This is a genomic window from Streptomyces viridosporus, from assembly GCF_002078235.1.
GTDB classification, from domain to species: domain Bacteria; phylum Actinomycetota; class Actinomycetes; order Streptomycetales; family Streptomycetaceae; genus Streptomyces; species Streptomyces viridosporus.
This window is the reverse complement of the sequence record NZ_MSGP01000081.1, coordinates 1-48972: the sequence shown is the minus strand read 5'-3', so window position 1 is coordinate 48972 and position 48972 is coordinate 1. Positions and strand designations below refer to the sequence as shown.

General features: G+C 69.5%; 47 protein-coding genes, 1 tRNA gene and 8 pseudogenes. 22 read left to right on the top strand and 34 right to left on the bottom strand.

The features are described 5' to 3' along the window. Window positions 1-39 precede the first annotated feature (39 nt). Both B7L92_RS06065 and B7L92_RS06060 read right to left on the bottom strand, forming a co-directional pair. Window positions 40-1485 carry an aldehyde dehydrogenase family protein gene (locus tag B7L92_RS06065; RefSeq protein ID WP_081236441.1) on the bottom strand — a complete coding sequence of 482 codons (1446 nt, stop codon included), beginning with the start codon at window positions 1483-1485 and terminating at the stop codon, window positions 40-42. Further along, the gene (locus B7L92_RS06060) at window positions 1482-2423 is read right to left on the bottom strand and encodes an oxygenase MpaB family protein (protein WP_081236440.1); all 942 of its coding nucleotides are present in this window, start codon (window positions 2421-2423) and stop codon (window positions 1482-1484) included. Before B7L92_RS06060 ends, B7L92_RS06065 begins: the two co-directional genes overlap by 4 nt. 437 nt (window positions 2424-2860) lie before the next feature. Between B7L92_RS06060 and B7L92_RS41340 the strand changes: the two are divergent. After that, a pseudogene (locus tag B7L92_RS41340) lies at window positions 2861-2986 on the top strand (IS5/IS1182 family transposase); the annotation flags it as partial. A gap of 63 nt (window positions 2987-3049) precedes the next feature. On the opposite strand, the gene B7L92_RS06050 reads toward B7L92_RS41340, so the two are convergent. Together B7L92_RS06050 and B7L92_RS06045 are read right to left on the bottom strand one after the other, a co-directional pair. Further along, window positions 3050-3646 carry a hypothetical protein gene (locus B7L92_RS06050; RefSeq protein WP_081236438.1) on the bottom strand — a complete coding sequence of 199 codons (597 nt, stop codon included), beginning with the start codon at window positions 3644-3646 and terminating at the stop codon, window positions 3050-3052. A gap of 206 nt (window positions 3647-3852) precedes the next feature. Further along, window positions 3853-4836, bottom strand: coding sequence for a BtrH N-terminal domain-containing protein (locus tag B7L92_RS06045; RefSeq protein WP_081236437.1), 984 nt, complete (start codon window positions 4834-4836; stop codon window positions 3853-3855). Between the two features lie 14 nt (window positions 4837-4850). On the opposite strand from B7L92_RS06045, the pseudogene B7L92_RS41990 reads away from it, so the two are divergent. After that, window positions 4851-5003, top strand: a pseudogene (locus B7L92_RS41990) (IS6 family transposase); the annotation flags it as partial. A 110-nt stretch (window positions 5004-5113) separates the two neighbouring features. Here B7L92_RS41990 and B7L92_RS06035 read toward each other — a convergent pair. From B7L92_RS06035 to B7L92_RS05995, 8 genes and pseudogenes are all read right to left on the bottom strand, one after another. After that, complete coding sequence (locus B7L92_RS06035) at window positions 5114-6967, bottom strand: peroxidase family protein (RefSeq protein WP_081236436.1); 1854 nt, start codon at window positions 6965-6967, stop codon at window positions 5114-5116. 110 nt (window positions 6968-7077) lie between these two features. Then, on the bottom strand, window positions 7078-7758 hold the full coding sequence (locus B7L92_RS06030) for a GMC family oxidoreductase (RefSeq protein WP_081236435.1): 681 nt from the start codon (window positions 7756-7758) through the stop codon (window positions 7078-7080). Further along, window positions 7755-8159 carry a hypothetical protein gene (locus B7L92_RS06025; RefSeq protein WP_081236434.1) on the bottom strand — a complete coding sequence of 135 codons (405 nt, stop codon included), beginning with the start codon at window positions 8157-8159 and terminating at the stop codon, window positions 7755-7757. The genes B7L92_RS06030 and B7L92_RS06025 overlap by 4 nt, the downstream gene beginning before the upstream one ends. Window positions 8160-9120: 961 nt before the next feature. After that, the gene (locus B7L92_RS06015; protein ID WP_081236432.1) at window positions 9121-9387 is read right to left on the bottom strand and encodes a DUF4235 domain-containing protein; all 267 of its coding nucleotides are present in this window, start codon (window positions 9385-9387) and stop codon (window positions 9121-9123) included. A gap of 5 nt (window positions 9388-9392) precedes the next feature. Continuing rightward, entirely contained in the window at window positions 9393-9905 is a 513-nt protein-coding gene (locus tag B7L92_RS06010) for a DUF3618 domain-containing protein (protein WP_081236431.1), read from the bottom strand. Further along, a complete protein-coding gene (locus tag B7L92_RS06005; RefSeq protein ID WP_438363964.1) occupies window positions 9902-10018 on the bottom strand; it encodes a hypothetical protein in 117 nt (38 codons plus the stop codon). The genes B7L92_RS06010 and B7L92_RS06005 overlap by 4 nt, the downstream gene beginning before the upstream one ends. A gap of 38 nt (window positions 10019-10056) precedes the next feature. Continuing rightward, window positions 10057-10212, bottom strand: a pseudogene (locus tag B7L92_RS41985) (transposase); the annotation flags it as partial. Between the two features lie 156 nt (window positions 10213-10368). Next, on the bottom strand, window positions 10369-11538 hold the full coding sequence (locus B7L92_RS05995) for a nuclear transport factor 2 family protein (RefSeq protein ID WP_081236430.1): 1170 nt from the start codon (window positions 11536-11538) through the stop codon (window positions 10369-10371). Between the two features lie 96 nt (window positions 11539-11634). On the opposite strand from B7L92_RS05995, the pseudogene B7L92_RS05990 reads away from it, so the two are divergent. After that, window positions 11635-12550, top strand: a pseudogene (locus B7L92_RS05990) (LysR family transcriptional regulator). Between the two features lie 156 nt (window positions 12551-12706). Here B7L92_RS05990 and B7L92_RS05985 read toward each other — a convergent pair. From B7L92_RS05985 to B7L92_RS05975, 3 genes are all read right to left on the bottom strand, one after another. Continuing rightward, window positions 12707-13288, bottom strand: a complete 582-nt coding sequence (locus B7L92_RS05985; RefSeq protein WP_081236429.1) for a TMEM165/GDT1 family protein — start codon at window positions 13286-13288, stop codon at window positions 12707-12709. A 427-nt stretch (window positions 13289-13715) separates the two neighbouring features. Beyond that, window positions 13716-14174, bottom strand: a complete 459-nt coding sequence (locus B7L92_RS05980; RefSeq protein WP_081236428.1) for a hypothetical protein — start codon at window positions 14172-14174, stop codon at window positions 13716-13718. Between the two features lie 74 nt (window positions 14175-14248). Further along, complete coding sequence (locus B7L92_RS05975) at window positions 14249-14797, bottom strand: DUF2231 domain-containing protein (RefSeq protein ID WP_081236427.1); 549 nt, start codon at window positions 14795-14797, stop codon at window positions 14249-14251. Between the two features lie 123 nt (window positions 14798-14920). Between B7L92_RS05975 and B7L92_RS05970 the strand changes: the two genes are divergently transcribed. The 3 genes and pseudogenes from B7L92_RS05970 to B7L92_RS05960 form a co-directional block, all read left to right on the top strand. Then, window positions 14921-15676 (top strand): helix-turn-helix transcriptional regulator, encoded by a 756-nt coding sequence (locus B7L92_RS05970; protein WP_255310775.1) that lies wholly within the window; start codon window positions 14921-14923, stop codon window positions 15674-15676. 183 nt (window positions 15677-15859) lie between these two features. Then, window positions 15860-16417 (top strand): DoxX family protein, encoded by a 558-nt coding sequence (locus B7L92_RS05965; RefSeq protein ID WP_081236426.1) that lies wholly within the window; start codon window positions 15860-15862, stop codon window positions 16415-16417. 452 nt (window positions 16418-16869) lie between these two features. Next, window positions 16870-17043, top strand: a pseudogene (locus B7L92_RS05960) (IS110 family transposase); the annotation flags it as partial. A gap of 61 nt (window positions 17044-17104) precedes the next feature. Here the strand turns inward: B7L92_RS05960 and B7L92_RS05955 are convergent. After that, entirely contained in the window at window positions 17105-17518 is a 414-nt protein-coding gene (locus B7L92_RS05955) for a cytidine deaminase family protein (RefSeq protein ID WP_081236425.1), read from the bottom strand. Window positions 17519-17539: 21 nt separating this feature from the next. Continuing rightward, window positions 17540-17695: a hypothetical protein gene (locus B7L92_RS05950; RefSeq protein WP_255310774.1), complete on the bottom strand. Its 156-nt coding sequence runs from the start codon at window positions 17693-17695 to the stop codon at window positions 17540-17542. Between the two features lie 179 nt (window positions 17696-17874). Here B7L92_RS05950 and B7L92_RS05945 point away from each other — a divergent pair, with 179 nt between their 5' ends. Then, window positions 17875-19329, top strand: a complete 1455-nt coding sequence (locus B7L92_RS05945) for a cytosine permease (protein ID WP_081236424.1) — start codon at window positions 17875-17877, stop codon at window positions 19327-19329. 415 nt (window positions 19330-19744) lie between these two features. Here the strand turns inward: B7L92_RS05945 and B7L92_RS05940 are convergent, their stop codons facing one another. Next, window positions 19745-21163, bottom strand: a complete 1419-nt coding sequence (locus B7L92_RS05940; RefSeq protein WP_081236423.1) for a sugar porter family MFS transporter — start codon at window positions 21161-21163, stop codon at window positions 19745-19747. Window positions 21164-21456: 293 nt separating this feature from the next. On the opposite strand from B7L92_RS05940, the pseudogene B7L92_RS41980 reads away from it, so the two are divergent. The 3 genes and pseudogenes from B7L92_RS41980 to B7L92_RS40180 form a co-directional block, all read left to right on the top strand. Continuing rightward, window positions 21457-22028 (top strand): annotated as a pseudogene (locus B7L92_RS41980) (hypothetical protein); the annotation flags it as partial. 32 nt (window positions 22029-22060) lie between these two features. After that, the gene (locus B7L92_RS05930) at window positions 22061-22321 is read left to right on the top strand and encodes a hypothetical protein (RefSeq protein ID WP_218030429.1); all 261 of its coding nucleotides are present in this window, start codon (window positions 22061-22063) and stop codon (window positions 22319-22321) included. A 100-nt stretch (window positions 22322-22421) separates the two neighbouring features. After that, window positions 22422-22700, top strand: coding sequence for a hypothetical protein (locus B7L92_RS40180; RefSeq protein WP_143626244.1), 279 nt, complete (start codon window positions 22422-22424; stop codon window positions 22698-22700). A gap of 119 nt (window positions 22701-22819) precedes the next feature. Here B7L92_RS40180 and B7L92_RS41975 read toward each other — a convergent pair whose 3' ends face one another. Beyond that, complete coding sequence (locus tag B7L92_RS41975; RefSeq protein ID WP_255310773.1) at window positions 22820-23878, bottom strand: GNAT family N-acetyltransferase; 1059 nt, start codon at window positions 23876-23878, stop codon at window positions 22820-22822. 1113 nt (window positions 23879-24991) lie between these two features. On the opposite strand from B7L92_RS41975, the gene B7L92_RS05915 reads away from it, so the two are divergent. From B7L92_RS05915 to B7L92_RS05905, 3 genes are all read left to right on the top strand, one after another. Continuing rightward, window positions 24992-25657, top strand: a complete 666-nt coding sequence (locus tag B7L92_RS05915; protein ID WP_081236420.1) for a DUF998 domain-containing protein — start codon at window positions 24992-24994, stop codon at window positions 25655-25657. A 65-nt stretch (window positions 25658-25722) separates the two neighbouring features. Further along, window positions 25723-25935, top strand: a complete 213-nt coding sequence (locus B7L92_RS05910) for a DUF4287 domain-containing protein (RefSeq protein ID WP_081236419.1) — start codon at window positions 25723-25725, stop codon at window positions 25933-25935. A 381-nt stretch (window positions 25936-26316) separates the two neighbouring features. Beyond that, complete coding sequence (locus B7L92_RS05905) at window positions 26317-26676, top strand: STAS domain-containing protein (protein WP_081236418.1); 360 nt, start codon at window positions 26317-26319, stop codon at window positions 26674-26676. A 43-nt stretch (window positions 26677-26719) separates the two neighbouring features. Here B7L92_RS05905 and B7L92_RS05900 read toward each other — a convergent pair whose 3' ends face one another. Next, the gene (locus tag B7L92_RS05900) at window positions 26720-26965 is read right to left on the bottom strand and encodes a helicase associated domain-containing protein (RefSeq protein ID WP_081236417.1); all 246 of its coding nucleotides are present in this window, start codon (window positions 26963-26965) and stop codon (window positions 26720-26722) included. 692 nt (window positions 26966-27657) lie between these two features. Here B7L92_RS05900 and B7L92_RS05885 point away from each other — a divergent pair. Next, window positions 27658-28146 (top strand): hypothetical protein, encoded by a 489-nt coding sequence (locus B7L92_RS05885; RefSeq protein ID WP_170102174.1) that lies wholly within the window; start codon window positions 27658-27660, stop codon window positions 28144-28146. A 994-nt stretch (window positions 28147-29140) separates the two neighbouring features. Here B7L92_RS05885 and B7L92_RS05880 read toward each other — a convergent pair. The 12 genes and pseudogenes from B7L92_RS05880 to B7L92_RS05830 form a co-directional block, all read right to left on the bottom strand. Further along, window positions 29141-29488 carry a VOC family protein gene (locus B7L92_RS05880; protein WP_081236415.1) on the bottom strand — a complete coding sequence of 116 codons (348 nt, stop codon included), beginning with the start codon at window positions 29486-29488 and terminating at the stop codon, window positions 29141-29143. Window positions 29489-29802: 314 nt separating this feature from the next. Continuing rightward, window positions 29803-31017: an FAD-dependent monooxygenase gene (locus tag B7L92_RS05875; RefSeq protein WP_081236414.1), complete on the bottom strand. Its 1215-nt coding sequence runs from the start codon at window positions 31015-31017 to the stop codon at window positions 29803-29805. Next, window positions 31014-32411 (bottom strand): MFS transporter, encoded by a 1398-nt coding sequence (locus B7L92_RS05870; protein WP_081236413.1) that lies wholly within the window; start codon window positions 32409-32411, stop codon window positions 31014-31016. The genes B7L92_RS05875 and B7L92_RS05870 overlap by 4 nt, the downstream gene beginning before the upstream one ends. Before the next feature lie 192 nt (window positions 32412-32603). Continuing rightward, a pseudogene (locus tag B7L92_RS05865) lies at window positions 32604-32843 on the bottom strand (ABC transporter permease); the annotation flags it as partial. Between the two features lie 617 nt (window positions 32844-33460). Further along, window positions 33461-34135: a response regulator gene (locus B7L92_RS05860; protein ID WP_081236412.1), complete on the bottom strand. Its 675-nt coding sequence runs from the start codon at window positions 34133-34135 to the stop codon at window positions 33461-33463. Beyond that, a complete protein-coding gene (locus tag B7L92_RS05855) occupies window positions 34132-35145 on the bottom strand; it encodes a sensor histidine kinase (protein ID WP_081236411.1) in 1014 nt (337 codons plus the stop codon). The genes B7L92_RS05860 and B7L92_RS05855 overlap by 4 nt, the downstream gene beginning before the upstream one ends. 161 nt (window positions 35146-35306) lie before the next feature. Beyond that, window positions 35307-35477: a hypothetical protein gene (locus B7L92_RS40550; protein WP_159461001.1), complete on the bottom strand. Its 171-nt coding sequence runs from the start codon at window positions 35475-35477 to the stop codon at window positions 35307-35309. A gap of 4 nt (window positions 35478-35481) precedes the next feature. After that, window positions 35482-35754 (bottom strand): ATP-grasp domain-containing protein, encoded by a 273-nt coding sequence (locus B7L92_RS05850; RefSeq protein WP_081236410.1) that lies wholly within the window; start codon window positions 35752-35754, stop codon window positions 35482-35484. A gap of 235 nt (window positions 35755-35989) precedes the next feature. Further along, complete coding sequence (locus B7L92_RS05845; protein ID WP_081236409.1) at window positions 35990-36439, bottom strand: VOC family protein; 450 nt, start codon at window positions 36437-36439, stop codon at window positions 35990-35992. Window positions 36440-36597: 158 nt separating this feature from the next. After that, window positions 36598-38898, bottom strand: coding sequence for a hypothetical protein (locus tag B7L92_RS05840; protein ID WP_081236408.1), 2301 nt, complete (start codon window positions 38896-38898; stop codon window positions 36598-36600). Window positions 38899-38901: 3 nt separating this feature from the next. Continuing rightward, window positions 38902-38973: transfer RNA gene (locus B7L92_RS05835), tRNA-His, on the bottom strand. A 276-nt stretch (window positions 38974-39249) separates the two neighbouring features. Beyond that, a complete protein-coding gene (locus B7L92_RS05830; RefSeq protein WP_081236407.1) occupies window positions 39250-39834 on the bottom strand; it encodes a helix-turn-helix domain-containing protein in 585 nt (194 codons plus the stop codon). A gap of 216 nt (window positions 39835-40050) precedes the next feature. Here B7L92_RS05830 and B7L92_RS05825 point away from each other — a divergent pair, with 216 nt between their 5' ends. Genes B7L92_RS05825 through B7L92_RS05815 form a run of 3 tightly spaced genes read left to right on the top strand, consistent with a single transcriptional unit; the run spans window position 40051 to window position 43324 of the window. After that, the gene (locus B7L92_RS05825; protein ID WP_081236406.1) at window positions 40051-41499 is read left to right on the top strand and encodes a purine-cytosine permease family protein; all 1449 of its coding nucleotides are present in this window, start codon (window positions 40051-40053) and stop codon (window positions 41497-41499) included. After that, window positions 41496-42356: a nitrilase family protein gene (locus B7L92_RS05820; RefSeq protein ID WP_081236405.1), complete on the top strand. Its 861-nt coding sequence runs from the start codon at window positions 41496-41498 to the stop codon at window positions 42354-42356. The genes B7L92_RS05825 and B7L92_RS05820 overlap by 4 nt, the downstream gene beginning before the upstream one ends. 2 nt (window positions 42357-42358) lie before the next feature. Beyond that, window positions 42359-43324: a carbon-nitrogen hydrolase family protein gene (locus B7L92_RS05815; protein ID WP_081236404.1), complete on the top strand. Its 966-nt coding sequence runs from the start codon at window positions 42359-42361 to the stop codon at window positions 43322-43324. Here B7L92_RS05815 and B7L92_RS05810 read toward each other — a convergent pair. Continuing rightward, window positions 43314-43601 carry a transposase gene (locus B7L92_RS05810; protein WP_107501385.1) on the bottom strand — a complete coding sequence of 96 codons (288 nt, stop codon included), beginning with the start codon at window positions 43599-43601 and terminating at the stop codon, window positions 43314-43316. The genes B7L92_RS05815 and B7L92_RS05810 overlap by 11 nt on opposite strands. A gap of 616 nt (window positions 43602-44217) precedes the next feature. Between B7L92_RS05810 and B7L92_RS05805 the strand changes: the two genes are divergently transcribed. Next, window positions 44218-45279 (top strand): chitinase, encoded by a 1062-nt coding sequence (locus tag B7L92_RS05805; RefSeq protein ID WP_081236403.1) that lies wholly within the window; start codon window positions 44218-44220, stop codon window positions 45277-45279. A 281-nt stretch (window positions 45280-45560) separates the two neighbouring features. On the opposite strand, the gene B7L92_RS05800 is transcribed toward B7L92_RS05805, so the two are convergent. Continuing rightward, a complete protein-coding gene (locus B7L92_RS05800; protein WP_255310772.1) occupies window positions 45561-46616 on the bottom strand; it encodes an ArsR/SmtB family transcription factor in 1056 nt (351 codons plus the stop codon). On the opposite strand from B7L92_RS05800, the gene B7L92_RS44035 reads away from it, so the two are divergent. From B7L92_RS44035 to B7L92_RS05785, 4 genes and pseudogenes are all read left to right on the top strand, one after another. After that, window positions 46576-47010: an alpha-amylase inhibitor gene (locus B7L92_RS44035; RefSeq protein WP_497590771.1), complete on the top strand. Its 435-nt coding sequence runs from the start codon at window positions 46576-46578 to the stop codon at window positions 47008-47010. The two genes, B7L92_RS05800 and B7L92_RS44035, sit on opposite strands and share 41 nt — an antisense overlap. 111 nt (window positions 47011-47121) lie before the next feature. Next, the gene (locus B7L92_RS05795; protein WP_081236401.1) at window positions 47122-47487 is read left to right on the top strand and encodes a hypothetical protein; all 366 of its coding nucleotides are present in this window, start codon (window positions 47122-47124) and stop codon (window positions 47485-47487) included. A gap of 397 nt (window positions 47488-47884) precedes the next feature. Further along, window positions 47885-48379, top strand: a complete 495-nt coding sequence (locus tag B7L92_RS05790; RefSeq protein ID WP_081236400.1) for a GNAT family N-acetyltransferase — start codon at window positions 47885-47887, stop codon at window positions 48377-48379. A gap of 139 nt (window positions 48380-48518) precedes the next feature. Further along, a pseudogene (locus B7L92_RS05785) lies at window positions 48519-48972 on the top strand (IS701 family transposase); the annotation flags it as partial.

Sequence of the window (48972 nt, the reverse complement as noted above, 5' to 3'; positions counted from 1 at the left end):
CCGGCCGGACCGTCCGGCCGGCGGGGTGCCGCCCGCCGATCAACGGCGCCGGTGCAGTGCCCTCGCCAGCCGCACCGCGCGCTCCCGAGTGGCTGCCGGAACCCCGAAGGAGGTCAGCGCGATCGGAGGGGTGAACCGCTGCACCGTGGTCGACTGCACGGAGGTGAAGGCGCGCAGCCCTTCCTCGCCGTGGATCCGTCCGAAGCCGGAGTCCTGCGAACCGCCGAACGGCAGCGCCGGCACCGCCGCGAAGCCCAGCACCGAGTTCACCGACACCGCCCCCGCGCGCAGCCGCGCCGCGATCGCCGCACCGGTGNNCGCCTCGTCCACGTCGGCCACCGGGTTGATCGCCACGACCGGCCCGAAGGTCTCCTCCGCCATCGCCGCCGCGTCCTCCGGAACACCGGTCAGCACGACCGGCGCGACATACGGAGCGCGAACCGACTCGGGTCCGCCCAGCAGGGCCCGCGCACCCGCCGAGACCGCACCGGTCACATGCCGCTCGACGATCGCGACCTGGCCCGGAAGCGTCATCGGGCCGTAGGAGGAGTCCGCCCCGGCACCCGGGCGCAGCGCCCCGGCCCGCTCGACCACCCGTTCGCACAACTCCGCGTGAATCCCACGCACCGCGTAGACGCGCTCCACCCCCGCACAGGTCTGGCCCGCGTTGCTCAGCGCGCCCCACACGATCGCGTCGGCGGCCGCCTCCAGGTCCGCGTCCGCGGTGACGATCACCGCGTCCTTCCCGCCGCACTCGGCGAGGAACGGCGTCAGCGTCTCGGCGCACACCGCCATCACCTTGCGGGCCGTCCCCGGCGAACCGGTGAACGCCAGCTTGTCGACCCCGGACCGGGCCAGGGCGTCTCCGGTGGACGCCGCGCCGGTGATGGTGGTGAGCAGCCCGGCATGACCGGGTACGGCGGCGTCCAGGAGCTCGGCCAGCAGGACGCCGGTGCCCGGGGTCAGCTCGGACGGCTTGAAGACCACGGCGTTCCCCGCAGCCAGCGCGTAACCGACGGAACCCATCGGGGTGTACAGGGGATAGTTCCAGGGGCCGATCACCCCGACCACGCCCAGCGGCCGGTGCACCAGCGAGGCCCGCTGGTGGACGGTGAACAGTCCGGTGCCCACCTTCCGCCGGCGCAGCACGTGTCCGGCGTTGCGGGCGGCCCAGCCCAGGTGCTCCAGCGTGAGGACGACCTCCAGCGCGGCGTCACCGGCCGGCTTGCCGGTCTCCTCGGCGATGGTGCGGGCCACGGCGTCCAGGTCGGTCGCGAGGGCCTTCTTCCAGCGCAGCAGGTGGTCACGGCGCCGGGACGCGGGCAGCGCCGCCCAGCCGACCTGGACGGTCCGGGCCCGGGCCACGGCGCGGGAGACCTCTTCCGGCCCGTTCACCGGGTGCTCGGCGAGCGGCTTGCCGGTCGCGGGGGAGTAGGTGGTGAAGGTCGCGGCGCGTGGCGCGGCGACCGGGGCGGAGTCGGTCATCGGGTCTCCTGACGGGGAGCACGAGGGACGGACGACTGTGCCGGAGCGGAGACCCGTTCCGGTGACGTCTCGTCCTGGAGCGGGGCCGGCGGACGGGAGTGCGCCCAGTGCGGACCCAGGTCGTCCAGGGTCCAGCCGAAGGGGTAGGTGCGCGCCTCGGGCTTGCGCGGGAACCGCTCCGGCCGTCCGGGCAGCAGGCGGATCAGCGCGGCCCGGGTGCGGAACGCGCGGTGGACGGCGGCCCGCAGCCAACGCGGCTCCGGGCGGAAGCCGAGCGCCTTCAGCAGTGGTTCGTCCAGGATGGCGAGCACTACCCGGGACGCCGCCCGCCGTACCGGGGCCGGGTACCAGGAGGCCAGGATCCGCAGGGTGGCCGCGGCGACCCTGCGGTTGGCGGGGTCGTAGGCGAACATCTCCCGCTCGTAGTCGTCGTGGAACCGCTCGAACGCGGCGTAGGTGTCGGGCACGCCGGAGATGCCCATCATCTCGCCCATCCGCCGGCCCACCAGCGCCAGACTCTCGGTCTCCTGCGCGGACAGGCGCCGCCAGCCGAACCGGTCGATCCACCGCTTCGGCCCCACCACCGTGGTGGCCAGGACGTAGAGGAAGTCCTCGTTGGGGATCCGGTAACGGCCGTGTATGCGGTTCAGGTGGCGGGCGGCTGCCCGGCCGTGCTCCGAGTCCATCCCCTCGCGGACCATCTCGTACATGAGCAGCACCGTGTCGTCATACCGCTTCTGACCGGCACGTTCGAACTCCTGGGTGCGGTCCAGGAGCCGGGAGATGCGCGGGACGCCGTAGTCGCGCAGGAACGCGATCGACGCCCCGTGGAGATAGTCGCGGGGGAACTCGTAGTGGGTGATCCACCGGTAGATCTGCTCGAAGTCCTGCTGCGCATCCATCTGCCGGATGCGGCGGAGCCGACTGTAGCGACCCATGGGTGATCCCTCCTGTCGGAATCGCGGCCACCAGCTCGCGGTGCGAGCGGTCATGTCGGAGAAGTGGACGGCCTCACCGCGGTCGCCTCCGACTGCGGAAGCCGCATGGCGATCGAGAGCCGGCGGGCACGGCCTCGGTGCCCGGGCGGGGCCGCGGAGTACTGACGTCCAGGTGGGGATGACGATGCCGCCGGTGATCCGGGTCATGTGGCTAGGTGGTGCCGCGCTTCCAGCGCCTACGCCCCTTCCCGGAGCGGATCGTGGTGGTGCCGGCTGCGCTGAGGTCCATAGGGAGCACCCCCTGAGTCGAAGATACTGAAACTATTGACTTGTTTCATCGGGCGTCAATACTCCGGACGCAACGGAGACACGGAGACACGGAGACACGGAGACACGGAGACACGGAGACACGGAGGCGCGGAGGCGCCCGGGGCCGGCGCGCCCTGCCGCCCTGCTTCGGCATCTCGAAGCCGACCGCCCACCGCCGGTTCCTGATGCGGCCGAGAGCCGGAGCCCGGGGGCGTCCGCACGAGGCCGTGCTGCACCAACTCGACGACGCCGGCCCCTGCCTGCGCCACGAAGTACGGAGATACCTGCACCAGTGAGGGGGTCCGGGGCAGTCGGCGTCATCTCGTGGGCGTGGCCGTGGCAGGGAGGTGAACCTCCAGCACGACTGCGGTGCCGGCCACGGTCCGGTCCTCGTGCATGTTGATCCGTTGGCCGACTTCGACGTGCTTCCAGTGCGAGGGGGTGAGGGGAACCAGACGGACGGTGGCTCGACCACCGGGCTTCAGGAAGGGCATGTCCTCGACCCAGAGCCCGGCAATACTCACCGAAGCGTCCCCGGTGGGTGAGAGGCACCCGATGTCCCACATGGGCCGCAGAACACCGTGACCGGGAATCGGTGTCCTGCGTCGCGCTTCTGCAGCTGAACGGAGCGTCAGGTCCGCCCGGATCATCCCGTTTCGGATCTCGGAGCACCGCCAGTGGCACCACGTCGCGCTCCGCTCGAGGCGGAACTGCTCAGCCGCCTCGGCAAGCTGCTCCCAGAACGTCAGGGGCAGCGGATGTCCGTCCCCGAGCTCCTCCAGCAGGCTCAGAGCGATCTGCCATTCGTCGTGGGCGAGGTAGTCCCAGACGTCTCGCACCGTGATGTCGTTGTCGGTGGCGACCTCTTCCGGGACCAGGAGGGAAGCCGATTCGAGCAGCTCGGTGACATCCATGGGGCAATTGTCGACCACGTTGTCAGGCTGCTTCCGACCGACGGATTCCCCGTCCCTGCGACAGCACCTCAGCACCCGGAACGGCGGAACCCGGTGCCACGGTGCCACCCCGAAGCGACACTCGGGCCTCGGCCCTGCCCAGCCTCAGCCCACGACGCGAAAACGGCCCACCGACGGAGTCGGTGGGCCGTCACGAGCCTTCGAGGCTAGAGCCGGCTGAGTGCCTGCATCGCATCGCGTTCGATGCGCGAGAGGTCGTGGAGGAGGGAGCCGGCCTGTGCGAGGTTCTTCGCGTCACCGGATTCGCCTGCTGTCGCGATGAGTGCGGCCACCTGTGTCCAGAGGGTGGCGGCTTCGGTGTACAGGGTGTGGCCGGTGCGCAGGTGGTTGCTGTCGATCAGTTGGGCGCACTCGGCGAGGAAGTCCCGGTAGAGATTGCGGAACAGGGCGCCGCCGGTGCCGGCCCTCTCCATGAGGACGGCGGCCCGTGGCAGGTCGTCCTGCGGACTGCTGCTGCGCTGCAGCCACTTCGGCACTTGCTCGGCGGTCTTCTCGATGCCCCGGTGGCCCAGGTTCGCGATGGGCGGGTTCAGGAAGGCGTCGGCGCAGGTCTTGATCGCGGGGATGATCCGGTTCGGCGGTGGCGTCGGGCTGCTGGGCGCTGTGATGGTGAAGGAGCGGTGTTTGGCGGTCATGGGGCCGTGCTCGGCCCTGGCTCTGGCCAGGCCGGCGAGGCTGGTGGAGACGGCTCCGCCCTGCGGGGCGGTGTCCACCAGGTAGGCGTTCTGTTCGTCGTAGCCGTACATGGCCACGACGTGCCCGCCGAAGTGCACCTTGGTGCTGAAGTAGTCCAGGTGGTAGCTGTCGAGTTGCAGGCCGACCGGCCGACCGGCGTCGAGGGGTACCGCCACGTTCTGCCATGCCTTGCGCGGGGAGGTGGTCTCCCTGATCAGCAGCTCGAGCCCGAGGGCGGCGGCCAGGTTCCTGGTGAGTTCGAACGGCTTGACCCGACCTCCCAGGAAGGGAAAACCCATGGCTTTGCTGTCCCAGTAGATGAAGGACAGCCCGGAACCGAGCCCGAACAGCATGGGCTCGGACAGGTCGATCCCCTCATGCCGCAGCAGCACGCCCAGCGCCGTCGTCTCGCAGTGCTGCATGCTGCGGACGTCGATGTCTTCCACCATGGCCATGCCGCTCATTCTCCTGCGTGTGGCTGTGCTTCCGCCTCCCGTTCGGCTTCCGCGAGGTGGAGGAGCTGCTCCCGCAGCACGGCGTGATCGTCTCCGGTGAGACGGTCCGGCGGTGGTGCGCCGAATTCGGGCAGGCCCATGCGAACGGACTGCGCCGCCGCCGGCCGACCCGCCACGGCCTGAACACAGTCTCGGTCACGGGCCCACCACGCCCCGACACACCAACAGACAGCCACGCACTCAACAACGGGACAAAGCCCTGCCCCCCGTTCCCAAGTCAGGTTCCCGTCCCACCGGCGGTGCGCCATGGCACGAAGGCGTTCGTCAGCCCCGTGAGAGCCGTGCGCAGTTCGGGGTGGTGGCGCAGCAGCACGGTCACCATGCTGTTGTCGTCGATCCAGGCCATGCCGGCCCTGGAGTAAACCTCGGGGGTGTAGTACTCGGTGAAGAAGCGGTCGCTGTTCAGCCGGCGTGAGGCCATCAGGATGAAGATGCGGAACGCCGTGTCGCTGAAGGCGAATCCGGCCGGCAGCTTCTCCGCGTACAGCCCGACCATGAGGTCGACCTTCTCGATGTCGCCGTCGTAGAGCCGCTCGACCTGTTCGGCCCACGCCGGATCATCCGTCAGCTCCGCGAAGCTCTCCGCGGGCTTCAGCCGCAGCAGCCGCCGAAACTCGTTGTAACGGGGGACGCCCAGCTCCCTCGAGCGCAGGATGTCGGTGGCGGCGAGATCCTGCAGACGCCCGTCCGGGCGCTCGAACTCCTGCAGGAATTTGGGAAAGTTGTGCAGGGTGACCAGTCCGGGGTGGAGCGTGCCGAAGCTGTAGAGCAGATCGGCCATCCCCGTGGTCTCCAGGACCTTCAGCGCCCCGGGACCCGAGATGTCGCGGAGGGTGCAGTGGCGCAGGGTCGCGTCGTCGGCGACGGAACGCAGGTGCCACGCGTCGCGGACGAGCGGATGCATGCGGTAGACCGCCACGAACTCCTCCGTGAGCGCGTACGGGACACCGTAGTGGTCCGTCCCGCCGCCGGGGATGCCGCTGATGACCTCACTGTCGCTGATCCGGCCGAAGAGGTTGTGGACGCGCTCGCCCGCGATGCCCCACCAGTTGGCGCGCAGTGCCTTGACGGTGGTGGGATGGCTGATCACGGCCGGGGTCCACTCCACGGTGTGGATCTTGGCGAGGAGAGCGGCGTTGACCAGCCGGGCGCGTTGGAACAGTTCCTCGTCGCCCCAGGACGGGTACGCGGCGTGCAGGTGGTCGCAGATCGTGTTGTGCTCGCGGGTGAACAAATCCTGCATCATGGCGAGGCCCAGCCAGAAGCCGGGCACCCGTGAAGGATCGCGGGAGGGGTCCGAGGGGAACGGCGACTGCTCGTCGTCCCACAGATGCAGCTTGCCCAGCTCGCCGGTGCGCATCAGCCGCTGCTCCGTCTCGTTCGACCCGTAGATCTGGGACGCGTCCCACCAGTGGGAGGAGACGTTGACACGGGTGTCGGGCGTCCCGGCCGGCGCCTGCGGGTCGCGGGTCGGGTCCTCTGGTGTCCGCATGATCCGCATGGGGTTCTCCGGCCACGGGTCGTCATCCATGAGCGGTACTTCCCAAGGCTGATCCGTGGGGCTCGTGCCGTGGCTGAACCAGTCGCGGATCATGAACTGCAGCCAGGCGGCGACCAGGGAGTTGACCGACTCGGCCGGGATCAGCGAGTCTCGGGTGAGCACGGCGCGGCTGACCTCGCGCGGGTTCGGCGGCGCGAGTACGTCCACGGGCGTGGCCGGGGCGATCCGGTCGAGCGGGATGTTCCGGCCGAAGCGGCTGCCCGCCATGCCCATGCGCGGCTCGTCGAGATCGTTGTGGCTGCCGTCGGCCGTCCGGTTGACCCTGTGGCTCGCGGAGTGAGGTGCCGGATCGGGCAGATTGACCGAAGGCAAGTGGCCGGTGTCGTGGAGGTTCTTCTGCCGGAGCCTGACGCGCAGGCCGAGGAGCGTCATCAGGCCCGCAACGACGGGCAGTCTGTCCCAGCCGGTGCGCCGGTCCAGGAATTCGGCGACGCCGGTGACGATCCGCCAGGGGAGTGACGTACGGTATCCGGCCGTGGAACGCCGTACGGCGCGTCGTCGCGTGCTCATCGGGACACTCCTCGGGTTGCTTCTGGCCGTTTCGCGTGGGGGCGGCGAGGCCGTGGCGGTTCAGGTGCGGGCGGCATCGCCGAGCATCACGTCGCTCGCTTTCTCGCTGATCATGTGGATGGGGCGGCGACGAAGAATCCGGGAATGCGGGGGAGGACCGAAGCGTCGACGATCCGCAGGTGGTCCACCCCGCGTACGAACTCCACGGCATGGGTCATGGCTTCCAGGCCCGGACCGTCCTTGCCCGTGCCCGTGCCCGCGGTGAAGTAGGGGAAGTGCACCAGCGGGATGTCACGGGAGTCGATGGAGCGCAGCCGCAGCCGATCCTCGGTGTTGTGGCTGAAGCTCTTGAGGATGGCCCACGTGATGCGGTCCTCGTGGTGGGTCAGGTCGGGCGAGCAGCCAGGGTAGTAGCTCCGGAAGTCGAAGGGGCCGCCGAAGACGAACAGGTCGGAAGCGGTCGGCTCCGGGAGGGACTTGCGGGTGATACCGCCGACGGCGCCGTTGGTCGTGCCCAGGCCCTCACCGCGTTGCCCGGCCCGGTAACAGCGATCCGGTTCGGTTCCGGGCTGCGGCGCGTGGAAGCCGGCGAGCGTGCCCTCCACGGGGGAGAGGATGACCTCCAGCAACTGTGCGTCCTGGACGGTCGGCCCAGGGGCGGCGAGGAGCCGGGCGCGCATGCCCGCGGTGACAAGGTCGGCCGCCGGCGGCCCGCCTCCCGCGCCGGCACCGGCGCCGACGTAGTCGAAACCCGTCTCGGCCGGGGGAGCACCAGCGGGCTCCGCGGTCACTTCCGCTTCCCCTTCGCGGAGTTGGCGAGCGAGGTGGCGGCCAGGACCGTATTGACGGCCGAGATCAGCGTGGTCAGCACCGCGGTGCGCGGCGGAAGCCGACCGTTGAGACCGAGCGTGGCCGCCGTCGCGGTGTCACTGCCGTGGATCAGGACGCCTTCGCGCAGGTCTTCCCGCAGCCGATCGCCGTGGTTCGTCAGCAGATCGAGGCCGAGCAGGAGCGTACGAGTCCCGAAGAGCCGGAAGGCGTAGACAGCCGCCGGACTGAGCGCCTCGCGGCCGGGATCGAGACGCCGGATGAGCAGGGCCGGTGCCAGCAGTCCGGTGGCGCCGTTGAAGAGTCGGATCCCGGCGAGTGCGTAAACCGAGGCAGGGCGAGGGGAGGCACGCTGCGTGGTCATCCTGTCTCCTGAAGGTGCGGTGACTCATGCGGCTACGGGAACTACCGCCGACACTCCAGACAATGGAGAGGAAACCCCCTGGAAGCACTCCAAGAACCACATTATGGGAACCACTGCTCACCTGCACCTCGAAGGCGCTGTCGCATTGTTGTGGCTGGGCGGTGCTGCCAACTCGTCAGGACAGGTATCGCCTCGTGTCGCCCCGGCGGACGGCCGTTGTCAGACCGGCGCGGTCGTGCCGGCGGCCTGCTTCCGGGTGGCGAAACGCTGGTTCGTCTCGGTGCGGTAGCCGGGTGCGGTGAGGCGGTGGCGCGCGCGATCACTTCGGCCGAGTACCGGTGCTCCTTGTACGACGGCGGCACGGTCTCCCCGGTGCTCCCCTCCCCGGCACGGCCAGCCCCAAGATGATCCCGCGCGTCGGCCGACGTGACAGTGCCACGGCCGCCCCTCTCGCAGCAGCGCGCCGTGCTGGAGACCGGGGCTCGTGCGAGTCCTCCGAGCGTTCGTTGCGCTCCGGCCTCTTTCCTGGGCGGCCGGAGCGCCCTCGTACCCTCGCTGCCCTGTCCCAGGTGAACGTGAACAGCGGCCGGTCAGTCGGACGGGTCGGCACGTTTCTGGAGATGCTCCCAGCAGCGGTGGACGTGTTGCTCAGCTTCGTGCACAGCGGACCAGGCGGCTTCGTCCGGTGGTGCGGCGGCCGGTGACACGACCCCGGCCGTGGCGCGGCCGGGCTCATAGGAGGTGCGGCGCCCCATCGGTAGGGTCGCGCTGAGGCCGGGGTCACGGCCGTGCCGATGCAGGGCGATCCGGCGGGCGGCCAGGACGATGCCCGTGACCGCCGCTGCGGTCAGCGCGGGTATCACGTGGTGAACGGACACTGCTGTGGTGATCTTTCCGTGCGGGTACCTGCCCGGGGAGGGGCGCCGGTGTCCATGGCACACCGGCACCCCTCCTGGGCGCGTCAGCCGGGCCAGGTGCCGGTCAGACGGTACGTCATGGTGACGCCGACGCGATCGACGGCGGCCGTGACCGCGGCGAAGAGGGCGCCCTGCGGCGTGGCGCCCCGCAGCACCTCGCCCCGGTTGCGTTCCTCGTCGGTGGCATCGGGGGCGTTCTCGTCGTGGCCGAGCGTCTTCCACGTCTGCTTGAACACCGTTCCGGCGGCCATGCCGCCCACGGCGCCCGCGGCGAGTCCGACCGGCTTGTATGCGATCTCCGATGCCTTCATCCGGCTCACCCCTTGCGGCGGCAGGTCAACCATACGGCGACGGCTACGCCCGCGGCTGCGAGCAGCAGGTTGCGGTTGTCCCGCGCCAACTGCGCCCCTTGAGCCGTCTTCCGCCGCACCGGCTCGGGTGCCTTGTCCTCCCACAGCCGGCCGGCCTGGGCCGCTTTGCCCCGGGCCTGCTCGGCGGCCCGGGCGGTCTTGTCCTTGACCGGGTCGGGCAGCTTGTCCTGCGCCTGGTGTGCCAGGGCGGCGGCCTTCGCCTTCAGCTCCCCGGCCTTGACCGTGGTCTGTTCCTTCAGCTCCCCGGCCTTGACCGTGGTCTGCTCCTTCAGCTCGCCGGCTTTGGCGACGGCCTGCTCCTTGACCTCGACGGCTTTCTCCTGGGCGCGGGTCCTGACGTCGGTCTTGGCCGCGAGCGCCTCGACCGTCTCGCCGAGCTCGGCACGGGTCTGCTCGACCTGTTCGCGCAGCTCCTCCGGGCTGGAGGCGGTGGGCTCGTCGTGGGGCGGCTGGGTCATCGGTGTGCACTCTCCTTGATCTCGGCCACCCCGGCCTTCACGTCTTCGATCGTCTGCTCGGGCGTGGGCGGTGCGGCCTGGTCGACCTGCTTCTTCCCGCTTATGGCCACCACCGCAGCGATCACACCCAGGATCGCGGTGACGATCAGCGCACCTCCGCCCCATGGACCTCGGCCAGGTGCGCGAAGGCCTCCCCGTGGGTCAGCCCCTTCGTGGACAGCGACAGGACCATCTCGTCCGCCCCACCGAGCCGACTCCGCCTCTTCTCGACCGGCTGTGGGCCAAAGGTCCCCGCGCGACCTCGGGGACCTTCAGCTCGATCAGGGTCCGACGCTCGTCGGACAAGTCGCTCTTGTAGAGCCGGGGCCGGGGGGTCGCTCACGGGGACACTCCGGCACGGCCAGGCCCTCTGGCCGGCGCGGATGCTACGGACCCACATGTGCCAGTGACGACAGACGCGACATCACGTCACGGGGACGCTTCGGTGGTAGGCCTTGTTGGCTGTGCGCCAGCGGCCGTCGACGTGGACCAGCAAGAAGATGTCGGTGAAGGTGTCAGTGCCGTGCCACAGCGTCATGGACGCGGTCGCGACGGTGCCGTGGGCATCGATGGCGTCGATGCGGCGGGAGCGGGTCGGTTCGTCCGCGGCCGGCCTGCCGTGGAAGAGAGCGCAGTACCCGTCCAGGCGCCAGGAGACGAATACGCCGTCCCGGATTCCCTCGATGTGAGCGGTGGGCAAGAACGCGTCGCGGAAGTGGGTGGGGTCGCCGGTGGCGTGCCCGCGGATGTAGGCGCGCAGCGGTTCGAGCACGGCGTCACCCACGGCGGGGACCGTGGCAGCAACGGCGATGTCGGCCTCAGGGTCGGCAGGAGTGTCGGCCAGGTCGGCCGCGCTGCGCAGGGGGGCGTTTGACGCGGCGGCCAGCAGTGCCATGTCCTTGGCCGGCGCGCCGATCGTGAACTCGGCCGCGGCCGCGACAGCGGTCGGCTGGCCGGCGAGGAAGGTTCGCTTGGGGGCGACGAGCCCGCCGAGCCGGCCGAGCTCGAGGATGTCCAGCACCTGGGCGCGGGACAGGCCGAGGGCGTCGGCCCGCCGCAGTGAGTCGCGCAGCGCGAGGACGGCGCCGGCGAGGCTGTTGTCGGCGACCAGTTTGAGTGCAGCGGCGGTGGCGGCGTCGTCGACGCGGCGCACGGTACCAAGCGCTTCCAGGACCGGCCGGACTCGGTCGAGTGCCTCCTGGTCGGCCGCGGCGAGAATGTGCAGGGCGCCGGCGGCGGCAGTCGGCACGGAGCCGAGCACGGGTGCGTGGACGTAGGACGGGCCGAGGTGCCGGGCCAGCCCGGCCGCCTCGGCGGGGGCGACGGTGCTCGTGTTCAGCACGATCGTGTCCGTGCGCAGCGAGTCGCGGACGCGGTCGACGACCTGCCGGCAGGCCCGGCCGTCGAACAACGCCAAGAGCGCGATGTCGGCCTTCGCCACAGCGTCGTTGGGGTCACCGGTCGTCTCGACAACGCCTGACGTGCGTCCGGAGCGCGTCCGACCGACGACGTCCCAGTGGTCGGCGAGCCGTGTCGCGATCGCGGTGCCCATCCGGCCCAAGCCGAGGACGGCGATCGTGTGCGGTGCGGTCATGCACCCCAGCGTGGAGGCATCGCGCCAGTTGCGAGAAGCGCAGATCTCGCAGGGTGACCATGCGGGATACGCATGACGGCCAGGCACGCTTGTGCGATGGAGTTGACTGCGTGGTGGACGTTCGTGACGGTGTGTCGGCTCGTGTCGCTGTCGGCGGCAGCCGCCGAGCTCGGCTACACGCAGTCGGCCGTCTCCCGACAGATCGCGGGGATGGAGCGTCAGCTCGGAGTGCCGCTGGTGCGGCGGCACGCACGGGGCGTGCGTCCGACGCCCGCCGGCGAGGTGTTCCGTCACCACGCCCTGGTCGCACTCAACGAGGCGAACGGGCCCTGCGTGCTGTGCGGGAGATGCGTGACGGGGCGCTCAGTCGGCCGCTGGCCGTCGGCGCGACTCCGTCTCTGGCCGCCGGGATCGTGCCCGTGGCGATCGGCCGCCTGCTGGACAGGGCCGCCCCTTTTCGGTGGAGCCTGTTGCCCGGACTGAGCGAACAACTGCATGACCGCGTGATCACCGGCGATCTCGACGTCGCTGTCGTCACCGACGCGCCGCCGGGGCTACCCGACGCCCGCGTGTCGAACGACGGTTCCTGGGGATGGACGAGATGGTCGTCGTGCTGCCCGCCGGACATCCGCGGGCCGGGCGCGGCCCAGTGCACATTCGGGAGTTGGCCGACCAGACCTGGGTCGAGGACAACGACGGCTCGGCGGCGCTGCTGCACCAGCACGCCGCCCGCGCCGGAGTCACCGCCCGTATCGACCTCACCGCGGCCGATCTGCCCGGCAAGATGGCCTTGGTCGCAACCGGCCACGCCATCGCGCTGATACCCAGGGTGCTGACGTGCGCGCTGCGGACCGACGTCACCACAGTGACCCTCGTCGATCCCCCGACCCGCGGCATCGACACGATCACACCGCGTCGCGATCCGCACCCGTCCGCAGGGCTCCTGCTCGACCAGCTCGCGACGGCCTTCGGCCCGCCCTCGTCCCGCCCACGTCGCGCACCAGCCGACTGAGACGGACGCCGACCCCGCCGCCCCGGTACTTCGCGACGTCGTCACAGAAACATGCGACTGGAGCAAGGCCCCCGGGACCGACGGCGGATTCCAGGGGGCCCTGCCTCTGACGCGTGCCCCGGATGTCCGGGGCGGCTGCGGCACGCGTACGCAATGTCAGCCGGTAAAGGCTTCGACCAGGGTCCAGATGGCAAGGGCCGCCATGCACAGCGCTCCGAAACGCTGCACGGTCTTGAGCGGGACGCGCTGGGCGATGAACCGGCCCACCAGCAGGGCCAGAGCCGAGACGGACATCAGGGCGGCGGCGGAGCCGATCGCGGTCGGCAGCCAGCCGTTGGTGGCGGCGAGGTTGGCGGTGGTGATCTGGGTGAGATCGCCCCACTCGCTGATGAAGACGGCCATGAAGGCGGTGGTGTAGACGGGCCAGAACCCGGTGACCGTGCGGGCCGCCCCGTCCTCGTCGTCATCGTCTCCGCCGCGCAGCAGGACGAAGGCTCCGAACGCGAACAGGGCCGCGGAGACGAGTTTGACGACCATGTCCGGCAGCAGACTGAGGAGGCTCCCGGCGCCCACCGCGATCGCGACGTGCACGATGAACGCAGTGGACGTGCCGAACCACACATACAACGGGCGCATGCGGGTGCCCATGGCCAGTGAGGCGAACATGGTCTTGTCGGGAAGTTCGGCGAGGAAGATCAGCCCGAAGGCGGTGATGATCGCCAGGGGGTCGAATGTCATTCCGGAACGGTGCTTTCTGCTGGGCCGGGCCGCGGACTCGTAACGGCACCCAGGCGGGCGACGGGAGGAACCCTTTCGGCCCGGCACGACGGAGCTGCCCGCACGGTGTGCGGGCAGGATCATGCCTTGGCCGAAGGTCTCGTCCGCCCCGCATCGTGTGCGGCGGCCCGATGGCCGGGACATCCTCGGACGTCCAGTATGTCGACCAGCGGTTCTCGGGACTACTCCCCTTCGCGACCCCCATGCTACACAGGCCGTCGTCTCCGGAGTCCCCGGCCTCAGCCCGCGGCTGTCCCGGGCGGCCGCAGCAGAGCACCTTCAGGAGTGACCGGTCTGCGCGGGAGCGGGCATCCGCTCCCGCGCAGGACGGACAACCCGCCGAATCCAGGGCCGGCCCTCAGTGGTGCGGTGCGGGCGCTCGGTCACGTCAGCTGCCGCCGATGCCCAGGGCAGTGAGCAGGACCAGGACGAGGGTGGTCACGGCGAGCAGGCCGTGTGCCAGCACCACTGTCAGCGGGAAGTGCCGTTCGGCAGGGACGGCCCCCTCGGCTCCGTACGCCGTTGTGCTGGCCGGTGCTGCCCCGGCTGTGGCGCGGTCGCGGTGGACGGGGATCCAACGGGCCAGCATCACGAATCCCAGCAGAGCGACCGGCAGCAGCAGACCGAACGCGGTCCAGGCCAGGGCGGTCTCGTCGGCCATGACATAGATGATCCACACCACCAGCCCGATCGTGGCCAGGGCGAAGTGCCCGAAGACGACCGGAGCGGGCAGGCGGCTGGTGCCGGCCTGCTGCTGCCGGACCCCGCCGTGTCGGACCCAGGTGCCGAGCAGGTAGAAGCCGCCGAGGGCGGTGACCACCCAGATGATCAGTGCGGCGATGTTCATGGGGACCTCCCGAGCGATGACGATGCCGGAGACGGCCGGACGACACCGGCCACCGTGGGGGTGCGCGGGCCGGGTCACACGACGGAGCGGACGTCCTTCGCGCTGCGGCCGCGCGTGTATCCCTCGGCCTGGGTGCTCTCGTCGGCGACCCGCACGCCGTAGCGGTAGGCGAGCTTGCCGCCCAGGAATCCCGAGACGCCCAGAGCCGCCAGGCTGACCGCGGAAAGAATGAGCCCGCCGAGGCCGACACTCCCGCCGTCGGTGTAGGTGCTGTGGCGCCACAGGAAGTTGCCGACGTAGGCGGCGGTGACCAGCAGGTTCAACGACATGTGGACCAGGGCGGTGCGAAAGGCCGGGGTAGCGGTAGGAATCGCGAACAGGTCGAGGAACCCGGCGATCGCCGCCAGCAGGGCTCCGATCACGCCTACGGCGATCAACCACTGCGAGCCCTGGGTCAGAAAGCCCGGACGGTGCACGACATGGGAAGCGATGTCGAACACCAGGCTGGCCACCCAGGCGCCGATCGGCACGGTCACCAGGATCGGGTGGAACGGGTGGCCGTACGGGCCGGCGAGCGAGGCACTGACCGGACGCTTCGCCTGAAGCTGAGGTTCATTGGTCATCGCGACCTCCCCACTTATTTCACCAATAAGTCTTGGTCTTATTGAGGGAAGGAGTCAAGAGGCGCAGCAAAAGGACACTCGAGGAACACTTGCGCCCATGCAGATGGGAGTTACTGTGGTCTTGTGGCTTACGACCCGACGCGGCAGCAGGCCGACGCGGTGGACACCGCCATCGAGTCCGTCAGCGCTCTGAGCGAGGATTCACGGCGGCGCATGTTCGCCTTCGTCCGGCGCGCCGGCCACGCCGTCACCCGCGACGAGGCCGCTGCCAGCGTCGGCATCTCGCGCAAGCTCGCGGCCTTCCATCTCGACAAGCTCGTCGACGTCGGCCTGCTGCGCGCGCGCTACGCAACGCCCGGTGGGATCCGCAAGGTCGGCAGGCGGCCGAAGGTGTACGAGCCCACCGACACCCAGATCACCGTGAGCATTCCCGACCGGCGCCACGAACTCCTCGCGGATCTTCTCCTGGATGCCGTCCTGACCGAGGGTGCCGACGAAAGCGCCGCGCAGGCAGCGGTGCGGACCGCTGAGCATCGGGGCCGGTGGATGGGTGAGGCCGCGCGGGAGGAGACCCGCCCGGGGCGTCTCGGCCTGGAGCGCGGGCTGACCGTCTGCGAGCGGCTGCTGGAGCAGTACGGCTACGAACCGGTCCGGGAAACCCCCACCCGGCTCCGGCTGCGCAACTGCCCGTTCCATCCGCTGGCCGCGAAGGCCCCCGACCTGGTGTGCGGCATGAACCAGGCCTTTCTCAGCGGCTACCTCAACGGCCTTCAGGTCAGCGGAGTCCAAGCCGTCCTGGCCCCCGAGCCGGGGGAATGCTGCGTCCGGCTTGTCCCCAGCGGCACCGATGGTGATGACCACATGGCGCGAGACCGCTGATCGGACGCTGCCCTACCCGCGCGGGCCGCCGCCCGTGCTCGCCCCTGCCCACTGCGGGAGGCCCGGGTGAGAAGGGGCGCGCTCTACGACCCTGCGGAGAGCTCGCTCGCCCGTGACCGATGCTCGGCGTCTCTGCCGAGCTGGGGGAAAACGTCCATTCCGGATTCTTACCGGAGCATTGCCATGTTGACCATACGTACCTTGAACCGTCCTGCTTCCTCCACAGAATCGACAGCGCCTGCGGCCGCCGTGCCGGTCGCGACTGCCGCCGACTGCGGCCTACTGCTCATCCGCTTGACTTTCGGGCTGCTGATGGCGGCGCACGGTGCTCAGAAAGTCTTCGGACTGTTCGGGGGTGACGGGCTGGCGGCGACCGGCAAGGGGTTTGCGGCCCTGGGCTATCAGCCCGGGGAGCTGTTCGCCGCGATCGGAGGTCTGTCCGAGTTGCTGGGAGGTCTCGGTCTGGCCCTCGGCCTGCTGACGCCGCTCGCGGCCGCCGCACTGATCGGCGTGATGATCAATGCGATGGCGACGGTCACCGGCGCTCACGGACTGTGGGAGAGCGACGGCGGCGTGGAGTACAGCGTGTGTATCGCTGTCGTCGCCCTGGCCGTCGCTGCCATCGGCCCGGGCCGGCTGGCTGTCGACCGTTTCTTCCGCTGGGGTAGGGGCGGCTGGGGAGAGGCTGCCTTCGCCCTGGGCCTGGGCGGTGTCGCCGCTGCGATCACGCTCAGTCTCTAGACCAAGGGCAGCTGGCCCACCAGGTGAGCCGACGTCTGCTGCGCGGGGACCCCTTCTTCGGTACGGGGTCCCCGGGGCTTGGAAGCGTCGCGGATGACCGTGCAGGAACGGCGGCCGCGAAGGGGAGTAGCCCCGCGGGCGTTGTCACGTTGGTGAGTGCGTGGGTGTCTGCCGGTGATTCGGGGTGTGAGGGGGCCGGGTTCCGGGGCCGGTGCTCAGCCCTGGATGGACAGCCGATGTTCTTGCTGATGCGGCCCCGGAGGGTGAACCGGATGGTCATCCGGAGGCGGTGTTCGGCGGCGGTCATCAGGCGATGGCGATGGCGTGGGCGGAAGCGGAGTGAGATGCCGCTGACCGTGTACAGGAACCGCTGGGCCGAGCCAACACCGCGGAAGCCCGTCACGGCCCGTTCGCGCCGGTGGGTGGGTTGGTGGCTGTTCTGGCATCTCCCGCTGGCGGCCGCGTGCGCGAGTGCCGATGACCTTGCCGAAGCCGCAGTGCAGGCCTTCGATGCTCATGCCGATGCGGAGATCGTCACCGGCTGCCCTGGGCTGGGCCCGCTCGGCGGAGCCCGCGTGCTGGCCGAGGTCGGCGACGACCGGGCCCGGTTCGCCGACGCTGGTGCCGCATCGGACAACATTCGCCCTGTCGTCGGTTGACGGTGCCGGCCCATGCTGAGTGTCGTGGTCACTCGGCGTCGAGCTGGTGGTCGGCCCAGACGTAGCTTTCGGGCAGCAAGTCGGTGAGAGGGACGGTTCGGACGCGGTCGCCCTCGCCGACGATGACCTTGAGGGCGGGGAAGTAGTCGAGAAGGACCTGACGGCATCGACCGCACGGGGGAACAACCCCCCGGTCGCGGTCGCCCACGGCGACGATGGTGTTCAGGTCGTAGGCGCCCTGGGCGGCTGCCGCACCGATGAGGACCAGCTCCGCGCACGGTCCTCCCGTGAAGTGGTAGGTGTTCACCGCGGTGACGATCCGGCCGTCCCGGGCGCGGGCCGCGGCTGCCATGGTGTGGTTGTCACCCTGGCAGCGTGTGCGAGCCACGTGCGCCGCGGCCCGGATGAGTTCGTGGTCGACGTGGTGGGTCTGCGTGGTCATCTTCTCCGCCTTCGTCAGGTGTCAGGCGACGTTGACCCGGGTGACGATGGTGCGCAAGCGAATATCGGCGGTGTGCTTGTTTCGCCAGATGGTGTAGCAGCGGATCATGCTGCCCTGTGCCCTGTGGCCGTAGAGCTTGTCCCGGGTGAGGTCGTAGGCGGCAAACAGGTGCCGCACTCCGTGCGGGCGGGTGTAGGGCGCCCGCCGCGGGGGTCGGGGTTCCTAGGTGGGATCCTTTTCTTCAGCCAGGAGACGAACGCCACTGAAGGGCATAAGTCGGATCAAAGTAGGATGGGGCGGGTCGCGTCCGTACGCGCGGAGTCGCTTTCCCCGACCGAAGCACGGAACCCTTCTTCATGAACAGGACCGCCGAGACAGAAGGCGCACTGGAAACCCGTGGCATCGAACAAGTGCCCGATCGTGAGCGCACCGCCAGAACCCGCGAGCTGTTCTCCACCTGGGCCGGCGCCAACATCAGTGTGCTGCTGCTCACCATGGGCGCGAGCCTCGTCGTGGCGTATCGCCTCAATCTCTGGCAGGCGCTCGTCGTCGCCGTCGTCGCCCCTGTCGTGTCGTACGGCCTGGTCGGGCTCATCGGCATCGCGGGCAAGCGCGGCGGGGCGCCCGGCATGGCGCTGTCCCGGGCGGTCTTCGGGCAGCGAGGCAACCTGCTGCCCGGCTCGCTGATCTGGGTGGCCCGCTGGGGCTGGGAGACGATCAACGCGGTGGTCGGCGCCTACGCGATGCTCACCATCTTGCACATCCTGTTCGGCCTGAAAGCGAACAGCGCGCTGAACATGGTCATGCTGCTGGCGTTCGTCGTCGCGACCTTCGCGATCTCCGGGCTCGGCATCAACGCCGTGCAACGGTGCAACAAGTACGCGACCTACCTCTTCGGTCTGTTCTCGGTCCTGGTCCTCGCCCACCTGATCGTGGACACCGACTGGTCGAGGGTGTTCGCCCACTCCGCCGGGTCGACGGCCGCGGTGATCACCGGTATCGGCATGATCGCGGCGGGCGGTGTCAGCTGGATCCCGTCGGCGCCGGACTTCACGCGCTACCTGCCGCGTACGGCCTCCGCCAGGGCGATCGTGGGCACCTCGATCGGCGGCGCCGGCATCGTCGTCCTGCCGATGGTGCTCATGGGCGCGGTGATGGCGGTCTCCGTGCCGGACCTCGCCTCGGCCGCCGACCCGGTCTCCTTCCTCGGGAAGATCCTGCCGACCTGGATCGCGGTGCCGTACCTGCTGATCGCGCTGATCGGCATGCTGCTGATCAACGCGATGTCGATGTACTCGGCCGGCTTCACCGCGCAGACGCTGGGCTTCCGGGTGCCGCGCCACTGGGCGGTGTCGGTCAACGCCGTGATCTCGCTGGTCTTCGGCAGTGTGCTGATGCTGGTGGCGACCGGCTTCATGGGGTCGTTCATCGCTTTCCTGTCTCTGCTCGCGGTCGCCTTCTCCGCCTGGGTCGGCGTCTTCGGCGCGGACATGCTGCGGCGTACGGAGTACGACGGCCAGGCCATGGCCGACACCACCCGCGCCAGCGCCTACTGGTACCGGGGCGGCTTTTCCCCCGCCGCGGTCATCGCTTGGGCGACCGGCCTCGCCGCGGGGCTGATGTTCACCACGTCCGCCTGGTTCACCGGCCCGCTGGCCAGGAACAACGTCATCGGTGAGTACGGCCTCGGCTGGATCGCGACGATTCTGATCTCCGGCCTGCTGTACCTGGCGCTGCCCAAGCCGCCGGTGCCGCCTCGAGCGGCGACCGCCGCGGAGTCCGTCGAGCAGCCCGAGCCCCTGGGCGTCTGACGCGTCTCGGTCCTCGCCCTCTACCGCGGGTGGAACTCCGTCAGCGAAAACGCCTGGGCCCGCCCGGTCCCGGTACTGATCTCCCGTTCCCACGAGTCTGCTGGCGGAAGCGTTCGTTCGCGAGATCCCCCTGCTGCGCGCCCCTCTCGATCTGATCTGATCGCCTTCGGCACCAAGCACCCGCGGACGGCCGAGGAGCACCAGGGGGCAGATCCGGCTCCGGCTGCGGATCATCGAGGAAGCCGCTCCGCGAGCCCGGGGAATCGGCGGCGGTGTTCTCATCTGGTGACGTGCGGGGTGCGGTGGCGTACGAAAACCGCCGCCCCGCTCGGGTGGTGACCGGGCGGGGCGGCGGACGGGACGAGGAGAAGGGCGGCGGGGACTTGAGCCCTTCTCCTCGGGACTGTGCCGTGAGTCACCCCATCTCCTCCAGCGTCTTGCCCTTCGTCTCCTTGACGAACTTCAGGACGAACGGGATGGAGAGCGCGGCGAAGAACGTGTAGATCACGTAGGTGCCGGACAGGTTCCAGTCGGCCAGCGACGGGAAGCTCGCGGTGATCATCCAGTTGGCGATCCACTGGGCGGAGGCGGCCACGCCCAGGGCGGCGGCGCGGATCTTGTTCGGGAACATCTCGCCGAGCAGCACCCAGACGACCACGCCCCAGGACAGGGCGAAGAAGAGGACGAAGAGGTGGGCGGCGATCAGGGCAACCAGGCCCTGGGTGGCCGGCAGCTTGCCGTCGACCAGCGGGTGCGAGAACGCCCAGGCCTCCAGGGCCAGGCCGATGACCATGCCGGAGGAGCCGATGAGCGCGAGCGGTTTGCGGCCGATGCGGTCCACGAAGATCATCGCGATCACGGTGCCGACGATGTTGATGATCGATGTCGTGAACGAGTAGAGGAACGAGTCCGTCGGGTTGATGCCGACCGACTGCCACAGCGTCGCGGAGTAGTAGAACGCGACGTTGATGCCGACGAACTGCTGGAATGCGGACAGGCCGATGCCGATCCAGACGATTCGTTTGAAGAGGAAGCTGCTGCCGAGCAGGTCCTTGAAGGTGGACTTGTGCTCGCGCTTCATGGCGTGCTCGATCTCGGCCACGCGGGCGTCGAGGTCGATGCCCTTGCCCTCGACCTCGGCGAGGACCCGCCGGGCCCGCTCGCGGCGGCCGACGGAGAGCAGGAAGCGCGGGGACTCGGGAATGACGAAGGAGAGCATCCCGTACAGCACGGCCGGGACGACCATCACGCCCAGCATGACCTGCCAGGCCTCCAGGCCCAGCAGCTCGCCGCGCTGGTCGCCGCCGGCGGCGTGGAGCAGACCCCAGTTGACCAGCTGGGAGGTGGCGATGCCGATGACGATCGCGGCCTGCTGGAAGGAGCCGAGCCGGCCGCGGTAGGCGGGCGGGGCGACCTCGGCGATGTAGGCCGGGCCGATGACGGAGGCCATGCCGATGGCGAAGCCGCCGACGATGCGCCAGAAGGCGAGGTCCCACAGGGCGAAGGGCAGCGCGGATCCGATGGCGCTGACGGCGAACAGGACCGCGGCGATCTGCATGCAGCGGATGCGGCCGATGCGGTCGGCTATGCGGCCGGCGGTCGCGGCGCCGATGGCGCAGCCGATCAGGGCGATGGCGATGACCTGGGCCAGCTCCGCGGAGCCGATGTCGTAGCGGCTCCGGATGGCCTCGACGGCGCCGTTGATCACGGAGCTGTCGTAACCGAAGAGGAAACCGCCCATGGCGGCCGATGCCGCAATGAAGATGACGTGTCCGAGATGTTCGGGATGAGCCGTACCGGCTCCTGGCCCGGGGGCCTGCTCTGTACTGGTCACGTGTACTCCTCGGGCGCACCGGCAACGCTGCCGGGGTGAGGTCAGCCCTTCCAGGTGAAACCTGAAGGCAAAAGAAAAGCTGCAGAGACCACGTCTTCACATATCGAAATCAGCATCTCTGCTATTGCGAGATTTCACCGCCCGCTGAGCGGGCTTGCGTTCAAATGTTGTAGTCAAATATCGGACATGATCCGACTACCCCGAAGTCGCGGAGACACACGGGGTCCATGGCGCAGGAGTTCCCAGGCAGCGGGGCCTCAGTCCGGGCCGGTGCTTCGACCAGACGAGTCTTTCCGACGGTGAAGCGGCTGAAGTGGCGGGGTGGGTCGGTTACGGCTACTGCTCGTCACATTCACGGCTCTACTGAGGCTGCGGCTGTTCCTCGTGTGCCCCGGGAATGCCGATTCTGTGGGCCCCGGCCAGCTCGAAGCTCGATGAGCGTGAGGCACTGGCGGCGATGCTGGAGGTCGACGCCCAGCTCGTGCGGGAACGGCCCGGTCCGCTGCTGATCACGGGCAAGGGTTTCACGTCCAGGGCCTTTGAGCGGTCGCTGTCCGTGCAGGACATCACGCTCTTGCGGCCGTCGAGGAAACGCGAGGCCGTCCGCCTCGGAGAGCCGATGCTCAAGAAGGTCCGCCAGCTGATCGAGTCGGTGAACGACACCCTCAAGGGTCGGCTCGACCTGCAACAATACGGCGGTCGCACCTGCGAGGGCGTGGCCGTGCGCGTCGCGCAGCGCGTCCTTGTGCTGGCCGCCGTGGTCTGGCACAACTTCCAGGCCGGGCAGGCGGCCAGCTGCTCCCGGCCTGTGAGGTGCCAATACTTACGCATGGCCCCTGAGCAGGCACTTTGCTACTTCAAGTGATCATGGCAAGCTCGCACTGCATGGTGTTGCGCATGCTCCACCTGATTTTCCTCCGTCTCCTTGCACTCCTTGCACTGCTCGTGCTGCTCTCCCGCTCGGCGGAGGCCAAGGACATCGAACTACTCGCGCTGCTCCACGAGAGTGCGGTGCTGCGCCGTCGGCTCGGCGTCCGGGCACGCCTTGCCCGGCCGGGCCGCGCGGTACTCGCCACCCTTGCCCGGCACCTGCCGAGCAGGCTGCGCCGAACCGCCTGGTCACCCCCAAAAACCTGCTGTCCTGGCACCGCCGGCTGATCCGCTGGAAGGGGGAGCAGGAACCCGCGCGCACCGGGCGGCCGCCGATCTCCGAGGAACTCACCGCCCTCGTCCTGCGCCTGGCCCGGGAGAACCCGACTTGGCGCCGTACCTGCAATCCAGGGTGAACTGCGCCGCCTCGGCCACCGCGTCGGTGCATCCACCTCTGCCGTATTCGGAAGTTGGCGCGCGCACCGTACACATCCTTGGCGTCACCGCCCACCCCACCGTGGCCCGGGCCACCCAGCGCGCCCGAGACCTCATGGCCGACCTCGGCGGCCGCGCCGCCGGTTTCCGTTACCTGCTGCGTGACCGCGACAGCCGCTACCCTCGGGCGTTCGATGCTGTCTTCACCGCCGACGGCATCGAGATCCTCTGAAAGCGCCGATGATCGGCGGCAGGCAGAGAATCCGCGAAGCCGACGCGAACGAGAAGCACGGCAGGGCCAATGAGGCTCTTTCCTCGCCCACAAGCCCAAGGCATCGTGCCGAGTTTTCCTCAGGTTGAGCGAGGCAGAAGAACACTCGGCGTCTCCCTCAACCTGAGGCACCCGAGGTCAGAGCACTGCCATGCCACATCTCCAGGGAGGCTGGCCAACCACGACGGAGACTGTCGCAGACTTGCCGGTGCGTCACTTCCGCCTGCCAGGCGGCAGGGCGTGCGAGGTCTCACACGAACCCGCCCCTGGCAATCGGACACTGCGGTGGCTCTCCGCGACCGCTCCCCAAGATCTGCGCCAGAACCGAGTTTTGAAGGCAGCGGGGTGCTTGCCAGGGCAGCAACTAGGTGTTTCCGGTGAAAGATCCTGTTCAAGCCACAGATACTGAAGCCGAGTTGTACGCGGCCATTCGGCGAGACCACCGAGCCAGCGTGACGATGCGGGAGCTGGAGCGCAGGTACAACGTCGCTTGGCGGACGGTGCGCAATGCCCTGGACTCGGCCTGGCCGGAGCTGCGGAAGCCGCTGCCGCCGCGGCGTTACGGATGGTGCTGGATCCGTCCAAGGGGTGCTCGACGGGACCCTGCGGCCGGAGAAGGGGTGTCCTGGTAGGCAGACGCCCACCAGGACACTCAACTGCAAAGACGTCTGCAACGTCACCGACCGGTGCGCGAAGCCGTTGCGCTCATAGAACCGGATGGCCTCGGCATTGCTTGAGTAGGCCGTCACCTCCGCGGCTTCGGATCCTGCCTCCTTCGCCCAGCCGAAGAACTCTGCGACCAGTCGTCCGCCGATCTGGTATCGGCGAAACGCGGGCTGTACGTACATGCTCACCAGCGTTGCAACCCTCACCGGCTTCATCGCAGACGCGTCCCCCAGCACACCCACGAGATGGCCCACGGCCTCGCCGTCACAGTCTGCGACGAGCAACAGCCGGTTCGGATCGTCTATGCCGGCGGCGAAGCGTTGGCGTCCGTGCTGACGTGGCCAATCGATGTTGATGCTGGCATCCCGAGTCCCGGCATCTTCAGCGAACAACGCGCTGCTGCACTCGACGAGCCCGTTCACGTCCGCGTGTTCAGCTCTACGAACTACCACTGCCTGCCGTCGATCACTCATGGACCGCGACGCTACCGGCAAGCACTGACAACCCGACCCAAGTGCCTTCCAAACTCATGAATACGTCGAAGCGTCGAGAAAGGCTTACTCCTTTTACCGACACAGCGCATTCACCGAGGACCGCGAACACGCACCAACCGCCGCATGAGAGAAGCCCCCGTCCTCGGCAGCAGTCGATTGGACGTCCTGTGGGCTCTCATACACGATCAGCAAACCTTCCAGGAGCAGCCCCCTCAGCATGGTCTCGCTGTGGGGTGAGCCCTGTTGTCCTGGGGCGGCGCGTGCTGCCTGCGAGTCCGGCTCGGCATGGATTCGGGAGGCATGACCACCCCACACCACCAGCAACCGCCGGACATCCGTGGTGACCGTGAAACGCGACGACTCCACCCGGGCGAGGCGGTGGTCCTCCCGGGCAGCGGCCAGCCACCGCCACACCGTACGCTCCGACTTCCCCAACGCCTGTGCCACCAGAAGCACATGCGCGGGCGTCAACTCACCGCGCCCATCGAGGTCCAACAGCCGGGGTGTCGCCGCCGCCCGTCCCAACCGGGGTGGGAACACGGCGGCTGGACCACCCACACGATCCTGATCACGGCTTCTTGGCACGGTGGCCTCATCCCAAAGCGCCGGACGGCACGATTCGCCGTCCTGGTCCCAGGTATCCCAGCCCTTCGTCACCCAACTGACCGGAATCGGCATGAGACGGACAGCAGCCACCGCCATTCGAGACAGCCGCGCCCATGTACGGGTCGGCGATCCGCTGGACGGCGCCGCGCTCACCACCTGGAGGACCAGGCGTTCGCCACGTTTCCGCAAGCCGGCTGCGGGGCGACAACTCACTGTTCTGGCGAAAGGGGGACTCGTGGAGTGGGCGGATTCCGGTGACGGTGACTGGCTGGAGCACCGCTCCCGGCACTCGACTGGCCAGCGCGCTCGCAGAAGCCGGGTTCTCCGCACTCGGTGCCGCGGCGACGCGCGAATCCAAAACGGTTCAGGCGGACAGATCTCACATTCCGCGGGCGTGCGTGATGCAGGTCACATGATCGTGTGCGATGACTTCGCCGTCCGGCCCCGGTCGTAAGAGCGACACCCACAAGACGAGGAAGGCACGTCATGCCCCACACGCTCACCGCGCCCCATACTGTGACTCCGGCTGCACCTGCGCGGCCAGCGGCCCGGCGCGCCCTGACCGGTGGCATGGTGGCGGGCCCGCTGTTTATGACTGCCGGGCTCGCCCAGGGGTTTGGCCGGGAGGGTTTCGACTTCACCCAGAACGCGATCAGCCAGCTCGCCCTCGGTGCGGCAGGGTGGATCCAGACGGTGAACTTCGTGCTCACCGGCATCCTGCTGATCGTCGGCGCGGTCGGGCTCCGGCGGGCGTTGTGCGGTGACCCGGGCTCAACGTGGGGACCGGTCCTGATCGGGGTGTTCGGCGCCTCGTTCTGGGCGGCCGCCGTGTTCCCCGCGGATGCGGGGGCCGGCTTCCCGGCCGGGGCTCCTGAGGTCACCGTGATGAGCGTTCACGGCACGGTGCACATGGCGGCTGGGATGATCGGCTATCTCGCCCTGTGCGGCGCCTTCCTGGTGATGGCCCGGCCTCTCGCGGCCCGAGGTCACCGCGGCTGGGCCATCGCCTCGCGCTTCGTGCCGGTGGCGGTTCTCGCCGGGTTCGCCACCTCAGCCGTGACAGTTCTGGCTTTCACCGCCGGTGCCGGGCTCGGACTGCTCTGGCTGGCCGCGGTGACGGCCCGGCTGGCCACCGGACCGTCGGACCGCTAGCCGATCACTGGCCCGGCGGCCATCATCAACCTGTTCAAGATCGTTCACAGGAAGCGGGGTACCCCATGACCGACGCAGTGAAGGGCCCGGCCAGCTACTTCCCCTCCATCGAGAAGAAATACGGCCGCCCGATCGCCGAGTGGAAGACGCTCATCCGATCCTCCCCGCTGACCAAGCACATGGAGCTCGTTTCCTGGCTCCAGACCGAACACGGACTGGGCCACGGCCACGCCAACGCCCTGGTCTCCCACACCCTGGCCGAGGACAGCGGGAAGTAAGACGGCAGCTCCGGCCCCGGCCCGGTCATCAGGGCTGGGGCCGGCGCACCCTCATCCACGCATCCTGCGACACCACGTAGAGCGAGGCCCGCGGGGCCCCTGAGCGGAGCCCCGCGGGCCCTGGCGGCTCCCTTGCCGTAGCGGCGGCCCTGCGCGCGGCCTTTATGGAACATCCCCCCTGCGGGGAGTCGCGGGTACACGCGGCAGTGTGCGACGGTGGACGGACAACGAGACCGACCGGCGCCCTCCGGGGTACCGGTCTTTGGGAGCCGGGCGTTGCCCCCAACCCGGGCATCCGGCGCCTGCCATTGTCGTTCACCCCCTTCCCGGAGGGTGCATCGCCTTTGGGCTCATCAACCCCCGGAAGGGGGCGCGCCCACCATGAACATCACCACCACCATCGACGGCACATCCGCACGCATCGCCCTGCGCGGGGACATCGACTTCGACACCCTGCCCCCGCTGCGCGCCGCCGCCCAAGCCCTACCGGCACACGTGACCGACCTGATGTGGGACCTGAACCACACGGCCTTCATGGATACCGCCGGCCTCCACCTCCTTTTCGCCCCCGTCTCGCCTGACGGTCCGGACCGCCGTACGACCGTGACGGGACTACGACAGCAGCCGCTGCGACTGCTGCTTCTGGCCGCCGATCTGTACCCCGCCACCTTCGACCTCGCCCGTCTGTTCCCCGACACGCCGCCCACCGACTTCCAGCAGGCGGCGCCCAAGCGGCCCTGATGAGAGGACCCGGACACCAACCCGGCAGTCCCCTCGCGAAGTCCTACGCCCCCTTCACGCCCAGCTCCCGCAGGGCGTTCAGTTGGTCCTGGGTGAGCTTGTCGCGCCTCGCGCGGGTGCTCGATACCCATACGCCGAGGTGGACCGCTACGGGCTTCGTCTCGCCGTCGACCGTGATCGTCTCGCTGTGGCCGCCGGGGGACGGGCCACTGGCCTTCGCGCCCGGCCTGTGCCGCTCGAAGAGTCGTTGCCACAGGTGGTGCGGTTCGGGTGCTGGGGGCATGGCCATGTGGCCGTGTTCTTGCCGTACAGGGTGGCCCGAGGGTTGCTGTTTGTCCCGTCGGCGTTGCTGCGCGGTGAAACCACCAAGGACGCGGGATTCGCTCGTGCTGTGGCAGGAGAGCGCGGTCCTGTGTCGGCGGCTGGCGGGTCCGGTCCGCTACGAGTCGGTCAACCGGTCCTGGTTCGCCGTCCTGTCCGTGTAGATATCCCGGTGACGCCGGCGGGAGGTCTCCCCGGTGGCCCCGTCGCCCTGTTCACCTGGCATCGCAGGTTCATCACCGTCAGGGGGACTGCACCGCGCGCCGACGCACTGGGCGCCCACCTGCCCCAGCGGCGATCAGGGCGTTCGTTCTGCGGCCGGCCCGGGAGAATCCGCGGTGGGGCACAGGCGCGTTCAAGGGAAGTTGGCCCGACTCGGGTATCGGATTACCGCTTCGACGGTCTGGGAGATTCTCAACACCCTCCGCTTCATCGAGGTCGAGTACAACCGCGCCCGTCTGCGCAAGCACCCCGAGTACGGCTACGTCACCCCACTCGAAACCAGGGCCCTGGTGGCTCAAAACCTCACCCGCAGCGTAACCAGCCGCTGTCCAAGGTCATGGGATGGGGGAACTTCAGTCCAGGCTTTTCTCGAGTCATACGCCAGCGGACAGCTGAAGGCATATCACGCGCTCGGCAACGGCATGAGTGAATGAGTTCATGGCTGCAGTGACCGCAATGCTGGAAGGGCTCCGGGACCTGGTCCCGCTGACCGCCGGGGGCGCGGCGGGAAGGTTCGCGGTCCAGGAGTGGACGCCCGGGGGCAAGTCCTGCGGCGGTGTGGAGACGTCCTGGCGCAAGGACGGCATCCGGGGGTGGATCCAGAAGTTCCGCAGCGGGGCGGTCCGTGTCTCGTTCGCCGTCTGGATCCGCGATGTCGACGAGTCCGGTTACTTCGACGACCTGGACGCCGTCTACGAGCAGGGCGAGCAGGCGCTGGCCACGTTCCTCCCCGAGATCGAGAACTCCCTGCTCGTCGGCCACCTTGTCGAGGCTGGGCTGACGGCCACGGACGAAGACGAGTTCATCGCGGCCCGCAAGTGGACCCTGGACGGACGGGTTCTGACCGCCGGTGTGGTACAGCAGGACACCGATCTTCCAGTGATGGTCGTGGTCGCGCTGGAGGAACCCGCGCCCGCTTGGACGTAACGCTGTTCCACCGACAGCCCGGGGTACTGGTACGGCTCGTTCGTCGTCCTCACCGAGGGGTAACCGCTGTCGTGGACCGGCCGGAATGACGCAAGATTAGCCTTTTCGTCCTGGCTAGCGGCAGGGGCGGGTCAGCGACCGCAACTGCCACCACCGCACCGCCGTTGTCCGCGGACTCGTCCTCGCGCGCGTCCGCGGGTGCCGAACAGTCATCCGGTCTGGTCAAGTGGCGTGTCGGTGCTCGCGGAGGATTCCGCCGCGTCGGTCTCGTCGGCTGACCTTCGGGTCTTCGGACTGGGGTGGGCCGTTGGCCGGTGGGTGAGCGGGGGAGCGGTGCGGCCTGTCTGAGGGTCGTCCGGTGTGGTCGGTGTTCATGGGCATGGAGCTCGCACTCACGCAGGGCGTCAAGCAGGTGGCGCTGGTTCCCGATCGAGGAGCGGTCCGGGAGCTTGCGTCGGCGGGTCTGTGTCCGGTGCTCCATGAGGGGGCATCCAGGGGGATCTGGATGCCTGTGGTGATCACCTTCGGGCCGGCACCGGCCACCAGGGAGTGGAGGGCGGTCGTGCACGTCGCGTCGTGGTCGCGGAGCAGGCATCCGGCCGTGCTGCCGGGTCCTCGAGGTCCATGGGAAGGTTGCGTCGGGTCGCACGGTCCACTGCGCGGTGGCGCCCGGGACCCGGATGCGCCGTCTCGCGGGCGCGAGGACGGAGAGGACGTACCGCCGCGTCCCGGCCGGGGCACGGACCTCGAAGAGAGCGCAGGTGAGCGGTGCGTCGGCCCGGCTGCGCAGAGAGTCCGCCCAGGTCATGCCCTGCCGTTCGGACGCGGGCGGGATGCCGTACTCCTGGAGAAGCTCCCGGGCGGTGGAGGCGGCCCTGACGCCCGGCGCCGCAGGCTCGTCATGGAGAAGACGGTCAAAGGTCGGCGTGCGCGGCTCGCTGCTGGACAATCAAGGCCGTGACCTGCGCGGATGGTGTACCGGTACCCGCAGGCGTCAGCGGTGGCTCAGAACGTTGATCACACGGCCGTTGGGGTCGCGGACGAAGAACCGTCGTACGCCCCACTCCTCGTCCTGCAGGGGGTGGACGATCTCCGCGCCGCTGTCCCGCATGGCCGCGTAAGCCGCTTCCACGTCGTCGACTTCGACGCTCATATCGGGGGTGACCGGGGCGGTTTTGTCGCTGGTCATAACGCTGACCTGGGCCGCCGGGTGGGACGGCGAGGCGAGCGTCATGATCCAGCCGAGATTCATGACTTCTTCAAAGCCCAGCAGGCCATAGAACTCCCGGCTCTCCTGCGCAGCCTCCGACTGGATGATGGGCATGACACGGCGAACGGCCATCGACGACTCCTGAGGAGAACGGACACGGATCCAGGACTGTCCAGGGGTACTACGATCCGTCCGTCGCCGCACGCACTTTCGCAACAGGTCCTGGCCGAAGACGGCGAAGTTGTGGGTCTGCTCCACCGGATAGCCGACGCGGCGCGGGCCCGCGAGTATCCCCGCGGGCCCCGCCTCCGGCACCACCGTGGTCATGCGCCGGGTTCGGACCGGTGGAAGCAGAGGCGTAGGCGGCGGCGTGCCCGGTGCCGGAGTCGGACAGCAGCCCCGGCCGCCAGTGACGCCCGTCGTCTGCACGCGTAGCCGGTCTAACGTCATGGCATGAACGCGGGCAGGGCAAGGGCCGAATGGGCCGGTCGTCCTTCCGAGGAAGGCATGGCGCTGAGACTGCGCAGCCTGTCGGTGCGCTGTTCCAGGGCTCGGGCGGTGGTCGGGAAGAGCGTGGCGCTGCCCTCGCCGACCAGAGCCTGGTTCGTGGTCACGAACGCACGGGAATCGTGTTCGTAGGCGGCGAAACTCGCGGCGTGGTCCCGGTCGGCCAGGGAACCGGCGAGCATGTACGCGCCGACGAGGGCGAGGCTGGTGCCCTGTCCGGTGAGGAACGACGGCGCCCATGCGGCGTCGCCCACCAGCGCGACCCTGCCGTTGGACCAGCGGGGCATGCGGATCTGGCTGACCGCGTCGAAGAACAGGTCATTCGCGTCGCGCAGGGCGGCCAGCATCGCCGGGACCTCCCATCCCGCGCCGGCGAAGACCGTGGCGAGCAGGTCTCGTTGGGCTTCCGGGTCCGAGAAAGCGTCGAACGGCGGTTGCGGCTGCGCGAAGTTCAGGAAGGCATGCACTTCGTCGTCGTCCCCCACGGCGTAGAGTGCCGCGGCCCTGCCCGGGGAGTTCCACATCACGGTCTCGTGGGGGAGCCCGAAGGTGTTGCGCATGGTGAACACGGCGAAGCAGTAGCCGAGGTAGTGGTGGAACTGCTCTTCGGGGCCGAACAGCATCTCCCGGGTGCGCGAGTGCAGACCGTCCGCACCGAGCACCAGGTCGAACGTTCGCCTGCCGCCCCCGCGGAAGGTGACGTCGACCCCGTGGCCGGACTGGTCGAGGGTGTCGATGGAGTCGTTGAACAGGAACTCCACGTCGTCACGGACCGCCGTGTGAAGAACGTCGGTCAGGTGCCCGCGCCGCGCCTCCAGGTCCCGTCCCGTGACACCGCCGGTGACGTGGTGCGGGTGAACGGAGGCCACTTCACTGCCGTCCCCTTCGAGGAAGGTCAGCCGGCGCACGTCGATGTGTGCGTCCTGCAGTTGTGGCAGGATCCCCATCCTCCGGACGACCTCCAGTGCGGTGCCGCGCACGTCGATGGGGTAACCACCGCTGCGCGGCGCGCCCGCCTTCTCCACCACCGTGACCGCGTATCCGTAGCGGTTCAGCCAGAACGCGAGGACGGAACCCGCGATGCCGGCCCCGGATATCAGGATCTTGCGCCTCGGCGCCTTACGGATGACCGTCAGTTGATCGATGGAGGTCATTCCTTGACTCCTTTGCTCATGGTTCGGACGACAAGCAGGGACAACGCCGTGACGGCACCGGCGATGACGAAGCCGGCGACGAAGGCCGATTCGGCCGGGACATCCGACCCGGAAGGAGTCCCGGCGGTGAGGATCGCACCACCGACCTGCGAGCCCACGGCGAAACCGGTCACGCGAGTCACCAGGACCAGACCGGTGGCGATGCCGGTGTCGCTCCGATCGACGGAAGTGGCGGTGCCGGTCACCATCGCCGTAACGCACAGACCGTTGGCCAGCGCGATCAGCGCCTTGCCGACGACGAGGTGCCAGACCTCGGTGTGGACGGCCGACAGGGTGACCAGGGCGGCGGCCATGAGGACGATCCCGGCGGTGACCACGGCACGCGAGCCGAAACGCCGCGCCCCGATCCCGCTCATCGGCCCGGCCAGCGACGCGGCCACGGCGCCGGGGAGCAGGAAGAAGCCGATCTCGGTGGCGCCGGCCCCGAAACCGTAATCGCCGGCGGACACCGCGAACAGTTGCGGGACGAGATAGGCCGCCATCGAGGTACCGACGCATATGACGAACGTGAGCACACACGACTGCCACATCGCCGGCCGGGCCAGCATGTGCAGATCGACCATCGGTGAGGCCGCACGGCGTTCAACGGCTGTCCATCCGGTCACGAAGGCGGCCAGAACCACGATGAGGGCGCCGAGCACGAGTGGCTGCGAGCCGATGGCGGGCACCAGCGCGAGCGCGAGCATGAGCGTGAGCAGCGTCCCGCTCAAGAGAACCAGGCCGAGCCAGTCGACACCGGCGTCGTCCGACCGGCTTGGCGGATCACTCGGCATCAGCCTGTTCACCAGCAGGGTGGCCCCGATGACCACGATCGTCGGCAGCGCGAACATCCAGTGTCGGGACAGCCCTTCCGCCACGGGCCCGGCCGACAGCGTTCCCGCCATCCCGCCCCCCACGAACAACCCGCTGACCACTCCGATGGCCACCTTCGACTCCCCTGCGGGGAGGTGCGTGCGCACCAGGACGAACGACAGGGGCAGCGCGCCCACCATCGCGCCCTGCAGCACCTGACCGAGCAGCAGCACCGGCAGGTTCGGCGCCAGGGCGGACACCAGACCACCGGTGCAGACCACCACCATCAGCCGGATCAGGACCCGTTTTCCGTCGTAATGGTCGCCGAACTTGCCTGCGACCGGTGTGACGAGCGCGCCGGTGACAAGGAGCACGACGCTGAGCAGCGCCCCTTCGGCGGGACTCATGTTCAGCTCGCGTTGCAGGAGCGGGAGCGTCGGTGTCACCACCGACTCCAGGGCACCGGTGGCGACTGCCAGCATGCCGAGGGCCCCGACAGCGGCTTTCCCGATGCGGACCGGGGGAGCCCGGGTCACGGTCATGAACCTCCTTTCCGTTGTTGCCGTGCGAGTAAGGGGTCGGTCGTACGCGGAGCGCTGCCGCTTTGGGCCCGTGCCGGACGTCGTCAAGGGGCACCGCGGCAAGACGCGCTTGCTGCTCTGCGGCCGCCGGTCCGAGAGGCCGTACCGGGGCGGGAGCCGCGGTGATGCCGGCTGCCGCCCCGTATGCATGCGCTACGACCATCGGCGCAGCACTGCTCGCGCCGGTAGCGCGACCGCGAGCAGTGCCAGGCCGCCGACTGCGGCCGCGAAGGATCCGTGCGCCAGCGGGGGCACGTACGGCCCCTCGCCGGTCGTGCCGCGCATCATCGGGATCAGCGTGGCCGCGGCGATGGCGGCGAAGCCGCCGAGGACCGCGGCCACGGTGGTGTCGGACCAGGCGCCCGGCTTCGCCTCGAGGCTCTGTACCGCCGCCGGACACCACGGAGTTCGACGGCGGAGACCGGATGCGGTGGCCGGAACCTCCGGTCGGTCGTCCGCCTTCTGCCGCCTGCCGCTGCGCAGCCTCATGGTCCGTCCTCTCGCGATCTCTTCGAGCCGATGGGCAGGAGTGTGCGAAGACGGCCGCGCGCCGGGCGTCATACCCGAGAGCCAACGTGGAGGTGATACCGCAGTAGGGGGGGCGGTGGAGAGGCAAGCCCTGTCCTCCGCCGGGGGCCACCGCCGGGGCCTGGGGCGAAGCCCCGGCTCGCGGCGAAATGAGGTGCCCCCTGCTCGAAGCTTGTCGGAGAGCCTTGGACGGGTCGGCCGGCTGCCGCCGACGCGGCGTGCACGAGGGCTTGGCTCTGCCCCGTTGCCGCTTGCTGCCAGGGTCCGGGGCGTGAACTCGGCGAGGCAACCACTGTCCTGGAAGGAGGCCGCCTGCGCGGTCCGGGGTTGTCGGGTCAGCGGCCCTCAACGAGACCGCGGCCCGTCCGGCGCGGCTCAGAAACGCCGGCATCAGGACCGTGCGAGCACAGAGGACCGCAAGCCTCTCCCGCCTCCGACGGCGACGTGCTCGCGGTCCCGGGGCGCAGCTCCGAGAAGCTGTCCTACTCTCCCGGGGTCACCAGCTGCGACTCGTACGCGAAGACCACCGCCTGGGCGCGGTCGCGCAGGTCGAGCTTGGTGAGGATGCGGCTCACGTGCGTCTTCACCGTCTGCTCGGCCAGCACCAGTGTCTGCGCGATCTCCGCGTTGGACCGGCCGCGGGCCACCAGGGTGAGGACCTCGGTTTCGCGTTCCGTCAGGGCCTTGAGCCGCAGCGCGGGCTTGCCTCGGGCGGCGGGACGTTGCCGGGCGAAGTCCGCGATGAGGCGGCGCGTCACGGAGGGGGCGAGCAGCGCGTCGCCCGAGGCCACCACGCGCACCGCGGCGATCAGGTCGGCCGGCGGGGCGTCCTTCAGCAGGAAGCCGCTCGCGCCCGCCCGGAGCGCTTCGTAGACGTAGTCGTCGACATCGAATGTGGTGAGCATCAGGACGCGCGGCCGGTGCGTCACACCCGGTGGGGGTGCGAGGAGGAGGCGCGCGGCCTCGAGGCCGTCCATCTCGGGCATGCGGACGTCCATCAGCACGACGTCGGGACGGGTGCGCCGGCTCAGCTCGACGCCCTGCGCACCGTCGGGGGCCTCACCCACCACGTCGATGTCGCTCTGGGCGGCCAACAGCGCGGCGAATCCGGCCCGCACCATGGCCTGGTCGTCGACGATGATGACGTGCGTCGTCACGTGAAGTCCCCTTCGGCCAGGGGGATTTGGGCGGCCACACGGAAGCCGCCGTCGGGCAGCGGTCCCGTGTCGAGGGTGCCGTCGGCGAGCCGCACCCGCTCGCGCATGCCGATGAGGCCGTGCCCGGTGCCACCCTCCTCGAGCGGTGCGGCGGGCGGCTCCGGCGGCGGTCCGTTGACGACGAGGACGGTGAGCCGCTCCCCGTCTTCCGACACCGACACCTGTGTCGGAGCACCCGGCGCGTGTCGTACGACGTTCGCGAGGGCCTCCTGAACGATGCGGTAAGCGGAGAGACCCACCACCTCGGGCACGTCGGCGTCGCAGGGGGCGAACTCAACCGGCACGCCCGCCTTCGCCACCGCCTCCACCAGTTGCCCGATCCGGGTCAGGCCCGGCTGGGGCGCGAGCTCGCCGTGCGCCTCCTCGTTCCGCAGCACGCCGAGGAGCCGTCGCATCTCGCCGAGCGACTCGCGCGCGGTCGCCGCGATGGACGTGAACTCCTCCTGCACGACCGGCGGCAGCCCGTCCAGGCGGTGCGCCGCGGTGTCCGCCTGCACCGTGATCACGGACATGTGGTGCGCCACCACATCGTGCAGCTCACGCGCGATGCGAGCGCGTTCCTCCAGCAGCGTCCGACGCGGCTCGCGCAGGCCGAGGGCGAGGCAGAGGCCGACGTACCCGACGATCTCCATGGGCGGGAACGGCCACAGGAGCCGCTCATCGAAGTCGACGGTGAGCAGGTCGAGCGCCCCGGCCATGTCTGCGGCGAAGATCATGCACCAGGCTTGTAGCGGGCGGATGACAGCGAGCAGCAGCGGTGCCGTCTGCGCGACGGCCAGCGCGCTCGCGATGCCGCCGTTCAGACCGTAGTCGACGCTGAGCACCTGGATGGTGGTGGGGAGCAGGGCCACGCACAGTACGAACGCCACGCCCCACGGCAGCAGCCGTACCCACCGGCGCGACGCCCCCGCGAGCAGCGCGTGCGGGGATCCCTCCTCCGCTGAGGTCATGGGCGCCAGCTCAGGGGAGGCAGGGCGGCACCAGGAGGCGCGCAGCGATCAGGCAGCTCCACCACACCCCAACGGTCGGAACAACGGACGTCACCGCACATCCAACCGCCGGAACAGCCGACCCGGCGAATCCTCCCGGTCAAAGCACTGGACGGTCTGGCTCACGGCCACGGGCTGCCCTCTCCAGAGGGACGTGGCAGGGGAGGGTCCCGGGCGAGGATGCGGTCGTCGACGCAGTACTTGCGCAGCATGCCGCCGACGACACGGTTGTCGGTGGCGGGGACGGACTTCACGGAGAAGTCGGGCCTGGAATTTCCTGCGTCTTCGCTCACCTGCTCATGGTTGTAGACGTCCCATGTCCCCGGCCACGGCGAGGGCCGCACGGGTGTGGTGCTTGTCCCGGCAGCACTCGACGCATCGCCGGTCTCCTCCGGGCAGTCCGAGGGAGGCGGCCACCTGGACGGTCTGCTCGATCCAGGTCTCGTCCCAGCGGATGACGCCGTCCAACTTCCGTTCGGCGGCCACGGACCGGGCGACCCGCACGAGGCCGTCGATGTCGGCGAGGTCGGCCACGACGGTGTGGTCGGCCGCGACGGTGTGGCCGACCATGTACGCCAGTTCCCAGGTGGGGGCTCGGTCAACACCGGGTGGATGCGGAAGCCGCGGCTGATCGACTGCAGAAGGTACTCGCGGTCTTCGCGGTTGCCAGGCGTGGTCACCAGCAGGTGTCCCCTCTCCATGGGCACCGAACACCCTTGCGTCACCGGGCGAGTTCCCGGCGGCGGCCCCTGCCGGCTTCTGACGGGAAAGGGTCGCTCCCCAACTCGTGCGGTGCGTCCGCGGGTTACTCGTTCCGCTCCGCGACGAAGATGCAGAACGGGTGGCCCTCGGGGTCCCGGTAGACACGGAAGCGCTCCTCGTCGTCGGGGTCCGGCCGGTCCCGGTCGTTGAGCAGGCTGCCGCCGAGGGTGAGTACGCGTTCGTGCTGGTTCCGTAGTTCCTCCAGCGAGGTGACGCTCAGGTCGAGGTGCATCTGCTGGGGCACCGGGCCGTCCGGCCAGTCCGGTTCGCGCAGGTGCGTCACCTGCTGGAAGGCGAGCTGCGGGCCGCCGTCGGGGGTGCGCAGGACGAGCCAGTCCCTGCCGTGCTCGTCCTGCTGCCCGGCCGGAGGCGGCTCGTCCCCCTCGGCGTAGTCGAGTCCCAGCAGGGACCGGTAGAACTCGGCGAGTTCGCGGGCGTCGGTGCTGTCGAGCACGGTCTGCACCAGCCGGATGCGGCTTGCGTCGTCGGTCATGGGATCCAGGTGCCCGGCAGGTCCCCGCCCGAACGGCCCCCGACCGTGGAGAGGGCGGCAGCGGTGTCACGGTGATGCCGTGGTCCAGCCCGGGGACCGGCCACGGCATCACCGTGCAAGGCACTCACCCGTGCACGGGGCTGGACGCCCTTTCGTCCTCACCGCATCCAGTGCCCGTCGGTGCTCCACCCCAGGAAGCGCCGGGCACAACCGCCGTCCGCTGTTCCGTCGTCGCCGAAAGCGCCGCCCTCGGTGACCAGGGTCAGGCCTGCCAGGGCGGGGGCCAGCCGGGTTGCGACATGGGCGGGATGGCGGGCCGTCTCCTCGCCCAGGCTTGTGATGATCCGCCGCTGCTCCTCGGGCGGGCACAGGGACAGGTGGAACACCATCTGGCGCCACGCGTACGCGGCGTCCTTGACGGTGCCCAGCGGCCGTGGGTTGCGGTGCACGCGGGCGGTCAGCCGGCACACGGTCACGAAGCAGCGGTGTGCCAGGTCGGCCCAGCCGGGCCGTGGGGCGATGCCCACCCGGTGGACCAGCGTGGCCAGGTTGTGCGTGGTGAGGATCTGCGCCTGCTCGATCACCGTGCCGTTCGTCGCGACCGAGCAGGACCGCGGTGCCGCCCCGGCCCGCTCGGCGCACAGCCGCGCGAAACCGGGAGAGGTGCGGACACCGTGGGAACGGGTCAGGGCCGCGCCGGTCTCGGTGATCGCCAGGTTGCGGATCGCCGCGTAGTCGATGCCGTAGTAACGCTCGTACAGGGTGCCGCCGAGCAGTTCGCCCGCGATCCGCGCCGCCGTGAGGAACTTCGGGCTGAACGTGCCCATGAAGATGTCGGCGGCCAGCTCCTCCACGAACGGGGCGCCCAGGTCGCAGTGGCGTTCGAGAACGCCGAACTCGCGGACCAGCGGGTTGGGCAGGATCGTGCCCGGGAAGGCCTGCACGGCCAGCTCGCCCAGCTGCCGCAGCACAGCGAGCGCGCCTTCGCCGTCCGGCCTGCCCAGCACCGCGGACCGCTGCCCCGACACCGCCCGCACCCAAGGCAGTTCCTCGACGCGCACCTGCCGTTCCAGGTCGAGCAGGAGCAAGGAGCGGCGGTTGCGGAAAGCCCGGTAGTTCGCGGCCATCAGCGCGCGCAGCGTCGTATCGTCGTACGCCTGCGCGGTGGTGGCGGCGACCAACTGCGGCACCAGCTCGGCCAGGACCTCGGCGGACGGGACGACGCCCCGCTCCACCAGCGTGCCGAGCGGCGCGCTCAGCGCGGCCTCGACCACCTGGCGGATCACGGGCGGTACGGCTGATCCGGCGGGCAGGCCGGTCTGCCGGCTCTCCTCCCCGGTCACCGCCTCCAGGAGCGGGGTGACGTCGGTGATGCCCGTCTCCTGCGGGAGGACGGCGAGCCGGCGCAGCACCAGCTGGGCCAGGCCGTGGTGGGAGGCGAGCGCCGCCTGCTCGGCCTGGCGCCGGCGCAGGGTCGTGTGCGCGGCGGAGCCGGGCAGACCGCGCCGCCGCACCATGGACTGCACCGCGTGCCGCAGCAGACCGAGCCGGCGCGCGTCCAGCGGCCGTCCGGAGACGACCTCCTCCAGCGCGCCGCGCAGAATGCCCAGGTTCTCCTTGGGGTTGCGGTGCTTGGTGCAGCGGGTGTGCTCCGCGGCGAGCCGCCGGTAGCGGCCGAGCAGGGCCTCGCCGTGCGCCAGCCAGGCGGCATCCGGGACGAGTTCGAGGACCCGTCCGTCCCGCGCCGTCCGCAGCCAGTGGACGAGCAGCTCGTCACCGAACGGCTGCCATACGGCGAGCGCCTCGCGCTGGGTCTCGACGGCCGCGTTGGGTCGCCGCTGTACCAGGGTGCCGACGACGTCGGAGACGGTGCGCCGGTGGACGGCCGCGGTGGCGTCCGGCGCGGATCCGTCCGCCGGGCGGGGCAGGAACCGCAGCCGGTCGGCGAACGGTTCCAGTTCCGCCGCGAGGTCGAGCGCCGCGCCGGTCTCTCCGTGCCGGACCAGCCAGGCCATGGTGAGCAGCGCGGCCTCCTCGGGCACGCCGATCTCGTAGTGTCCGCTGTCCAACCGGTCCCACAGCCAGGCCAGTCCGGGCTCGGTGAGGCAGTGGGCGAAGAGCGCGCGCCGCTCGGCGGGCACCCCGAAGCTTTGCGCGGCCTCCCTCTCGTACGCCTGCAGCGGACCGCTCGCGCCCGCGGCACCGGTGGCGAAGCCGCCCCGCACCACCTCCAGGGTCACCCAGGGCGGAAACCCGTCCACGGGCGTGCGCGAACCGACCGACAGCCGGCCTGAGGCCATTCCCTCGAGGACCTTCCGCCAACGCTGCCCGCGCGCCTCGGCGCGGTGCCGGGTGTCGGCGTCCTCGTGGGTCAGCGCGGTCACGAAGGCCCTGGCCAGCTGGGCCTGCGGATAGGACGGGGCCGCGGTGAGAGGCTGCTGCTCAGCGTTGTCGTTCATAAGCCGGCGTGGCAGGTTCCGCCCCTGCGCCCTCCGGGACCACAGCCCGGTGCTCTGCTGCTGAGCTACACGCCGATGACGGCCGACGTTAGACCTCAGGATGATCATCGCACAACCGGTTTTTCCTCATGCCGCAAACCCCGAGCACACTCCAGAGGAAGCCGATCCAGAGCTGCACGGCGAGTTGCAGATCGCGTGACAGCAGGACTGGCTGCGGTGCGTTCCGGGCACCCCGGCGCAAGGGGCGACGGTGCACGGCATCGGTTGCCGGATGGAACGGGCGGCTGCACGAGCCTTCCTCGGCCGCCCCCGCGCGTCCGCCGAGGGACGGGGCCGTCGGCGTGGGACGTGCTAGCGGGATCCGCTCCACGGGGCGGGGACGAAGGTCCACAGGACCTCGGCCGGGGAGGGGCCCGGGTTGCGCCAGTTGTGGGGCTCGCGGCCGGAGAAGGTGAGGGTGTCGCCGGCCGTCAGTGTCTGTGTGCCTCCCGTGAACTCCACGGTGACCTTGCCGCTGACGACGTGCAGCACCTCGACGTCACAGTTGATGGTGTAGAGGTCGTCGCCGCCGTTCGCGCCCGGCTCGAGGTGGGAGCGCAGGACTTGGACCTTCGACTGCGCGCGCGGTGTGATCAGGCGGTCGATGACGTCGTGACCGCCCATGTTGATCTTCGGGGCCTCCGTGAGGCGTACGACCTCGGTGTCGGCGTCCTCGAAGAGGGAACCGACCGGCAGCGACAGCACCTGGCACAGGGTCACCAGGGTCGACACGCTCGGCGAGGTCTCGTCGCGTTCGACACGGCTGAGGAACCCGCGCGTGAGGCCGGTGGCAGCGGCGACCTGTTCGATCGTGAGTCCCTGCGCCTTGCGGCACGCGCGAAGGCGCGCCCCGACGCGGACGGGGGCGCCGGAAGGCGTCGGATGCAGCGCTTTCATGGACTCCTCGTCGTGTTCGGCCGTCTCGCGGACGACTCTTGACAGGTTCGTGGCCCGGAGCCAGACTACCCGGACTGAAAATTGTCGAATAGACAATTTTTGTTGTGTATAGGTAATCCTCCGGGTCTCGGATCCGAGGAGCTCAGGTCTTGGCGGAATCGGCCGGAACCCGGGCTCCCGCCGGACGACCGACCTCCCAGCGACAGGACGAAGGCGATGTCCGCTTCAGGCAGTGCGCCGAGCCGCGAAAGCGCGATCGAACAGCACTCGATCGACTACGTGCCCAGCGCCGAGCGCCACGGCAAGGTATGGCACCAGGGGCCGTTCTGGTTCACCGGCAACTTCGTGCTCCCGACCATGGTCGCCGGCTTCGTCGGCGCCTCGATGGGCCTCAGCGTCGGCTACAGCGTGCTGGCCATCCTCGTCGGCGTCGGCTTCGGCACCTTCTTCATGGCCTTCCACGCCAACCAGGGGCCGCGCATGGGCCTGCCCCAGATGATCCAGTCACGGGCGCAGTTCGGCAGCCGCGGCTCCACGGTGCCGTTCGCCGCGACCGTGTTCGTCTACATCGGCTTCCTCGTCTTCGACACGATTCTCGCCGCGCAGGGCATCGGACTCCTCCTGCCCGACGGCAAGCTCTTCTGGTACCCGGTGCTGATCACGGCGTCGATCGTCATCGCCGTCGTCGGACACGACCTGCTCCACTTCGTCCAGCGCTGGCTGACGTACGTGCTCATCGTCGTCTTCGCGATCCTCACCGTCGTGGCCGTCGTGCACTTCTCCTCCAACCCGGTCCCCGCGGACGCCCCCGCCACGACGGCGGGGTGGGACCTGACCGCCTTCCTCGTGCAGTTCTCCCTCGCGGCCGGTTACAACATCAGCTACTCCGTGTACGTCTCCGACTACACGCGCTACCTCCCGGCCGACGCGCCCGCGGGCAAACTGATCACCGCCGTCTACTCGGGCGCCACGTTCTCCGCGGTCTGGCTGATGTCGCTGGGGGCGATCCTCGCCAGCTACCTGCCGAACCCCGACCCGATCCTGGCCCTGCGGGAGGTCGGCGACCTCCTCTTCCCCGGCTTCGGCCTGATCGTCGTGATCACCTCGGTCCTCGCACTGGTCTCGATCATGGGCGTCAACGCGTACGGCGCGATGCTCACCGGCACCAGCGCGATCGACGGCTTCCGCAAGGTACGCCCGACCGTGCGGCTGCGCGTCGTCGGTCTCGCCGTGGTCGGTGCCGTGTCGCTCCTCGTCGCCCTGCTGATCCCCGACGACTACATCGGCAGCTTCAACGACTTCGTCCTGCTGATGCTCTACTTCCTGGTGCCCTGGACCGCGGTCAACCTGGTCGACTTCTACTTCGTGCGTCGCGGCACGTACGCGATCGCCGAGATCCTCAAGCCGGACGGCGCCTACGGCCGCTGGGCGTGGCGCGGCGTCACCGCGTACCTCGCCGGGTTCGTCGCGATGATCCCCTTCTTCTCGACCAGTTTCTACGTCGGCCCCGTGGCGGATGCGCTCAGCGGCGCGGACTTCTCGTTCCTCGTCGGCCTGACCGTCTCCGGCGTGCTCTACCTGCTGTTCTCACGGAACCTGGACCGTGATGCGGAGGCCGAGGCCCGCGCGGAGAGCGAAGCGGAACTGGAGGGGACCGTCCGGTGACGACGCGACGCACAGCACGGGAGCGCCCGGCGGTCACGGTCGCGAGCTGCCAGATCGCACCGCGCGTCGGCCGTGTCGAGGAGAACCGGCACCGGATCCGTGAGGCGATCGAGGAGGCGGCCCGACGGGGCGCGGGCATCGTGGTCCTGCCCGAACTGGCCAACTCCGGCTACGTCTTCCAGGACCTGGACGAACTGCTGTCGGTGGCCGAGCCGCTGGACGGCACGACGGTCAGGCAGTGGGAGGAACTCGCCGCCCGGCTGAAGCTGGTCATCGTCGGTGGCTTCGCCGAACTCGGCTCCGACGGCCGCGCGTACAACTCGGCCGTGCTCATCGACGAGACGGGAGTACGCGCCTCGTACCGCAAGGCGCATCTGTGGGACGGCGAGAAGACCTGGGGCTTCACCCCCGGAGACACACGACCGCCCGTGGTCGACACCCCGCACGGACGTATCGGGATGCTGATCTGCTACGACCTCGAGTTTCCCGAGTGGGTCAGGCTGGCGGCCCTGGAAGGGGCCGAGCTGCTGTGCGGACCGGTGAACTGGCCGCTGTACCCGCGACCGGAGGGCGAGCGTCCGGGTGAGATCATCCGCGTCCAGGCGAACGCCGCGGTGAACCGCATGTTCGTCGCGGTCGCCGACCGCACCGGCACCGAACGGGGCCAGGACTGGCTCGGCGGCAGCGTGATCGTCGACGCCGACGGCTATCCCGTCACCGAGCTGCGCCTGGGCGAGGAAGCCGTCGTCACCGCGACGCTCGACCTCACCGAGGCGAGGGACAAGTCCATCAGCGACCGCAACGACGTGCACGCGGACCGCCGGCCCGAGCTGTACGCGCACCGGGAAACAGGGTGACCATGACGCGGACGACGGTCGCGGTCGTGCAGCAGCCGCCTGCCCTGCTCGACCTGGAGGAATCGGTGCGCCGCGCCGCCGGCCACATCACGGAGGCGGCACGGGAGGGCGCGGCCCTCGTCGTGTTCCCCGAGACCTGGCTCACCGGCTACCCGGCCTGGGTGTTCGGCCTCGCCGGCTGGCGGGACCGCACGGCACAGCGCTGGCACGCGCGGTTGCTGGAGCAGAGCCCCGTCCTCGACCACGAGGGCGGGGACGACGACCTCGGCCCCGTCCGTGCGGCGGCCCGTGAGAGCGGTGTGACGGTGGTCCTGGGCCTCAACGAGCGCGCGGGCAAGGCATCCGGCTCCCTTTACAACTCGCTCCTCACCATCGGCCCGGACGGCGGCACACTCAATCTGCACCGCAAACTGACGCCGACCCACACCGAACGCATCGTCTGGGCGGCCGGTGACGGTGCCGGGCTGCGGGTCGTGGACACCCCGGCCGGCCGCGTCGGCTCGCTGGTCTGCTGGGAGCACTTCAACCCACTCGCCCGCCACGCCCTGCACGCCCAGCACGAGGAGATCCACGTCGCCGTCTGGCCGGACATGCCGCAGAGCCACCTGATCGCGGCGCGTTCGTACGCCCTGGAGGGGCGCTGCTTCGTGGTCTCGGCGGGACAGGTCCTTTCCGCGGACGATGTCCCCGCCGACCTCCGCGACGCCTACCGGGCGGGAACAGGACCCGACGCACCGGACGGTGGGCTGCTGCTCAACGGCGGTTCGAGCATCGTGGGACCGGACGGGTCATGGATCGTGGAGCCCGTCTTCGACGAGGCCCGCATCATCATGGCGACGCTGGACACCGGACGGCGCTATGAGGAGTCGCTCGACCTCGACGTCGCGGGCCACTACGCCCGGCCCGACGTCTTCCGACTCACCGTCGATCGGGGCCGGCGGGGGAACGGGGTCGGTTTCACCGAATGACATCTCCGCCCCGGTGCCCGGTCCACTCGGTGAACCGGCGGTGAGCTGTCGTTCCCGACTGCATGGACGAGGCGGACGGCAACTGCTGCCACGCGCAGCCCGATGTCGCGACGAACGCGATCGCCGCCGGCATCTCCCGGTCACCGTGCCGACACCGGCCGCCACCCTCAGACCGCGACGGCGCCTCCGGCACCACCTGCTGGAACAGCACCCACAGCTCTTCCGGCACCAGCCGCCCAACGACGCCCGCACCGGCAGGCTGTCGAACACTTCCCATGAGGTGACCTGTGAGCAGGCCAGGAGCGTGCCGGGGCGACCGGGAGAACCGCGTGCCAAAGCCACCGGGGTATCAGCGCGGACAGCGCCGCGAACCGGAACCGGTCCGCGGGCTCGGAGTGGGCCGGGCGCTTCGACTGCGCGCCAGTGCGGCACCGCGTTCCCGTGCCGCGGCACGAGCGGCTCGGCGTCCCCGGCGGTGTCGCGGCGCAGCAGCACCGCCGGGACGGACAGCAGCTTCCGGGTCATCTTGTACACCAGCGAAACGATCACGCAGAGGCGGTGCGAGCCGACGCCGCATCGCTGCGCTCGCCCGCAGCGATGACTCTCCGGGGCCCCGGGTTCCGAGGGAGCGGGTGCTCATCGTCATGCGTTCCATCGGCGCATGACAACCGACAGGTTTCAATGACGGTCATCCGTTGATCGATCAACGACCGTCCATCGCGGGACATCCCCTCCAACACCATTATGGTCCATACCTCTTGACGAATGGTCTGGACCAGAGCACGGTCGTCACCGACGACGGCTGTCATGCCTTCGACACCCAGTCGGCGGCCCTGCACCGCCGGTTCCGCATGTCCCCAGTTCCTCACCGCACCCCCACCGGGAGGCCGTGCATGGTCCGCAGCACCGTCCGCTCGCTCGCCGCCGCGCTCACCGCGGCCGTCCTCGCCCCGCTCGCGCTCGTCACCGCCCCGGCCGCGTCGGCCGCCCCTGCCGCCGACACCTGCGCCCTGAAACCCAAACCGGCCGGGAAGGTCCTCCAGGGCTACTGGGAGAACTGGGACGGCTCCTCCAACGGGGTCCACCCGCCCTTCGGCTGGACCCCGATCACCGACTCCCGCATCGGCCAGCACGGCTACAACGTGATCAACGCGGCCTTCCCGGTCATCCGCTCCGACGGCACGGCGCTGTGGGAGAACGGCATGGACACGGGCGTGAAGGTGGCCACCCCGGCGGAGATGTGCGCGGCGAAGGCGGCCGGGCGGACGATCCTGCTCTCCATCGGCGGGGCGACGGCCGGCATCGATCTCAACTCCACCGCCGTCGCCGACCGGTTCATCGAGACGATCGTCCCGATCCTGAAGACGTACAACTTCGACGGCATCGACATCGACATCGAGACCGGGCTGATCGGCACCGGGAACATCAACCAGCTCTCCCCGTCGCAAACCAACCTGATCCGCATCATCGACGGCGTCCTGAAGCGCATGCCCGACGGCTTCGGCCTCACCATGGCCCCGGAGACCGCCTACGTCACCGGCGGCAGCGTGGTCTACGGGTCGATCTGGGGCGCGTACCTGCCGATCATCAAGAAGTACGCGGACAACGGCCGCCTGTGGTGGCTGAACATGCAGTACTACAACGGCAGCATGTACGGCTGCTCCGGCGACTCCTACCCGGCCGGCACGGTGCAGGGCTTCACCGCGCAGACCGACTGCCTGAACAAGGGCCTGGTCATCCAGGGGACGACGATCCGGGTGCCCTACGACAAGCAGGTCCCGGGCCTGCCCGCCCAGCCGGGCGCCGGCGGCGGCCACATGGCCCCGTCCCAGGTCGCCCAGGCGTGGAACCACTACGGCACGAGCCTCAAGGGCCTCATGACGTGGTCCATCAACTGGGACGGCTCGAAGAACTGGACCTTCGGCGACAACGTCAAGGCCCTCCAGGGCCGTTGATCCGGGGCACTCCGGAACAGCCCGCGGCACGGCCCCCGAAAACGCAGGACACCGGACGAGCCGAGACGGCTCGTCCGGTGTCCGCGAGCCGGGGAGGTGCGTGCCCAGTCTTCTGCGTCGGGAATTCCGTTCGGACAACTGGCGGGCGCTGAAGGATCTCGTCCGTGGTCTTCGTCGCCGGAGCGATGCCCCGGGACGAGGGCGTGGGGCGGCCGGGACCACGTACCCGCACCACGGGCTCCAGCGGATCGGCGAGGACGACCCGCGCCACGGCGATCGTTCTATTCCCGGTTCGCAGCGAGCACGCCCACACCCAAGGGGGTGAGGGTGTGGATCACCGTGTTCCCTCGCCGGGTGGATGCGATCAGGCCGGCTTCGCGGAGCGCAGTGGCGTGTTGGCTGGCCGTGGGTGACGCCAGACCGATGCGTCGGGCCAGTTCTCCGGTCGTGCAGCCGTCTTCGACAGCGCGTAGAGCCATGGCGCGGCTTTCCCCGAGCAAGCGTCGCAGCGCCTGGCCTCCGCGGAGGCCGGCGTGGTCGCCCGTCCACCACTGCGGGCCTCGAGCTACCGGGTAGACCAGGATCGGAGTGAGATCCGGGTCGATGAGCGTGACCGGGGTGCGCCAGCAGAACACCGAGGGGATGAGGAGGAGGCCGCGGCCCTTGAGGTGGAGGTCCCGGTCGACGGGGTAGTCGGCCTCCAGCACCGGCCGACTCCACCGTAATGTCGGCCGGAAGCTTTCGAGCATTGCCTCGACTCCGCCGTGCAGGACGGCTCGTGCGCGCACCCCTCTGTCGGCGTCGATGAGCGCCTGGATGTGCTGCCAGCGCGTTGCGACGGCACAGGTGTAATACGCGTGAAGTGACTGCCCGAGCATCCGTAACGCCGCCGGTTCTCCGTCGATCAGCGGCCGGGTCCACATCGGCAACCTGGGCAGAACTGCTAGCTCCTGGCGTATTCGCGGTACGGGGGTGGACAGGACGGCCTCGACTCCCGCTGCCAGACCGTGTGCTGCCTGAGGAGGGGTGAGGAAGTCGGGGAAGTCGCCGCAGGGCGGAGCGAGGCAGCGGATGAGCCGGATCTGCTCCGGAGGGAGATGACGGAGTTTGGAGCGGGTTCGCACGCGCCAGGCGTCGAAGACGGCCTGCCCGTCGCGGTTGCCCAAGAGGTTGACGCTGAGTATTACCTCCCACAAGGGGTCCGGTCCTGGTGCGAGCCGAGTACGGAGCAGATCCTCTCTGGTGAAGTGCACCTTGAGCATCACAGACCTCCCACTGCTTCGGTCGGGATTCTGCATGTCGCGCGCCACCGTGATCAGTGCTTTTTTGGCCCACATGAAACAACCTGGCCTCGGTCCCGGGCCCTCTCGCATCCTGAAGCCCCACGAGTACGAGGGGGCAAAGGACATGAGCACTTTCAGGAGGCTGGCCGCCGCTGCGGTGACCGCGGCGGCGATCGGTGGCGCACTCGCCGTTTCGGCTCCTACTGCCGCTGCGGCTCCAGCGCCGGGCCCGACGGCTGAGGCGCCCACTTGCGTCTCGCGCTACTGGGATGACGACCCATCCGGTTTTGGCGTGAACATCAAGAACAACTGCACCTACACCGTGCGTGTGAGGGTCATCGTGGACTGGGGCACCGACAGCCCGTGCTGGTCTCTGGCCCCCGGGCAAGGGAAGTTCTGGTTCAAGGAGACGATCACGGGACAGTACAGCCACCTGGCCACGTGCTGACACCCGGGGCGTGCACGAAGACGGACTCGGTCACGAGGCCGCACCGACCGCGGGCCACCAGAGGGACCCGTGGGGGGACCCGGCTCGCCACCACGTATCAGAAGGGGAGACATGAAGATCGGTAGATCGATCCTCGTCAGGCTGGCCTCGGTGCTCACGGGCGCCATCATGTTCGCTCTCATCACCACCCTCCCGGCTCAGGCGGCGAGTTACTACCGGGTGTACATAGGAAGCAACTACGCCGGTGTCGGGGCCGACCGCGAATGGGTCGAGGTCTGCGACATGGAACGAGACGGGAACGGGGTCTACGCCCTGTTCTACGTCAAGCACGGGGGCTACGCGGGCAAAGTAGGTGATGGGAACGGATCGTCCGCCGGCTGCGGGAACGCCAGGTTCTCCGGCACCATCATCGGGGTGGAGCTCTGTGAGGACCAGCTGACGGGTCCTCTGTGCGACTACTGGCCCGTCCCCTCCTAAGAACACTCGAGCCGGGCGACACCAAGGCCCCGGGGCGCACTCGTCCTGGTCGTACGGCCGGAGGCGACGCCGCTGGCGAAGGTGTAACTGCACCATCCTCCGGTTGAGCGCCGCAGTCATGCCCTCCGGCGATTCCCTCGCCGGGGGGCATGTCATGCGTCCCGTCCTGGCCGAAGGCTTCGGCCGGTTCGCAACTGGCGCTCTGACCGGAAAGGCTTGCCGGAAGCTCGCGGCACGCAAGGATTCAGGCTCTGGGTGAGCGATTGATTCTCTTGTGCGGGGATTCACGGCGGATTAATGCTCCAGCCGTAGATCGTTCTGTGCCCTGGTCTCGGGGCTGTCCGTCACTGGCGGAAACCCAGGTGGCCTCAGCACACGATCTGGGTAGAGTCGGGCAATGCCCGAGCTGAAGCGGCTGCATGCCGGCCACGCCCCGGCGGTCTTGGCCTTCGAGCTGGCGAACCGCACCTACTTCGCTGCCTCGATCTCCGACCGCGGCGACGACTTCTTCGACCGGTTCACCGACCGGTACAACGCCTCGCTGGCCGAGCAGGAGGCCGGCATCTGCGCCTTCTACGTGCTCGTCGCCGAGGACGGCTCGGTACTCGGCAGGTTCAACCTGTACGACTTGGAGGACGGCACTGCCAGACTCGGCTACCGGGTCGCGGAGCGGGTCGCCGGCCGCGGCGTGGCGACCACGACCGTCGAGGAGCTTTGCCGGCTGGCGGCGGCGCGGCACGGGCTGCGCACACTACGAGCGGCCACCTCCCACGACAATGTTGCGTCCCAGAAGGTGTTGACCAGGGCCGGGTTCGTCCCGGCTGGCCCTGCCACCCCGGCCGATCTCGGCGGCCAGTCAGGCACCTGGTACCAGCGCGACCTGCAGTCGTAGACCATGATCTTGCTGGTGGACCGACTGCAGGAAGGCTGTGGCCACCGCTGATCATCGGTGTGTGAAGACAAACGATCATACGGTGGCCGCGGGGCACAGCGTAGACCCTGCCCGCTGGCAGGATGGGTTCGAGGCCCTGATGTCTCGGATAGCGGTCCGGTTCGCGCGGGTCGAACCCCGGCGTCGGGTACGGGAACCGGTGCTGGGAGTGCTGTCGGACCTGCCGCGCAAGAACTGCTGGAGCATCGCCGAGTGGACCGGACAGGCCAGTCCGGACGGCATACAGCACCTGCTCGGCCGGGCCAAGTGAGATGCCGACATCGTGCGCGATGACGTGCGCGAGTACGCGCTGGAACATCTGCACGGCGAAGATGTGGTGCTGGTGGTCGACGAGACCGGAGACGTGAAGAAGGGCATGCACACCGTGGGTGTCCAGCGCCAGTACACCGGCACCGCCGGGGGGATCGAAAACGCCCAGGTCGCCGCCTACCTCGCCTACGCAGGCCGCCGTGGACACGCGGCGGTGGACCGTGAGCCGTACATCCCGCGCTCGTGGACGTGCGACCCGGACCGCTGCCGGGCAGCGGTCCGGG

What these genes read in the sequence shown, in the direction of transcription:
- B7L92_RS06060 (WP_081236440.1), bottom strand. Translation starts at nt 2,423, where the DNA reads ATGGGTCGCTACAGTCGGCTCCGCCGCATCCGGCAGATGGATGCGCAG.
- B7L92_RS06050 (WP_081236438.1), bottom strand. Translation starts at nt 3,646, where the DNA reads ATGGATGTCACCGAGCTGCTCGAATCGGCTTCCCTCCTGGTCCCGGAA.
- B7L92_RS06045 (WP_081236437.1), bottom strand. Translation starts at nt 4,836, where the DNA reads ATGGCCATGGTGGAAGACATCGACGTCCGCAGCATGCAGCACTGCGAG.
- B7L92_RS06035 (WP_081236436.1), bottom strand. Translation starts at nt 6,967, where the DNA reads ATGAGCACGCGACGACGCGCCGTACGGCGTTCCACGGCCGGATACCGT.
- B7L92_RS06025 (WP_081236434.1), bottom strand. Translation starts at nt 8,159, where the DNA reads ATGACCACGCAGCGTGCCTCCCCTCGCCCTGCCTCGGTTTACGCACTC.
- B7L92_RS06015 (WP_081236432.1), bottom strand. Translation starts at nt 9,387, where the DNA reads ATGAAGGCATCGGAGATCGCATACAAGCCGGTCGGACTCGCCGCGGGC.
- B7L92_RS06010 (WP_081236431.1), bottom strand. Translation starts at nt 9,905, where the DNA reads ATGACCCAGCCGCCCCACGACGAGCCCACCGCCTCCAGCCCGGAGGAG.
- B7L92_RS05995 (WP_081236430.1), bottom strand. Translation starts at nt 11,538, where the DNA reads ATGACCGCACCGCACACGATCGCCGTCCTCGGCTTGGGCCGGATGGGC.
- B7L92_RS05985 (WP_081236429.1), bottom strand. Translation starts at nt 13,288, where the DNA reads ATGACATTCGACCCCCTGGCGATCATCACCGCCTTCGGGCTGATCTTC.
- B7L92_RS05980 (WP_081236428.1), bottom strand. Translation starts at nt 14,174, where the DNA reads ATGAACATCGCCGCACTGATCATCTGGGTGGTCACCGCCCTCGGCGGC.
- B7L92_RS05975 (WP_081236427.1), bottom strand. Translation starts at nt 14,797, where the DNA reads ATGACCAATGAACCTCAGCTTCAGGCGAAGCGTCCGGTCAGTGCCTCG.
- B7L92_RS05965 (WP_081236426.1), top strand. Translation starts at nt 15,860, where the DNA reads ATGTTGACCATACGTACCTTGAACCGTCCTGCTTCCTCCACAGAATCG.
- B7L92_RS05955 (WP_081236425.1), bottom strand. Translation starts at nt 17,518, where the DNA reads ATGACCACGCAGACCCACCACGTCGACCACGAACTCATCCGGGCCGCG.
- B7L92_RS05945 (WP_081236424.1), top strand. Translation starts at nt 17,875, where the DNA reads ATGAACAGGACCGCCGAGACAGAAGGCGCACTGGAAACCCGTGGCATC.
- B7L92_RS05930 (WP_218030429.1), top strand. Translation starts at nt 22,061, where the DNA reads ATGCTCCACCTGATTTTCCTCCGTCTCCTTGCACTCCTTGCACTGCTC.
- B7L92_RS41975 (WP_255310773.1), bottom strand. Translation starts at nt 23,878, where the DNA reads ATGAGTGATCGACGGCAGGCAGTGGTAGTTCGTAGAGCTGAACACGCG.
- B7L92_RS05915 (WP_081236420.1), top strand. Translation starts at nt 24,992, where the DNA reads ATGCCCCACACGCTCACCGCGCCCCATACTGTGACTCCGGCTGCACCT.
- B7L92_RS05910 (WP_081236419.1), top strand. Translation starts at nt 25,723, where the DNA reads ATGACCGACGCAGTGAAGGGCCCGGCCAGCTACTTCCCCTCCATCGAG.
- B7L92_RS05905 (WP_081236418.1), top strand. Translation starts at nt 26,317, where the DNA reads ATGAACATCACCACCACCATCGACGGCACATCCGCACGCATCGCCCTG.
- B7L92_RS05900 (WP_081236417.1), bottom strand. Translation starts at nt 26,965, where the DNA reads ATGGCCATGCCCCCAGCACCCGAACCGCACCACCTGTGGCAACGACTC.
- B7L92_RS05885 (WP_170102174.1), top strand. Translation starts at nt 27,658, where the DNA reads ATGGCTGCAGTGACCGCAATGCTGGAAGGGCTCCGGGACCTGGTCCCG.
- B7L92_RS05880 (WP_081236415.1), bottom strand. Translation starts at nt 29,488, where the DNA reads ATGGCCGTTCGCCGTGTCATGCCCATCATCCAGTCGGAGGCTGCGCAG.
- B7L92_RS05875 (WP_081236414.1), bottom strand. Translation starts at nt 31,017, where the DNA reads ATGACCTCCATCGATCAACTGACGGTCATCCGTAAGGCGCCGAGGCGC.
- B7L92_RS05870 (WP_081236413.1), bottom strand. Translation starts at nt 32,411, where the DNA reads ATGACCGTGACCCGGGCTCCCCCGGTCCGCATCGGGAAAGCCGCTGTC.
- B7L92_RS05855 (WP_081236411.1), bottom strand. Translation starts at nt 35,145, where the DNA reads ATGACCTCAGCGGAGGAGGGATCCCCGCACGCGCTGCTCGCGGGGGCG.
- B7L92_RS05850 (WP_081236410.1), bottom strand. Translation starts at nt 35,754, where the DNA reads ATGGTCGGCCACACCGTCGCGGCCGACCACACCGTCGTGGCCGACCTC.
- B7L92_RS05845 (WP_081236409.1), bottom strand. Translation starts at nt 36,439, where the DNA reads ATGACCGACGACGCAAGCCGCATCCGGCTGGTGCAGACCGTGCTCGAC.
- B7L92_RS05840 (WP_081236408.1), bottom strand. Translation starts at nt 38,898, where the DNA reads ATGAACGACAACGCTGAGCAGCAGCCTCTCACCGCGGCCCCGTCCTAT.
- B7L92_RS05830 (WP_081236407.1), bottom strand. Translation starts at nt 39,834, where the DNA reads ATGAAAGCGCTGCATCCGACGCCTTCCGGCGCCCCCGTCCGCGTCGGG.
- B7L92_RS05825 (WP_081236406.1), top strand. Translation starts at nt 40,051, where the DNA reads ATGTCCGCTTCAGGCAGTGCGCCGAGCCGCGAAAGCGCGATCGAACAG.
- B7L92_RS05815 (WP_081236404.1), top strand. Translation starts at nt 42,359, where the DNA reads ATGACGCGGACGACGGTCGCGGTCGTGCAGCAGCCGCCTGCCCTGCTC.
- B7L92_RS05810 (WP_107501385.1), bottom strand. Translation starts at nt 43,601, where the DNA reads ATGGGAAGTGTTCGACAGCCTGCCGGTGCGGGCGTCGTTGGGCGGCTG.
- B7L92_RS05805 (WP_081236403.1), top strand. Translation starts at nt 44,218, where the DNA reads ATGGTCCGCAGCACCGTCCGCTCGCTCGCCGCCGCGCTCACCGCGGCC.
- B7L92_RS44035 (WP_497590771.1), top strand. Translation starts at nt 46,576, where the DNA reads ATGTCGCGCGCCACCGTGATCAGTGCTTTTTTGGCCCACATGAAACAA.
- B7L92_RS05800 (WP_255310772.1), bottom strand. Translation starts at nt 46,616, where the DNA reads ATGTGGGCCAAAAAAGCACTGATCACGGTGGCGCGCGACATGCAGAAT.
- B7L92_RS05795 (WP_081236401.1), top strand. Translation starts at nt 47,122, where the DNA reads ATGAAGATCGGTAGATCGATCCTCGTCAGGCTGGCCTCGGTGCTCACG.
- B7L92_RS05790 (WP_081236400.1), top strand. Translation starts at nt 47,885, where the DNA reads ATGCCCGAGCTGAAGCGGCTGCATGCCGGCCACGCCCCGGCGGTCTTG.